This window comes from Chryseobacterium tagetis, from assembly GCF_016735585.2.
Taxonomy (GTDB): Bacteria; Bacteroidota; Bacteroidia; order Flavobacteriales; family Weeksellaceae; genus Chryseobacterium; species Chryseobacterium tagetis.
This window is the reverse complement of record NZ_JAERSE020000001.1, coordinates 346,030-403,700: the sequence shown is the minus strand read 5'-3', so window position 1 is coordinate 403,700 and position 57,671 is coordinate 346,030. Positions and strand designations below refer to the sequence as shown.

Sequence of the window (57,671 nt, the reverse complement as noted above, 5' to 3'; positions counted from 1 at the left end):
TCCATGTATGTCTACTTCCCCATATTCTTGCGTCTACTAAATTCTGAACAGTAACATCCGCCTTATTTCCGTTGATAATAATTTTGTGGTCAACTTCTTTTGCGGAATAATATTTCATACTTTCTTTTACCACTTCAGAAAACCATTCCGATTTGGGTTGCACATAGCCGGTCATATGGGTAAGAGTATAATGCTCATCGAGAATTTTATTCATTTCTACAGTATCCTTCTTTATCATAAGGTCGGCCAGTTGTCTTACGATAGCTAGAACCTTTGTCTCTTCGGTTTGATTTTGATTTTCCATGGTACTGCTTGGTTTATTTTGTGAATAAAGAATAGTAAATATCATCAGGAGAAAAAATGGCAGATAATATTTTTTTAAATGATTTAATAAATTAACGGTATAAGCATCATGATACTTTATTTGGTTGCTCATTGTGAATCTTCTTCATTATTTTCAGGTTGTAATGGTCCGTAAAAATAGGAAGCTGTTGCTCCGCCATCAATAAGGAAGTCGGAACCGGTAATAAAAGCTCCTTTTTCGCTCATGAGCAACTCTGCAACATTTGCCACCTCATCAGCAATCCCAGGACGACCTGCAGGTGATTTGGCAAACATATTTTTGTAAAAATCTCCACGAGGGCCATTAAATTCATCCAATGCCAATGGCGTAACGATAATTCCAGGTGAAATACAGTTGATTCTGGCTCCTCTTTCTCCCCATTTTACCGCTTCGGCCATCACTCTTTTCCCGTTACAGCGCTTTGAGATCTGATAAGCGTGCAAGGTGTCTTTAATTTTATCCGGCTGCAACATTTCTAAATTCAGTAATGCTTCAGCAGGTGTTGTTGCCAAAAGCCTGTCTTCTTCCGCAGTTAATGCCGGCATTCTGTAACCGGATTGACTGGAAATCGTCACACCACTCCCTCCTTTCTTCATTACTTTTCCAAATTCTTCCAGTAATAATGCTGTTCCGTATAAATCTACCTGTAAAATATGTTCTTTGGTTGATTGGGAAGGTGACAAACCTGCAGCATTTACAAACATTGAAATCTCCCCTTCTCTTTGAGCCTCTTTTATTAATTCTAAGACAGATTCACGATCTGAAATATCGACTTTAAAAGGAACGGCATCAAAACCAGCTTCTAATAAAGTTTCAGCAATTGCTTCTGCGTTTTCAATTTTCCAGTCAGCCACGAAGATTTTATTTCCATAAGCCATTCTTCTGACTATTGCCATTCCTAACTGACCTGCTCCGGTGAGTACTATGACGTCTTTTGTTGTGTTCATATTAATTTTTTTATTGGTAAAACTTGGTTGGGTGCTATCACAAAGTTCAATATTTCATTCCCGTAAATAATTAATCCGATTTTTGAATTAACATTTTAATAAAACTCTTTTTCTTCCCAAGCAACTGTAGCTACCCTGTTATTGATAAGCCACTGATCGTTTTCTTTTACATATTCATCTTTATAAACAGCCCATATTTTTCTCACATACTTTTGATTGTTTTCCGTACCTACTAAAGTTACAAAAGAATAAGACGTTCCTTTAGCGGTATTTCCGTTAAGATCAATAAGTAACTGCCCTACGAGATGATAGGCTGTATGTATTGATGCTAAAATCTGGGCAAATCCATTACTGATTTCTGTTGTTCCGTGTAAAACAACAGTTTGTTCATCCATAACTGATGTGAGCACGCCGTCTGAAGTAAAATGAGCGGCCATTGTCACATGATCTTTTCTGTCTGCGGCTGCCAGATAATTATGCGTAAGTTCCTGAATAGCCTGCTTATCTTCTAAAATTTTAACTTTTTCCAACGTTTCCATATCAACTATTATAACCCTGTTGTTTTTTCAATTGCTTCTGTATACCTTTCCCCTGCAACTTGAAGCTTATCGGCTTCTGATGTGATTTTACAGATTCTTCTTTAGTGATATTATGGCTGTAAGAAAAATTAAGCCCCATACATCCGAATCCTGCCTCAGAAACTTCTAATCCATGATTTTTTAATTTTCTAGTATTCATAATATTAATATTTTTATTCTGATAGATTCAATAAATCCTTATTAAGCCTTTCTCCCTGAATTGCAATTTTAGAAAGACCTTCTTCAATTTCCTGTAAGTCTTCTGCAGTCATTTCAACCTCTGCAGATTTTATATTATCTTCTATATAAGCTATTTTATCCATTCCCGGAATGGGTACAATGAATGGTTTTTGTGCCAACAGCCAAGCCAGTGCAATTTGTACAGTAGAAGCACCCTTTCTTTCTGCGATATTTTTCAACATGGTCACCAAAGGCATATTTGCCGTCATTGCTTCTTTGGTAAATCTTGGAAAAACCGCTCTGAGGTCTGTTGCCTGATCAAAAGTATCATCAGGTGAAATCGCTCCGGTTAAAAATCCTGTTCCCAGAGGTCCCCAAGGAACAAAACCGATTCCCAATTCTTCACAGGTGGGTATAACACTTGTTTCCGGTTCTCTTGTCCAAACAGAATATTGATTTTGAACGGCTGTTACGGCCTGTACGTTGTGAGCTTTGATAATAGTTTCCGCATTGGCTTCAGATAACCCAAAATATTTCACTTTTCCTTCCGCGATCAGATCTTTTACCGTACCCGCCACATCTTCAATAGGAACATGAGGATCAACTCTATGCTGATACAGCAAATCTATATAATCCGTCTGCAGCCTTTTTAATGAAGCTTCCACTACTTTACGAATATGTGCAGGCTGGCTGTTCACTCCGCTATCCGAAATCATCCCAAACTTGGTGGCAATAATAACATCCTTACGAAAAGGTTTTAAAGCCTCACCTACCAGTTCTTCGTTGGTAAACGGCCCATAAGCTTCGGCTGTGTCAAAGAAGGTAATTCCCTTATCAAAACCTGAACGGATTACTTTAATGCCTTCACTTATATCTGTTGCCTTTCCTGTACCGAAGCTAAGATTCATACAGCCCATTCCAATGGCTGAAACTTCTAAGCTTCCTAATTTTCGTGTTTTCATTTTTTCTACTTGAATTTTGATAATGCAAATTTCAGCAGATAATTTTGCGATGTCTTTATACGTATTACTGTTTAAATTACCAATATTACATATTGTAGATATTGAGGTCACAAATATCGAAATCAGATACATTGGCTTATACAGATTACGCTTTTATTTACCATAATCACTGATTGATTGTAACTGTTGTTCAAACACTTACATTTTTAGCTAGATTTGTAGTATAATTATTTCGAAAATGGAAATTAACAGAATTGACAGCGTAGGTGAATACAGTAATTTGCGAGGTGCTGAAACCCTGCACCCCATGATCAACATACTCGATTATGATCATCTGAAAATACTGGAACCCGCTACTTATAATTTCGGATTTTATTGCGTTTTTTTAAAGGAAACTAAATGTGGTGATTTACGATACGGAAAAGAAAGCTATGATTATCAAGAAGAAAGTCTTGTATTTGTAGCACCTGGGCAGATATTAACTGTTGAAAGCTATTTACCTGATATTAAACCTAAAGGCAAAGTACTCATTTTCCATCCGGATTTTTTAAGAGGAACTGCTTTAAGCAATATCATCAAAGATTACAGCTTTTTCTCCTATTCTTCCAATGAAGCGCTGCACCTTTCAAAAAAAGAAAGAGAAATGGTACTCAATATATTCGCAACAATTGAGGATGAATTGCAGCAAAACCTTGATAAACACAGCAAAACACTGGTAATCTCCCACATACAGGTATTTTTAAATTATGCCATCCGTTTCTATGACAGACAGTTTATCACCCGAGAGCATATTAACAAAGGGACTCTGGAAAAATTCGAAGACCTGTTGAATACTTATTTTCTTTCGGATAAGCCACAAAGCATAGGACTGCCAACCGTAAGTTCTTGTGCTGAAACACTTCATCTGTCACCTAACTATTTTGGAGATTTAATAAAAAGGGAAACTGGCGTATCTGCTCAGGAATATATACAGATCAAGGTGATTAATATCGCAAAGGAAAAAATCTTTGATATCAATAAATCCATTAGTGAAATCGCTTATGAATTAGGTTTTAAATATCCACAGCATTTTACAAGGTTATTTAAACAAAAAACGGGTAAAAGTCCTATTGAATTCAGAAATTTGAATTAATAAAATAAAAGATCAATTAGTAGGCTAATTCAAAATTAAATCTATTGATGAGTACTTCCTCCCTCTTACAATCTTTTAAAAATTAATTTAAATAACTATTCAACCTCAAAAATCGCCTGTATAGAAACTGATGAACCGACAGGCAAAGAATAAGCACCGGAAGTATTGCGGGTATGTTTACCTTTTTCGCCAAATATTTCTACAGTCAGATCTGAAGCTGTATTCATCAATGATGCATGCTGTGTATAATCATCTTTTGTATTAAATGTTCCTATTAATTGAACACATTTTTTAACCTTATTCAAATCTCCGCCAACTGCATCTTTTAAAATGGCAATAATATTTAGCATCGTTTGTTTGGTAGCTTCCTTTACCTGTTCTTCATTTACATTAACACCTAATTTGCCAGGATTTAAGATCTTTCCGTCTTTCAATGAAACCTGGTTGATAAACACCAAATTTCCTGAACGGGAAAAAAGTTCGTAATTCCCGACCGGTTTCGGCAATGTTGGCAATACAATATTCTTTTCTTTTAAAATATCATTGATTGATTTCTGTTTTGGCTTTTCAGCCAATGTTTTTTTGGAAAAAGAGCCTTTTAAAGACAAAGCCACTTTTGCAAAATTCTTTCCTTGCAATTCAGCTAGATAACGCTCGTCTTTACTAGGTCTCTCAACATTTTTTAAAGAAGCCGGACTCGTTATTCCCAATACTGAATTTCCTTGAGGAATATTCTTATCAATATTTTCATTCCCGCGAATTCCATTGGAGACTAAAACCATCCCGTGAACCGCCAGAGAATTCCAAAACGATTGTAAAGCTAGTTCTTTTCCAGCTCCGCTTCCTGCGGACATAAAAACTGTCGCAGGCATTCCTTCCAGAGAATGATTCGTCCACAAATCAACAGTTTTAGAGAAAAATTCACTCATTCCTGTACTGATATTTCCGAAATATACCGGTGAGCCGAAAGCAATCCCATCATAAGTTGGCAGCTCATCTACTGTTGCCACCGGAATATCTTTCAGTTTGGGATCAGCTGAAGTTCTCACTTGTTTGATAACTGCTTTTACAGTTTTGCCAGACTCTATTCCTTTCGCTATTTCTTTTGCCAGTTCGTAAGTTCCTCCATGATCAGAATGAATGAGAACCAATACTCTGGCTGTATTATCTTGTGCCATAATGGTGTTTGAGATTAATAATAATGATGCCACTAAAAAAGCAAACCAATTCTTCATTGTATTTAAAATATCAAATTCAATGACAAAATTACCAATGACGCTTCAATTAACTTTGCCAAAATTTATATACAAAACGACAAGCGTTTATTTCAATTCATAAAAATCTCTTTTCCCTATTTTAATTTTTGTATCTGCTTTAAGCTCAATATTTTTTGAAGAATCTGTTACTTTTTCAAGATTGATTTGCACCGCTCCCGATTCAATTAATCTTCTCATTGCCGATTTTGTCTGCCCCTGCTTCAGTTTCATACATAAATCAATTAAAGTCATCATGCCACTTACCGATTCAATCTTATTGATCAAAACCGGTCTGAATGATTTTTGTTCAAAGTTTTTATTCTGAAACTGATTGATGAAAAATGCCTCTGCATTTTGAGCTTCAGTTTCACTATGGTATTGTGTAATGATATTTTTTGCGATACGTTTCTTAATGTGCATCGGATTTATACCTTCTGACAATTCCTCCCGGATAGACCGCTTCTCCTCTATTGAAAAATCAGTTGTCAGATCCAAAAACTCCTCAATTAAACTGTCAGGAATTGACATCGTTTTACCAAACATTTCGTTCGGTTCATCTGTCAATCCGATGATATTATTGAGAGATTTGCTCATCTTTTCCTTTCCGTCCAATCCTTTCAACAATGGCATACACATGACAATCTGAGGATTGAGTTCAAAAGTCTCCTGCAACTGTCTTCCCATCGTACAATTAAAAAGCTGGTCGGTTCCGCCCATTTCGATATCTGCTTTGATTCGTACAGAATCGAATCCCTGTAAAATAGGGTAAACCAACTCATGCATTGCAATCGGCGAATTCTCTGTAAAACGCTTATTAAAATCATTTCTGTGCATCAATTGGGCAACCGTCACTTTTGACAAAATCTGAATTACTTCAGAAAATGATAACGCATCCAGCCATTCAGAATTAAAAACAATTTTTGCTTTTTCTATATCAATTATTTTTGATAACTGATTTAGGTAAGTTTCTGCATTATGTTGAACATTATCGGCTGATAAAGGTTTTCTGCTTTTATTTTTTCCTGTCGGATCACCGATTCTTGCGGTAAAACTTCCTACCAAAATCACAATCTGATGTCCCAAATCCTGAAATTGTTTTAACTTTTTCAAAACCACAGCATGCCCCAAATGCAAATCAGGAGCAGTCGGATCAAAACCTAGTTTAATAATCAGTTTACGGTTTTCCTGTTTTGCTTGTTCTAATTTCTCTTCCAAACCGTTTTGGGGAAGGATGATTTCTACGTTTTCTTTTAGTCTGTTGATTGTTTCCATTGTATTGAGAATAAAAAAAGCCCGAGTAAAAATACTCGGGCTATAAGGTTATATTATTTAAAATCTTTATTTAAAAATCAGTTGATATATAAGCATAGTTCTTCCGAGCACATAGAATTCGGAAGTAATACGTACTGAAGAAAGGAAGACGCAATATGCTGTTCAAAAATTTCATTTCATTGCAAATATATTAATTTTATTGAATATTCATAATGACGCTTTTATTAATTTTGTGAAAAATAAAATACAAAACGACAACATGAAGTGTGGGTTAACGGAAGAAAATACCGGACATTTTGTAGACGAAATTTCCATCAACGCATACGTATGGTATGACAAAAACTGGCAACATGACGACTATGAGCATAAACATGAGCGTTACCAGTTAACTTATGTAGAAGAAGGTTATCAGTATTTTCATATTGATAACAAGATCTTGCTGGTACCACAAAATCATCTCATCTGGATTCCTTCCGGAAAAGCACATAAAATAAGCTCAGAAGCTAAAACCGTTAACTTGATGATCGCTTTATTTAAGTCAGTCCCTAAAAACGATTTTTACAATCATATTCATGTTTTTCCCGCTCCGAATGTTTTAAAAGAAATGATTCTTTACGCTTCAAAATGGAGTCAATTAATAACAGAAAACGAAGAACAATCGACATTTCTAACAGCCATTCTGAATAGTCTTCCAAGTTTTTGTGATGAGAATAATTCTCTTCAGATTCCTGTTCCCGCAGACAACAGATTGATCCCAGTTTGTAATTATATCAATTCTAATTACCATGACGGTTTCGGAATTGATGAACTCGCAGAGCTTGCTCATCTATCCGTCAGAAGTCTGCAACGGATTTTTAAGCACGAAACCGGCATTACTATTCAGAAATATATGCAACTGATCCGGGTTTTGAAAAGTATTGAATTGATTAATGATAATCAGAATACTCTGAGCGAAATCGCCTATAAAGTAGGATACAAAAGCCTTTCAGCATTTACAACTTCTTATTTTACAATAATGAAATCAAAACCTAAACTGAAAAAGTAAATTAACTTTCTGAAAATTGAACTTTTGATTCAATGCCATAAAAATAATTACATAAAAATAAAAAACGCTGTAAACATTGATGTTTACAGCGTTTTAGCTTATTTTGGTTTCCCAACTGGCGGAGAGTGAGGGATTCGAACCCCCGGACCTGTTACAGTCAACAGTTTTCAAGACTGCCGCAATCGACCACTCTGCCAACTCTCCATAAACTCCGATTCTATCGTCGTTTTCAGTGGTGCAAATATAGAATGTTTTTTAATTTCTGCAAAATATTTTCTGAATAAATTTTAACACAGCTTAATAATAGACTAGAAATCAAATCAATTATTTTTCTCAAACATCGATTAATAATAGAAATACCAGGAATAAAAAAACAAAAAACACATCCCGAAAGATGTGTTTTATATGTTGTAAAAATTAATTTGCTATTAATGTAATTCTGCCAAATACTTTTCAGCATCCATTGCAGCCATACAACCGCTTCCTGCCGCTGTGATCGCCTGTCTGTAGATATGATCCTGAACATCTCCTGCTGCAAAAACTCCAGGAAGATTGGTTCTCGAAGAACCTTTTTCAGTATCAATATATCCGTTTTCATCTAAATCGATCTGTCCAACAAAAATATCTGTATTAGGTTTATGACCAATCGCAATAAAGATCCCGTGAACATCCACTGTAGATTTTTCCTGAGTCTGGTTATCAATAACCACAGCTCTTTCTACCAGATTATTTTCTCCTTCAATACCAATTAACTCATGATGGAATTTCACTTCAATATTCGGTGTATTCTGAACTCTGTGGATCATTGCTTTTGAAGCTCTGAACTCATCTTTTCTCACCAACATCGTTACCTTGTTTACCAGTTTAGCAAGATAAGTAGCCTCTTCAGCTGCTGTATCTCCTGCTCCAACTACGACAACGTCTTTCCCTCTGTAGAAAAATCCGTCACACGTTGCACACGCAGAAACTCCTCCTCCATTGTATTTTTTCTCGTCATCCAGTCCTAAATATTTTGCAGTAGCTCCTGTAGAAATGATCACTGTTCTCGCAAAAATTTCTTTATTTCCTGCATATAATTTGTGGATACCTCCAACTTCCTTAGAAAACTCAACTTTTGTGATCATTTCGTAATGAACTTTTGTGTCGAATCTTTCTGCTTGTTTTTGCAAATCCATCATCATTTCAGGACCTGTAATTCCCGCTGGGTAACCCGGGAAGTTATCCACCTCCGTAGTTGTAGTTAATTGTCCACCTGGTTCCAGACCTGTATACAATTCAGGTTTAAGGTCTGCTCTTGCTGCATAAATTGCCGCTGTGAAACCAGAAGGTCCAGATCCAACGATCACACAATCTAAAATGTTTTGCTCCATAATTTGCTTTTCGAAGATTTAAAAATTTACGAGTGCTAATTTCGTAATTTTTACTATTAATTTAAAGTTATTTTAATGATAGTTGTCAATATCTAATATGTCGATTTTCAATGGTTCGGATTGTGAGTTTCGGAATTTGGAGGTATAATATTGACCTTTCTATCAACTCGCAACTCGTATCCCGCCATCTCACATCACACCTTCATCTTAATCTTATCAACATTGATGATTTTATAGACCAGCTCTTTAATAAGTTCCGCTTCACTCATATTTACAGCTCCTAATCCTTTTCCTTTCATATCGAATTCTCTTAAAATAGAGATCACTCTTGTCGCATGCTTCAAAGGATATAGTCTTGCTGATTCTGCATAGTCTTTAATGAAATATGGATTCACTCCCATCTGAGAAGCAATCACCTGTGGCGGCTGTCCTGACATCGTATTATAAATAATGACATTGGAGAAATAGTTATATAAACTCGCCAACATCATCACAAAAGGATTATTTTTCGGATTTTTACCCATAAAATGAGCAATTTTGAAAGCCGCATTGGCATTTTTTGTTCCTAAAGCTTTTTGCAGCTCAAAAACGTTGTATTCCTTACTGATACCAATATGATTTTCGACCATCGTCCCATCCAGAGCTTCCCCTTCTTTAAGAATAATTTTAAGTTTATTCAGCTCATTGGCAATTCTGGAAAGGTCATTTCCAAGATATTCTGCCAAAAGATGAGAAATATTAGGCGCGGTTTTTATCCCTAAAGAAATACATTCATCGGCAATCCATTTTGGAAGATTACTTTCCCTTATGGATTCACTTAAAAATAATGCATTGGCCTTATCTAGCGCTTTGGTTACTTTTTTTCTGCTGTCTAATTTTTTGTGTTTATGGGCAAAAACCAACACAGTAGACGGAACCGGATTCGTAACATAAGCTTCTAAAATTCTGTTTTCCTCTTCATTTAATTTTAAATCCTGCGCTTCTTTTACAATGATCACCTGCTTATCTCCCATCATCGGAAACTGTCTCGCCAACGAAAGAACCTCCTGATAAGAGGTATCTTTTCCGTACACCACCGTTTGATTGAACGCTTTTTCATCTTCATTCAAAAAGTCGTGTTCTAAAGCTTTTACAGCAAGATCTATAAAGTAAGGTTCTTCTCCGTGGAAAAAATAAATAGGTAAAACTTCTTTATTTTTAATATTTTTGAGGATTAAATCTAATTCTTTCATCTTATAAATGGAACTTCCAAAACTAAATTTTCAGGAAACTTTTGATTTTAAATTCAAGAAAGACAAAGATAAGTTTTTTATTTATGATTTAGTTCGTAAGACCTATCTTTTGCTCACTCCTGAAGAATGGGTTCGCCAACACTGGATCCATTATTATCTTACTGTAAAATCGTATTCTACCTCAGCTTTAATTACTGAGAAAAAGATCGTTTTAAACGGCTTAACGAAAAGAATTGATCTTCTGATCACAGAAAAAACAGAGCCTGTAATTTTAATCGAATGTAAAGCTCCACAAATCAAATTAACCGAAAAAACGTTTGAACAGACAGCAAGATACAACTCCATTATCGGAGCCAAAGAGATCATTTTAACAAATGGTTTACAGCATATCAATGCTTATTATGAGAACGGACAGTATCAGTTTTACAGACCTGAATAAGCTTTTCTAACATTCAATATTTACTATGGAAATAAAAAACATCATATTTGACTTTGGAGGCGTCTTAATGGACTGGGATCCCAGATATTTTTTCAAAGCGTACTTTAATGACGACGAAAAGATGGAATACTTTCTTGAAAATATTGTCCAGACTGCATGGAATGAAGAGCAAGACCGGGGAAGACCGCTTTCTGAAGGAACGGAAATTCAGGTGAAAAAATTTCCGGATTGGGAAAAGGAAATCAGGGCTTATTATGATAACTGGACCGTAATGCTGAAAAGCGATATTCCTGATAATGTAGAAGTGCTGAGAAAACTTGGAAAAACCGACTATCATTTATTTGGATTGACCAACTGGTCGGAAGAAACGTTTCCTTATGCGCTGGAAAATTATGATTTCTTTCAGTTATTTGACGGAAAAATTGTGGTTTCTGGAACTGAAAAATTAATCAAACCCGATCCTAAAATCTGGTATGTTTTGTTAGACAGATACAATCTTCAACCTCAGGAATCTGTTTTTATTGATGACAATCCGAAAAATATTGAAATTGCCCGGTCATTAGGTTTTAAAACGGTTCATATTACTCCTGAAACCAATTTAGAAAAAGAATTGATCGATTTAGGGATAAAATTCGAATAAACCGCAATCTCATTTAACAGTACATATCTCCATTGTGAGTTATTTTTATTAATTTAGATAAAGAATTTTAAGCATGAAAAAAATTCTTTTTTTATTTCTCTTCGCCATTACTTATTTTCAAGCGCAAACTATTGATACAGATAGTGATGGAATTCCGGATACGGAAGATCAGTGTCCTACCCTTGCAGGAATTAAAGAAAATTATGGATGTCCTGAAACAATGCGAAAAAACTGTGCTTATTTCAGACAAAAAGATGAGGAGGTATTTACCAAGTTTAAGATTGAAAATGAAAATATTGAAACGATTTATGATCTAATCAACAGGAATATTCTGGACGATATCCCTAAAAAAATACTACACACCAGCTTTATTTACATTCATTTTATAGACAATCTTTCGCCTTGTGATATTATCAGTCCCGACAACAGATGCTGCAGTGGATTAAGTTTTAATAAACACAATTTCTTAATCACTAAATTCTGGAATGAAAAGGCAATTGAATCTCTTTTTACAAGATATAAAGCCAGTATTCTTCTCTCTACAAAAATTCCGGAGCCATTAATTAGCGATTTTAAATCAGAACTTTCTCCGGAATTATTTTCCTTTCTGATGAAGTATCATAACAAAGACACAGGAAGAGTAAAGTTGAAATCAGAAAATATAGGAAAAGAAAAAAATAATATCCAGATTGGAATAGAATTCCGAACTCCTTATCAAATAGAAATAACTTACCTAGACAAAATAAAAAAATATGAATACAACAATCAAAAGTGGGAAAACATCAAATAAATTTTCCTTAAAACCTATTTTATTATCTGCATTTTTAATGTCTTCAGGAACCCTATTCAGTCAGAACCTTAAACCGGTTGCTTATCAGGATGGTTCTCAAAAGCTGAACGGACTGGTAACTTCCAACGCAGGAAAAAAACTTCCGGGTGTTTTAATCCTTCCGGCCTGGAAAGGAATTGATGATGAAGCAAAAACCGCCGCCGCAGAACTTGAAAAACAAGGATACATTGCTTTTGTTGCGGATATTTACGGGGAAGGAAATATTCCTGCAGATAATGCAAGCGCAGGGAAATCCGCGGGATATTACAAACAAAATTATGAGGCTTATCAGAAAAGGATAACCCTTGCTTTGGAACAGTTGAAAAAAAACGGGGCAATTTCGAATAAAATCGCAGTGATCGGTTATTGTTTCGGAGGAACAGGAGCTTTAGAATCGGCAAGAGGAAGTCTTCCGGTAGTAGGTGTTGTTTCTATTCATGGAAGTATCGGGAAAGATCAGACCAGAAAAAATGGTCCTATTTCCACTAAAATTCTGGTTGAAAATCCGGCAGATGACAAAAGTGTAACTCCTGAAGATTACAACAACCTGATCAAGGAAATGAATGAAGGAAATGCGGATTGGCAGATCATTACGTATGCGCATTCAAAACATACTTTTACAGATCCAAAATCACCGGATTATAATGAAATCATGGCAAAAAGAGCGTGGAATCATACGTTGATGTTCTTAAAAGAAATTTTGAAGTAAATAAAATATTAGTCTTTTGTCATTCTGAAAGCTGCAAAGCGAATTGAAGAATCTCTATTAATCCTCTTAATTTCTAAATGAACTTAATGGTTAAAATAAATTAGTAGAGATTCTTCCTGCGTCAGAATGACAAAAGGACTTTTAAATTTTCAATATTTAAGATCTATTCCTCTCTGTTTACCAATTCCATAGAAAAGGCAGGAAGACAAATGGCCACATATTCACAAGGATCCGAAAACGGGTTGCTGTAACGAACTCTTGCTCCTTTTTCAATCAAAATACTTTGACCTTTTTCTAAAGTCACAATTTCGCCATCAATTTCAAATTGTTTTTTTCCGGAAATGATTAAGGTAAACTCATCAAATTCGGGGGTTTGGTGCGGTTCGCTCCAGTCCGGAGGTGCCACCATGTGAGCAATTGAAATATTAGAATTCTGCGTGGAGTTTCCCCAGTGTTCTTCTATTAATTTCCCGTCTGTGGTGGGAACTACAAACGGTGATTTCTGAATTTTATATTTTTTCATATCCAGTTTTCTTTTTTTATTTCATACACAAAATTGGTTCTCGTCGGTTCTCCGAAATAAGCCACTTCCTCTTCTGCAATTTTTTGTCCACCCAATCGTTCTAATGCAATTTGTGAACGGAAATTTTCTTTCCCGATATGAAAGTAAACAATATCCACAAACTGAAAAATATAATCAAGCATAATCTTTTTGATCTGAGGATTGATTCCTTTTCCCCATGATTTTGTTCCGTAGAAGGTATAGCCAATGAAGATGCTGTTCTTATGTTCATCAAAATCATAAAAACGGGTACTTCCCAAAATATCTCCGGTCGATTTTTCAATAATTTTAAAAGCTCCTTTGCTTTCTATGGCTCCTTTAAAAAAGTTTTCAAAGATTTCACGCTGATAACGGTCTTTGTTCGGATGCTGTTTCCAGACTTCAGGATCTGAAGCCACTTCATATAAAGACTCAAAATCCCCTTGCTGTAAGGGGATTAATTGATATTCCTGATTTTCTAAAAGGGTTTGTATAGAAAATTTCATCGGTACATTTTTGATTTAAATCAGACTGATTTTAGCTTTTTGCTTTTGCAGCATCAGATTCGATCTTTTTGATCTCTTTCAGTTTATCTGAAATTTTAATTACGGCATCTAATTTTGCAGGTTTCAGGCTTACTTCTGCTTCTGAAGTATCCCATTTGATTACCAGATTTCCTGTATTTTCATCGGTAGGATTTAAGGTGATTTCGAACCATTCCTGCTTATCTTCTAGTTTATTCACCGGGACAGTAACATCTACGACGTCCTGTTTTGGATCATACGTATAAGCGCCCCACTGCTGAAAATCTTTATTTAAAATCACTTTCCATTCTTTTTCTGTAGGAACTATAAATAAACCATACGTTCCTGCAGGAACTACTTTTCCTCCGAAATTAATAGACTGTCCGAAAGTAATTTTTGTTGATGAGTTGGCTCCCGCTCTCCAAACCTGTCCGTAAGGAACCAGATCTCCAAAAATCTTTCTCCCTTTCACTCCCGGTCTTCCGTAATCGATTGAGATTTTAGACATTGAAAACTGCTGCTCCACCTTCTGACGCGGACTTACTGCCGGTACAGAATAGTCTTGCGCAAAACTGAAAACTGATGTTGATATGCAAAGTGCAAATAGTAACTTTTTCACGTGTAAATTTTTGTTTAAAATTACAAAAATCAAAACAGAATAGCCTTCTCCAGTTCCAATAATTTTTGTTTTCTCCATATTCCTCCTGCATAGCCCACCAACTCTCCGTTTGAACCAATCACACGATGACAGGGAATTAAAATGGCTATTTTATTAATTCCGTTTGCAGTTCCTACAGCACGAATCGCTTTTGGATTTCCGAGAAATTCTGATTGTTGTTTATAGGTTCTGGTCTCCCCTATAGGAATTTCTCTCAACAGTTGCCATACTTTCTCCTGAAATGGCGTTCCTGTGGTATATAACGGAACTTCAAATATCTGTCTTTTGCCTTCAAAATATTCCTTCAATTCTTCTTCCAGCTGCTTAAAGTGTTTGTTTTCACCCTGCACAATTTCCGCATTCAAAGCTTTGGATAATGAGATGAACTGCTTTTCCATATTTTTGCGGTCTGTAAATTCGAGCAGGCAGATTCCTTCATCAACAGCGCAGGCAAACATGGTTCCAAGAGGGGTTTCTATTCTTTTAAGATCAATAATCATCTGTCTTTTACTTTTTTTAGGCGAAATTCCCAAAATATTTTTAAATCCTTCATTAAAACCGCTTAAGCTTTCATATCCTGAATCTAAAGCCGTTTCTATAATGCTTTCTCCATTTTTAATTTTCTTAAAAGCGGCATTCATCCGAAATTCTCTCTGAAAAGCCTGAAAAGTCATTCCATGATTTTTTAAAAACCAACGGCGGAGCGTTACAGGTTCTATATTTCTTTTTGAGAGATCTGCATCTTTTATTTTCAGGGATATATTTTGCGCCAGTTCTGCCAATAGGTCCTGAATATATTGAGGGGTTTCATTTAATTTTTTCAGAGGTTTGCAGATTTTACAGGCACGGTATCCTTTTTCAATAGCTTCTTCTGTGCTTAGAAAAAATTCTACATTTTCTTTTTTGGGTTTTCGCGCAGTACAGGTCGGCCGGCAAAATATTCCGGTCGTTTTTACACCCATCCAGTAAGTTCCTTCAAATGAGGAATCCTTATCCAGAGATGCCTGATACATTCTGTCCGCTGTCAATTTCATTAGGATATAAAAATAGGTGAAAAACTTTTCTCTTTTATAATTTCCCCGCCTTTTTCTTCTAAGCTTTTATAAATATATCCATTGGCAAAATTACCTGAAGAAATTCTTTTTACCCCTAATCTTTTTAATGTGGTAAAGTCCGGAAGTTCGGGCATCGCCATGACATTCACCGGAAGTATTGTTTCGTTTACAATTGTTTCAATATCATTTTCAGCAGTAATGCAAGGAACAAAAACACCGTTAATTCCTGCTTTTTCAAAGAGTTTTATTCTTTGAAGTGTTTCTTCTACAGGATTTTCCAATCCTAATAAAAACGGATCTGTTCTCAGGTTAACGAATATCTCAATATTCTTTTCTTTTAATTTTGAAATAACCGATTTCAGCTTTTCATAAAAAATCTCTTTATCTGCAATTTTCCTGATTCCATTTACCATCACACTGTCTTCAATATTAATTCCGACCACTCCTCTTTCGGCAAGCTTTGAAATATTGGAAACAATCTCTTCCGCATTTTTTCCATAACCGCCTTCCAAATCTACGGTTAATGGAATTGATACTGATTTTAAAATCCGCTCAACAATATAAAGATATTCATCAAAGGTCATATTTTCACCATCTTCATAACCTAAACTATGGGCAACAGCCGAACTGGAGGTAGCCAATGCTTTATATCCTAATTTTTCGTATACTTTGGCACTTTGCGGATTCCACACATTTCCTAATAATAAAGGTTCTTCGTTTTGATGCAGTTCTTTAAAAACCTGAATATTTGTCATTTTATTTTTTTACAAAACTAGTGTTATAAGCATGGTGCATACAACCGAAAAATGGACAAGTATTTTTCAGATATAAGTAATTTGCCTATTTTAAAAATAACAAACCCTACAAAAAATTACAGGGCTCGTTATGACTTATTGTGGCATCGCTTTCCATTTCTGAATAACGGACATGTAGAAATACATAAATACAAAGCCGCAAACCAAAATGATATAGCTTACATTAAAATCTAAATATTCAATCAGTGTTTTGCAATTCTTATACACGTCTTGACAAGCGTTTCTCTGATGAAGGGAAATGATTCCGAAAATCAGGAGTACAAACAATACAAAACCAATCATTGAAATATTGACAAAAATTGAGGAAATGAGCTTTCCGAATTTTCTCATCATAAGTATCGGAACCAGCAAAATAAACAGAGCTAGGATTAAAAGGAAATACATCACAAAGAATTCTTCTCTTCCTCCCACGATTACAGAGTACAGCACCGTAAGTAAAGTCACGGCCAAAGTCAATAATCCGGCACTGATTAAGCCAAAAAGCAAAGATTTCAATCCTGTAATTCTAAAACTAAAAATGAGTGTAGAAATGAAAAATGCAATCCAGATATACACATGAATGTTTTGTGTAAGGAAATCAAAAGACTTTATGGTGTCAACATTGATAAGAAGATTTGTAAGGTTATCGCTGTAATAATAGTAGTCTGTAAGATTGTTTTTGTAATATTCTTCTAAAGAGATTTCATTATTGATGTTCGGATTGAATATTTTAATAGTTACTGTATCATTCACAATCGCTCCGTTGTCTGCAACAATAGCCGCAGAATCTATTGCTGTGTCGTAGCCTAAATCAACAGCCAAATCGTCATCTTTTTTATCTTTTTCGGATTTTCTGATAAAATATCTGACTTCGAAATTCGGGTTCTGAGGCGCAACAATCATTTTTGTCCATTGCTTAGGCTCCAGATTATTTTTAATTCCGAATTCTTTTGAAATTTTTAAAAATTTACTTAAAAGAGTCTCTACTTCAGTGGGATTTTTTTTATCCAGCAGTTCCACTACCCCTTTATTGATTGCATAAGATTTTTTATTCTGCAGATCCTTGATATAATCATTCACAAACAAATTATAAGAGTCATCTTCTGAATACCCTGCTTTATTATTCAATTCATTATCATAAAATATATCTGAAAAATTATAATAGGTCATCCCCGTTGTTTTAATGTACGAAGAAAGATCTACCACCTCTTTTTTGAAATAAAATACCTCACAGTTCTCCTTTTTTTCTGAATAAGCCAAAAGTTTCTTATCCATTTTCGCCGGAAACTCGTAATTATGGTACTTATCTTTTTTATAGGAGATTTTGGAAAAAACAGAATAGAACTGATAGACATTGTTATGATAGACAAAGTATTTCTTGTTTCTATTGATTTCATTGATATTGGTCTCACAATACAAATCATTAAAAATTTTAGGATATTTTCTGTTATCCAAAGTATAGTTATTCATTTCCTGCGACAGAAATGGTGTTGCTTCGTTAATGACATCAATATTTGCAAGCATTTCTCTATCCGGATACTTGTTTGTAATAAACATTTTAAAACCCGTCATATAAGAGAAATAGAACGTTGTACACGAAAAAATGATGATAAAATACTGTACAAACTGTAGAAATAATTTGCTTTTGGATGAGGGATAAAAGTTTTTGAATGCATTGTTTTTAAACATCATGACCAGCCATCCCACGATCATTAAAATCGAAATGATAAGATGAATAAAAATCATCCCGTCTCTGAAATAATCATCTTTTACCTCAAACTTCTGAAGTGAAACAGGATTGACATGGGAAAAATACCCAATGATAAAAAACAGGATGTGAATGACAATACCCGCCAAAACCATCCATATAATTTTAGTATTCCAGATGGTGGGATATTTTTCGAGTAAATATTGATTGAATTTATATATTTTTTGCATTTTCTGTCGAAATTAAAAGGAATTTAGCTCACAAAGAATCTTCTTGTAGAGGATGAAATATTACGGATATACACGATTTCTGTTTTGGCATTTCCAAGCGCTGTCATGACTTCATAAAATTCAGTTTCCCCTGAAAAATAAGCCACATACACTCCTCCGTTGAAATTGAGTTTTTCTAAGCTGAAATTTTTGAACACCTCCAACAATTCTTCTCTGGAATTCGGAGTATCGATTTCTATGATCAGATGATCATTTTCCGTATCTTTTAATTCAGAATTGTCTTTATACTGTCCGTTTTTAAGGAAAATTACCTTATCCGAAACTTTCTCCACTTCGTACAGTTGCTGTGAACTTAAAATCAAAGCAATAGGGTTGTTTACAGAATTGGCGATCGATTTCAGATCTTCCAGAATCACCTGTTGAGCGAGTACATCAAGATTTGCTAAAGGTTCATCCAGCAATAGGATTTCGGGTTGTCTCAGAAGCGTTCTCGCCAGTTCAAAACGCATTTTATATCCGGAAGAAAGCTCGTTCCATTTCAGGTGCTTGTAATTCCAGAGTCCGAGACGGGCAATCATCATTAAAGTTCTCGTCTCGTTTTCTTCAGGAGCAACCCCATAATTTGATAATACAAATTTCAGATTATCTTTTAAGCTTCCATACCATTTTGCGGTTCTTTGTGGAATATATATCAGTTTTGTACGAAGGTCATACTCATCTTTGGGTTGTACTGTAAAAGAATAATGCAGTTCGCCTTCATTATGAGAAATTTCTTTAGCTAAAATCCTCAAAAGAGTCGTTTTTCCGTTTCCGTTCTCTCCTACCAGTCCGTAAATCTGCCCTTTATTGATTTCCATAGAAACCGGACCTAAAGAAAAGCGATTGCTTCCATAGGATTTTAAAATATTTCTGGCTCGAAGCACAGATTTTTCCAGCGAATGTTCTTTCACCGGAATTTTTTCGATCTTTTGAAGGAAGATTTTGGATTTTTCAATCAGTTCTTCGGTATACGTTGGATATTGCTCTTTCCAGTCGGTCAACTCAATGGCCTCTTTGTAAATTTCCATATTCTGAGTATCTATTGCACAATCCAGCAATTTCCTGAATCCTAAAACAGTATCATTGTTATCAAAAAAATGATAGACCTCAGCTACTCTTTTCTGGTGTTTCGTCATTTGGTGTTTTTATAAGTATTAATTAAATTTTAAAAATAAAAATTGAGCAGCCTTTTTCTTTCTGCTCATGATATTCTCTTTACAGTATCAATTTACATTCCTGCCGTCATCATCGACATATAATAATTGGCGCAATGTAAAGAAGTCATCAGTAATATTTCTTTCTCGAAAAAAGTATCGAAAATATCTGAAGTTGTGATTTGATATTCGTAATGCAACGTGCTCCATTTTAAATCAGGTTTCATGACCAAAAGTTCTGTTCCGTTTTGATCGGCCAGTACAAATGATTCTTTGAAAATACCTCTGTGCTTAAAAATGTAACCGCTTTTTATTTCATTAAAATACGTCTGAATCACTATTTCCCCATTCCAGTTCATTCTGAATTTTAAAAGTATTTTCTCACCTTCTTTCAGCTCAATCGTTGTTCCCCAAAAACCTTTGGGTTCAATTTGATATTTTGAATGTAACATTTCCAACTCAGCATTGAATTTAAACCAACTTTTATAAATTAGTGTTCCAATCAATGTTTCGTTATTTCTTACTTCAAAAACTAAAGAATCGTTTGATTTTACTTGATATTCTGTCATGAATCATCTGATTTGGTGAGACTTTAAAATTATGGATTTTTTAAATAGTGAAATACTATTAATTTAAATTCTTCTCAAGTTCTGCCAAATATTGTAACCAAGCACTAGAACAGCCATCATAACATTCAAATTGCGGAGTTAAGCCATCGTGTGTGAAAACAATTTTTGTATTATGGTCTTCTTTGGAAATTTCAAAGCTTATTTTCGTTCCCGTCCATTCATTGGTCTTCTTTGCAAAAGTCAGATTGCTGTCGATAACTTCCCATACAATTTTTTGATCGGGAATCACTTCTATCAATTTTTGCACAGTATGGTGTACTCCGTTGCCTGCATCAAAGACAAACACATCATTTTGCTGTTCAGCTTTTCCGGTGATCATTTCGTTGTGTAAACCATTCCACCATTGTTTCGGATCGAGTAAGGTTTTGAAAATATCTTCGGGAGATTTTAAAGTTTTAAAAGTGTAAGAAAAATTTTGTGCTGCCATTTTCACATATTTTATTTTGGTTATTTATTTTCGGACTTATAACTTATTCCATTTCCCTATACTCCAAAAAATTATTTTTTTACTTCATAAATTCCCTTATCTGAATTCCAATTTAGTTTTTTTTCATTTTTATTCCAGAAATCTAACCACCATGTAGCATCTTTTGTTTCATCTGGCTTTTCATCACCAAATAACATTCCTAGATAAGCAAATGTATAAGTGTTTGGATCACAAAAACTATGAGCTCCTTTCTCTTTAGGCATTTCATCTAATTTATAAATTTTCTTCAAACAATCTTTTGTAATTTTTTCTTTTTCAGGATTAGCCTGAAGTGAAATTATCAATGCTTTTACAGCTGGTAGGCCACTAATTTCAGATATTTTTGAATTTTTGAATTCAGCAGGCCTAAACTCTTCTACAGGCTTATCAATTAAATAATCTTGCCATTTATTTTTAAGATTTTCAAGATCATTTTTACTAGAGTTAATCGTAACATATCCAAAGTTCTTTTTACTTAAATTTTGTAAAATCTGATTGGCTCTTCCCGCAACTGTAAACAAGTCATTCTCTATCACCAAACCTTTCCCCTCAAAAATTATATCACGAGTAGAAATTCTATCCCAAATAACTAAGCGACTTGTACCTTTTAGTTTTGTCTCCGTTTTATCCGTTAATTGTTCTGTTAGCAATTTTAAAAACTCTTTATCTTTCGAATAATTATTAATTGAAGCATTTAAAGTCAGGAATACTTCACTCCAGTATTGGTCTTTTAGGTTTTTCTCTAACAGTTACTTAGAAGAAAGCTTCTGAGCATCATCGTACATTTCTTTAGTGTAATTTTCTATATTTTGCTGACTCCAAGAAACTAATAATTTTTGTGAAAAAACAGTAGAATGTATTGCTAGTAAAGAAATTAATATTAAAATCTTTTTCATGAGAGTTATAGTTTTTTTGAAATTTGAATTCTTATTCAAATGTAGTTTATTATTAAATTATTTTTTATTTATCTAAATTAATATTTTCAAGCTCCTACCATATAGTAATGATCTTAAGATTTTTCAAATTCAAATATTTCTCTGAGAACATTTCTATTAGCAACAACATTAAAAGTTATTTTATCATCATATGCATTGTAACCAAAAATATATTTTTTGTCTTTTTCTATAATGTGTATATCATTAAATTTCTGAATATTTCGGGGATCTTTTAGTTCGTTGAACCCAAATTTTTCTATAAACGAATTTACTTTGTCTTTATGGAACGAAACCGATTTTGCAAAAGGGTCTGATTTGTAGTTTTTATCAAAATCAACATCAATAGTAATTGTTTGTGGAAAATGCCCCCCTGTTTCTGTATAAAAAAATTTAAGTTTCCCACATTTTTTACATTTCCATATTTCAGCACCATTTAATGGATATGAACCTAGAAATATTTCTGAGTCTTCCTCTGATTTAAATTCAAGGTAACTTAAATACCCAAAACTGCCATCAAAAACTTCAAAAATCTTTTCATAATCTGTAAAAACAGTATGACCACATTGAACCTGTTTTAAAGGATATTCATTGAAAAATTCATTAATATTTTCTAATATTATCATGATTAGATCAGTATTTTAATTACAATTTACTTTTTAAGTACTTCAATAGTCGTATATCGAAACACTTTTCCGGCTTCATTTTCGTTCGTTTTTGATAAATTTTCTCTTTTAGGAAATCCTTTTTCACTCACAACCTGACCTGTTACTTTAATTTGTATTGGTAAATTTTCTCCATTAAATAAATGATCCGCATTTATTAATTTTTCATTGGCAGGTTCCAGCCAGTAGTATTCTTTTTTATTTGACTTCGATTCGCTCCACTGTGCACAACTACAGGAAATCGCATTATAGTTCAACACTAAAGTTTCCACTTTTGTATCAGCTTTAAAATTAGGTTTATCAAGGACTTGCAGCTCTGTATATCTGAATACTTTTGCTTTAGGAAGAGGTTCTTCGCTTTCAACTGTTCCCTTTGGATAATCTTCCTTTAAATAAAACTGTCCTTTAATTTTCAAATAATGCCTAAATGCATCAAAATAAACAGGCAATTCCAAATTTTCATCTGCCGGTTCGATATAAAAATACAGATTCTTAATTCCGTCTTTAACATTCGATTTCAAATCATTTGTACGAATCCAATTGGGACACGCACAACCAAAAACAGTATACTCAATCTCTAAATTTTCTATTTTATCAGATAGTTTATTGGTGGGATCCGAAATAATTTTTGATTTTAAAACTTTATCATTAATCGGTTTTTCCTTTTTTGTTTGATTGCATGAAATTAGCAGAATACTAAGTGAAAAAATTATTAATCTTACGACATCAGTCATTTGTTTAAGCTAGTCATTTATTTTTTCTAATTTATAAATTTTAGTCATATTATAAACAAAAAAAAGCACCTTTTTAAGGTGCTTTTTAAAAATATCTTCATCCGAAAATTACATCGTTTCCATTTTGAAACTCATGCTTTCGATTACTTTCAAGATTGCTTCAACCGTATCCATTGATGTTAAACAAGGAACACCGTTTTCAACACTCATTCTTCTGATCTGGAAACCGTCTCTTTCGGCTTGTTTTCCTTTTGTAGTCGTGTTCACAACATACTGAACCTTTCCTTTCTGAATCAGGTCGATCAGGTTTACACTCTCTTCTCCGATTTTGTATCCTATTTTACAAGGAATTCCTTTTTCTTCGAAGAATTTTGCTGTTCCTTCCGTTGCCCAGATTCTGAAACCAACTTCATGGAATCTCGCTGCCAAATCGGCCGCTTCCTGCTTATGTTTATCAGCTACCGTGAACAAGATTGAACCGTGCATCGGAACTTTTCTTCCTGCTGCAACCAATCCTTTGTAAAGCGCTTTTTCCAAAGTCGTGTCTTTACCCATAACCTCTCCTGTAGACTTCATTTCCGGGCCTAAAGAGATATCAACTTTCGTTAATTTAGAGAAAGAGAACACAGGAACTTTTACGAAAACACCTTCTTTATTTGGAACCAATCCGTTTTTGTATCCTAAATCGGTTAATTTTTGACCTAAAATTGCTTTTGTTGCCAAGTTTGCCATTGGAACATCCGTGATTTTAGACAAGAAAGGAACTGTTCTCGATGAACGTGGATTTACTTCGATTACATATACATTTCCTTCGAAAAGAACGTACTGAATGTTCATTAAACCAATTACTTTCAAACCTTTAGCCAATCTTTGTGTATAGTCTACCAAAGTTTCAACTTCGCTTTGTGAAATATTTTGCGGAGGATACACTGCAATCGAGTCTCCGGAGTGAACTCCCGCTCTTTCGATGTGCTCCATAATTCCCGGAATGATTACCGTTTCACCGTCGCAGATTGCATCAACTTCGATTTCTTTTCCGACCATGTATCTGTCGACCAAAACCGGGTGTTCCGGACTTGCATCTACTGCAAACTCCATGTAATGAGCTAATTCTGCTTCTGTGTAAACAATTTCCATTGCTCTACCTCCCAAAACGTAGCTTGGACGAACTAGAACCGGATAACCAATTTCGTTAGCGATTTTTATTGCTTCTTCTTTTGAAGTTGAAGTTTTTCCTAAAGGTTGAGGAATTCCCATTTCCTGAAGGGCTTTTTCAAACTTATCTCTGTTTTCGGCTCTGTCTAAATCTTCCAAAGAAGTTCCTAAAATCTGAACTCCATGAGCTGCCAATTTATCAGCTAAGTTAATTGCTGTTTGACCTCCGAACTGTACCACAACACCTTTTGGTTTTTCCAATTCGATGATATTCATTACATCTTCTTCCGTCAACGGCTCGAAATATAATTTATCTGAAATTGAGAAGTCTGTAGAAACTGTTTCAGGGTTGTTGTTGATGATAATCGCTTCATACCCCATCTCTTTGATTGCCCAAACTGAGTGAACTGTCGCATAATCAAACTCAACTCCTTGCCCGATTCTGATTGGTCCAGAACCAAGAACGATGATTTTTTCTTTATCAGAAGCAACGCTTTCGTTTTCTTCTTCGTAAGTTCCGTAGAAATATGGTGTTTCAGATTCAAATTCCGCAGCGCAAGTGTCTACCATTTTGTAAACCGGCATTACTCCGTTTTCTTTTCTGAAATTGAAAACTTCACGCTCTGTTACGTTCCAAAGAACTGCGATATTTACATCTGCGAAACCTAATTTCTTAGCTTCTAATAAAATATCTTTATTGAATTTGTTTTCAGCGATAACTTTTTCAAAATCAATTAATTTCTTGATTTTCCAGATGAAGAATTTATCGATTTTGCTCCATTCTACGATTTGTTCCCAATCGTATCCTCTTCTTAAAGCATCACCGATGATGAACAATCTTTCGTCATCACAAACTCTGATTCTTCTTTCAATTTCTTCTGCCGTTAAAGCTGCAGCCTGTTTAGTTTTTAAACCGATATGTTTAATTCCAGTTTCCAAAGAACGGATTGCTTTTTGTAAAGATTCTTCGAAATTTCTTCCAATCGCCATTACCTCACCCGTTGCTTTCATCTGCGTAGATAATCTTCTGTCTGCTGTTTCGAATTTATCGAACGGGAATCTTGGGAATTTAGTTACAACATAATCCAAAGCGGGTTCGAAACAAGCGTAAGATGTTCCTGTAACCGGATTCATGATTTCATCAAGAGTTAATCCTACCGCAATTTTTGCCGCAATTTTTGCAATCGGATAACCAGTTGCTTTTGATGCTAAAGCTGATGAACGGGAAACTCTCGGGTTTACCTCGATGATATAATAGTTGAATGAATGTGGGTCTAAAGCCAACTGTACATTACAACCACCCTCAATTCCTAAAGCTCTGATGATTTTCAGGGAAGCATTTCTCAACATCTGATATTCTCTGTCAGAAAGCGTCTGAGAAGGTGCCACAACGATTGAATCTCCTGTGTGAACTCCAACCGGATCTATATTTTCCATGTTACAAACCACAATTGCATTGTCGTTTGCATCACGCATTACTTCGTATTCAATTTCTTTGAAACCTGCGATTGATCTTTCAATAAGACACTGTGTAACAGGACTGTACTTTAATCCTAATTCTGCAATTTCTTTTAATTCAGCTTCAGTTGCAGCGATTCCTCCACCTGTTCCACCCATGGTGAAGGCAGGACGAACAATTACAGGATATCCGATTTCTTCAGCAAAATTTAATGCTCCTTCTACCGTGTTTACGATATCAGATTCTGGAACCGGCTCGTTCAATTCTCTCATCAATTCACGGAATAAATCTCTGTCTTCTGCTCTGTTGATCGCTGAAAGTTTTGTTCCCAATACTTCAACTTTACATTCTTCAAGAATTCCTGATTTTTCCAATTCTACCGCCATATTCAGACCAGTCTGTCCTCCAAGCGTTGGTAAAAGTGCATCTGGACGTTCTTTTCTGATGATATGACTTACAAACTGAAGTGAAATCGGCTCGATATATACTTTATCTGCGATTTCAACATCCGTCATAATCGTTGCAGGGTTTGAGTTAATCAAAATTACCTTGTAGCCTTCTTCTCTCAAAGACAGGCAAGCCTGCGTTCCTGCGTAATCAAATTCCGCCGCCTGACCGATGATGATAGGTCCTGAACCGATTACTAAAATTGTTTTTATATCTGTACGTTTTGCCATTTTTCTTTTTATTAGAGAGTCAAGATTCTAGAGCCAAGAGCCAAGATTCTAGACTTTTATTTTAAATTATTTTTAAATGAATAAATCATTCTCTGAACTTCAGAAAGATCATTTAATAAAATACTTACCTTTTCTTGAGGCAAAAGATTTAATTCCCTCACCAGAATAAGTTGAGTTTGCAATTCAAAGGCAGAACCCAAAGCAATTGCTAAAAAATGATTAAATTCTTTGTTACTATTTCTACCAGAACCTTCAGCAATATTTGATGGAATAGAAACTACACTTCTTTTAATTTGAGAAATTAATCCAAACTTCTCATCATTACTAATTTTTTGACAAGCTAAATAAACACTTTTAGCTAACACTATCGATTTTTGCCAAAAAAGTAGTTTTTCAAAATTGTGCATCTGTATTCTATTAATCTTGATTCTTGCGTCTTGGCTCTTGGTTCTATTTCTTAAAGTTTTCCATCAATTCAATGAACTCATCAAATAAGTAGTTCGCATCTTCAGGACCTGGACTTGCTTCCGGGTGGTACTGAACTGAGAAACAAGGGTGAAGTTTGTGTTTCAGACCTTCGTTTGTTCTGTCGTTCAGTGCGATGTGTGTTTCAATTAAATCTGTTCCTTTTAAACTTTCCTGATCCACTGCGTAACCGTGGTTTTGGGAAGTGATTGCCACTTTGTTTTTCTCTAAATCCAATACAGGGTGATTTCCTCCTCTGTGTCCGAATTTTAATTTGAACGTTTTTGCTCCACAAGCCAATCCAATTAACTGATGTCCTAAACAGATTCCGAAAATTGGAACTTTTCCAAGGATCCCATTAATCATTTCAAGAGCTTGTTGGTTATCTTCAGGATCTCCAGGACCGTTTGACAACATTACTCCATCTGGATTCATTAGCAAAATTTCCTCTGCAGTTACATCTTGAGAAACTACCGTAATATCGCAGTTTCTTTGAGATAATTCTCTGATAATTCCTAATTTTGAACCAAAATCTACCAATACTACTTTTAAACCTCTTCCCGGATTTGCGTAAGGAGTCTTTGTAGAAACCTGCTCTACCTGGTTGGTAGGGAAGTTTGTAGATTTTAATTCTGCAACTACTGTGCTTTCATCAGCATCAGCGTTTACAATTTTTCCTTTCACCACTCCGTAGTTACGAAGAATTCTTGTCAGTCTTCTTGTATCGATTCCTGAAATCCCTGAAAGGTTTTTTCTTTTAAATAATTCATCTAAAGTAATCTGAGTACGGAAATTTGAAGGCAAATCACAAAGCTCTTTTACGATAAGACCTTTGATAGCCGGCTCAATACTCTCATAATCATCTCTATTAATCCCATAGTTTCCGATAAGCGGATAGGTCATACAAACAATCTGCCCACAATAAGACGGGTCAGAAATCAGTTCTTGATACCCTGTCATTCCGGTATTGAAAACTACTTCTCCGGCAGTTTCCAATTCTGTTCCGAAACCTTCTCCATGAAACACTTCACCGGACTCCAGTATTAACTTTTTCTTCATTTTTTTATTTAGATTTTCTTTTACTTTCTATTTTATTCTTTTAATCATCTTTTAGTTTGATGATCTTTCTTTTTTAAACCACCCCGTCAAAAATTCTTTGAATTTTCGCCACCCCTCCAAAGAAGGGGAATTTGAGTGCTTTTTTACTTTTAACTTTTATCTTTTTACTTGGCTCTTATTTAAAAGTATATCCTTCTTTTTCCAAGGCTTCTTTTAAAATTGCCATTCTTGCGAAAACTCCGTTCTGCATTTGCTTGAATACTCTTGAACGTTCACATTCAACCAAGTCTGTATCAATTTCTACACCTCTGTTGATGGGAGCAGGATGCATAATGATAGCTTCTTTTTTCATTGCTTTTTCTCTTTCTTTCGTCAAACCATATTTTCTGTGGTAATCTGAAGCTGAGAAACTCATCTTTGCATCGTGTCTTTCATGTTGAATTCTTAATAACATTAATACATCAACCTCTGCAATTAATTCATCAACACTTAAATACGTTCCGTTGATTAATGCTCCTTCATCAAACCAGTCTTCAGGTCCTGAGAAATATACTTTTGCTCCTAATCTTCTTAATGCTTCTGCATTTGAATTGGCAACGCGGCTGTGTTTTACATCTCCTACAATTCCTACTTTTAAGCCTTCAAATTTTCCAAATTCCTGATAGATTGTCATCAAATCCAGCATACATTGGGAAGGATGGTTTCCTGTTCCGTCTCCTCCGTTGATTACTGGAATTTTAATATTATCTAATTCATCAAAATACCGGTCTTTTTTATCTCTTATCACCACAAGATTTACTCCAAGACTTTCAAGTGTTCTTACCGTATCATAAAGACTTTCACCTTTGTTTACCGAACTATGGGAAGCATCGAAAGGAACGACCTGTAATCCTAATTTTCTTTCGGCAATATCAAAACTTGTTTTCGTTCTTGTACTGTCTTCAAAGAAAAGATTTGAGCAAAAAACTTCTCCTTCAATTTTGGCAGTTTTTCCGTTTGCAAAAGCCAGTGCTTCTGTTACTATACTGTTGATTCTCTCGGTGCTTAGTTCTGTAATTGTAAACATAATATCTTAATTTTTTACAAAAAAAAAGCGAAGAAAATATCTTCGCTTACTATAAATAAATATCGTAAAGGGCGTCTACGCCCGGTAATTCTAATGATATAAATACTGTCTTATTCATTAGGTGCAAAGATACAACAATTTTACAAACCGACAAAACTAAAATCTGATTTAGATTAAAAAATAGTAATCTCTCGTTATTTTCATTTTTAAATATTATTTTTGTTACAACTCAACATTATTATATGGATTTAAAAGACAGAATGATTCTCAGCATAATTCAGGAAGACTCCACTTTATCTGTAAAAGAAATTTCAGAAAGAATTGGTCTTACCTTTACTCCAACCTATGAAAGAATCAAGCAATTGGAGAAAAACGGAATTATCGAGAAATATGTAGGTCTTTTAAACCGTGAAAAACTAGGTTTGAATATCGTCGTTTATTGTAATGTCCGTTTAAAAGAGCAATCTCAAAAGGTTTTAGAAACATTCGAGAAAAACATTGGTAAACATGATGAAGTTCAGGAAATCATCAGTCTTTCCGGTGAATATGACTATATGTTGAAGATCATTGCAAAGGACATCAATTCTTATAATGAATTCGCCGTCAATGTGATTTCAAATATTCCTAATATCGGGCAATACCACAGTTCTATTGTTCTTCATGAGGTAAAAAAATCTACGAAATTTAAGATTGATTTGGATTAAAATTGGATTGAACCATTAAGATAGTTAAAAAGTTTAGCTTAAATAAGAATCTTAATTCCTTAACTCTCTTAATGGTTTAAAATAAAATCAACCCAATAATTTATTTTTCAGTTTATTAAACTGATATTCTATTTTATCCAGACACAGATTCCCGATACTTCCCTGATGGGTATGATTCAGATTTCCTATTTCAAAATCAAACTCATTATTTTCAATCTCCTGCCCCACTTTTACATAAGCATCACGGAATGAACTTCCATTTTTTACTTCTTCATTAATTTTCTCTACGCTGAAAAGGTATTTGTACTTTTCATCCTCCAGAATTCCGTCTTTCACCTGAATATTGGGTAATGTATAATTTAAAATTGCCAAACATTCCTTTAATGAGTCAATTGCCGGGAAAAGAATTTCTTTCGTCAGCTGCATATCTCGGTGATACCCAGAAGGAAGATTATTTGTCAACAAAATAAACTCATTGGGCAACGCCTGAATTCTGTTGCAACGCGCACGAACCAATTCAAAAATATCCGGATTTTTCTTGTGAGGCATGATACTGCTTCCCGTCGTAAATTCTTTAGGGAAACTGATAAAATCAAAATTCTGGCTCAAATACAGACATACATCATAAGAAAATTTGCCCAAGGTTCCCGCCAAAGTCGCCATTGCCATCGACAGCATTTTCTCCGACTTTCCACGCGTCATCTGAGCGTAAACGGAATTATAATTCATAGACTGAAACCCTAAGTTATACGTCGTACTCTCACGATCAATCGGGAAAGATGAACCATACCCCGCTGCAGAACCTAATGGATTTTTATTAATGATATTTTTTACTGAAAATAACATTTCGACATCATCCAACAACGCTTCGGCATACGCTCCAAACCACAATCCAAATGAGGAAGGCATTGCAATCTGTAAATGGGTATATCCCGGAAGTAAAACATTTTTATGCTGTTCCGCCAGTTTGATTAATATCTGAAAAAATTCATCCGTCAATGCTGTAATTTCACGGATTTCATCCACTAAATACAGTTTAATATCCAATAAAACCTGATCATTACGTGATCTTGCGGTATGAATTTTCTTTCCTGTATCGCCTAATTTTTCAATTAAAATGGATTCCACCTGCGAATGAATATCTTCCGCACTTTTATCAATTTCAAAAATTCCGTTTTCTATATCTTCTAAAATCTCTGCTAAAACAGATACCATCTGCTTCGATTCTTCATTGGAAATAATTCCAACTTCTGCCAACATTTTACAGTGCGCCATCGAACCTTTGACATCGTATTTCGCCAAACGCTCATCAAAGTCAAGATCCTTCCCGACTGTAAATTGATTAACTAATATATTGGTGGCATTATCGTCTTTCTGCCATATTTTTTTCATATTCTTTCTTTAAAAATTTAATCTATTTTGACAACTCAGCAGAACCCATTTTCTATTTCTGCAACTTTAAACATTTCCACATTTTTAAAGTCTTTCATTTTTAACATTAATTCTTGCATAAATCTTTATTAAAAATATTCAAACTTCATCGTCTGCTGAGTAAGGTCAAAACAGTAAAAAAAATAACTATTTTTTTTCTAAATTTCTTTTGTCTTGAAACAAAAGAAACAAAAGTTCAAGACTTGGAAACTCCGGCTAAAAATCATTTCTGTTCTCTAAAAATTCTAAAACTTGCGCGAACTCAGCAATTGGTTTTTCATCTCAATATTTGTCTCGCGCTTCAAACAGAAGAATTTTCTTAACGTTCACAGAATTAATTTTCTTAACGCCTCCGTTTCCTAGGTCGGTTTACAAACCTCCATCATCAAACTTCCAACTAACTTCCAGCTTATAAAATTTTCTCCAGAATCTTGATGTAAATCTCAATTCCCTCCGCAATTTCTTCAATGAAAATAAATTCATCCGCGGTGTGAGAACGCCTGCTGTCGCCGGGACCGATTTTCACTGAAGTACAAGGAATGATCGCCTGGTCAGATGAAGTTGGTGAACCGTAAGTTGTCCTGCCAATTTCCAATCCCGCTTGTACAAATGGATGATCCATTTCTATTTTTGAAGAATTTAACCTGAAAGATCTTGCTTCCAACGTTGATTTCATCTGCGACTGAATAATTTCAAACGCTTCTTTGTTAGAATATTCATCAGTAACTCTTACATCCAAAGTAAAAGCACATGATTCCGGAACGACATTATGCTGAACACCTGCATGAATCCCTGAAAGTGTAACTTTAACCTCACCTAAATAATCCGAAACTTTTGGAAATTTGAAGTTTAAGATATTCTGGAGATCTTCCATGCATTTTACAATTGAGTTATCATCATTCGGATGAGCGGCATGAGAAGGAGTTCCTTTCATTTCCCCGTCAATAACCAAAAGTCCTTTTTCCGCAATCGCCAGATTCATCTGCGTTGGTTCTCCTACAATAGCAAGCTCCACATTCGGAAGCTGTGGAAATAAAGCTTCGATCCCATCAAACCCTGAAATCTCCTCCTCTGCCGTCAAAGCAATAACTAAATTATATTTTAAATCTTCTTTATCAAAAAAATGTAAAAAAACCTGCGCCATCGAAACCAAAGAGGCTCCCGCATCATTACTTCCCAATCCGAATAATTTCCCGTCTTTTTCAATAGGCAAAAACGGATCTAATGTATATGCTTTATTAGGTTTTACAGTATCATGATGCGTATTCAGCAAAATTGACGGTTTGAAAACATCAAAGTTCTTATTCACTGCCCAGATGTTGTTTTTAAAACGTTTTGTAGGAATCTGATTCTTTTTGAAAAAATTTTCAATTTCTACAGACGTATTAAATTCATCTTTGCTGAATGACGGAATCTCAATCAGTTTTTTCAATAATTCTATCGCATTATTCAGTAATTCTTCTTTACTATAAACAGATTTCAGTTCCTGCATGATGGTGTTCTATATGGTTTTTCAGTTCGGTTTCTTTGATTAAGAATACCTTATTTACATTATTTTTTACCGCTCCAAGAGCATTTTCCAGTTTGGGAAGAATTCCTTTATGAAGTTTACCTTCATCTTTTAAGGTTGAAAATTCTTCTTCTGAAATATTTTTGATGACAGATTCCGGATCGTCTACGTCTTCCAAAACACCTTCTTTATCAAAGCAATACAATAATTCAACATCATATTTCACCGATAAAGCCTGTGCAATTACAGAGGCAATCGTATCTGCATTGGTATTAAAAAGATGTCCTTTTTTATCGTGAGTAATCGCTGAAAACACAGGAACCAATTCCAGTTTAAGCAGCTTTGAAATGATTTTTTTATTGATGCTTTTCTCTGTAATATCGCCTACAAATCCAAAATCGATCTCCTCATCTTCTCTTTTTGTAGCTTTAATCAGATTGGCATCTGCTCCGGAAAAACCTATTGCTTTACATTTTTTCTGTTGCAATTTTGCCACAATATTTTTGTTGATCCCGCCTGCATAAACCATCGCTACAATATCCAAAGTATCTTTATCCGTGATTCTTCGTCCGTTAATAAGCTTTTGCTTAATTCCCAGTTTATCTGCTAAAGTCGTTGCTAATTTTCCACCACCATGAACAAGAATTTTCTTTTCCTGAATTTCAGAAAACTGCTCCAAGAATTGCTCTAATAATTCATCATCATCAATTAATGCTCCGCCAATTTTTATGATGTATAATTTTTCTTTCATTTTTATACATTTTGATTGTCACACCTCATAGTTTTTAAAAACCTATGAGGTGTGATTTTATTAAGAATTCAATTCATCCAAAATTTCAGAGAAAACAGCCTGAGCTGAGAAAATTCGGTTTTTTGCCTGCTGATAAATGATAGAATTTCCACCATCCATTACCTCATCACTCAATTCCACGTTTCGACGAACAGGAAGACAATGCATTACTTTTGCATTATTGGTATTTTCCAGTTTTTCGTTCGTTAACATCCAATTTTCTTTTACTTCAGGCATTGCAGCATAATCATCAAAAGAAGACCAGTTCTTTACATAAATAAAATCTGCATCTTTCAGTGCTTCATCCTGATCGTGGATTACTTTTACATCTTTTGTAAAGTTTTTATCTAAATTGTATCCTTCAGGATTGGTAATCACAAAATCCACATCCATTTCCTGCATCCATTCTGCGAAAGAATTTCCCACTGCATGAGCAATCGGTTTGATATGAGGAGCCCAGGTTAAAACTACTTTCGGCTTACGTTCTTCTTTCCAGTTTTCAGTAATCGTGATACAATCTGCCAAACTCTGTAAAGGATGACGTGTTGCGGATTCCAGAGAAATAACCGGAACTTTTGCATGTTGCTCGAACTGGCTTAAAATACTTTCGTTCACATCATCTTCCTTACTTTTCATTCCTGCAAAACAACGAACGGCAATGATATCACAATATTGGTTTAATACTTCAATAGCGTCTTTAATATGTTCGACTGTATCACCGTTCATAACAGCACCATCTGCAAATTCCAAGTTCCATGCTTCCTGAGCTGCATTTAACGTTAAAACATTTAAGCCTAAATTTTGAGCTGCAATCTGACTGCTCAAACGGGTTCTTAAACTTGAATTTAGAAACACAAGTCCGATTGTTTTTCCTTTTCCTTTTTCGGTTTCCGAAAGAGGATCTGCTTTAATTTGTAAAGCTTTTTTTATAATTTCCTGTAAGTTTTCAACATCACTTACAGAGGTGAATTTTTTCATTTTGAATTTGATTTTAAAGATTTTTTATCTTACACATTTTGGCAAAGTTTTTAACGCTAGGATTGCAAAGTTTTTTTAGTTAAACTTGAAAATATTTTCGTTCGCAATGGCGTTTCACTAAGCAATTGAAAATTATGTTTGTCATTCTGACGAAGGAAGAATCTTAACTCTATTTTAGAGATTCTTCGTTTCATTTTGTCTTGTTCAGAATGGCAGACAGATCATATAATTTTCACAGGTTAAATATTCTCTAACACTTTTTTCAAAGCACTGATAAATACATCAGTTTCTTCTTTTTTAATATTAAGTGCCGGAAGAATCCTCAACACAGCTTTATCATTAGAATTTCCTGTAAAAATATGATGATTGTACAACAGGCTGTTCCTCACTTCCGAGCAATCCCTGTCGAGTTCAATTCCAATCATCAAACCTTTCCTTCGGATCGTTTTAATATGTGGAAAATCTTTAATTTCATTTTCAATATAAGCGCCCATTTTCTGAGCATTTTCGATGAGATTTTCATCTTTCATGACGTCCAATACAGCAATCGCCGCAACACATGCCAAATGATTTCCTCCGAAAGTTGTTCCCAGCAAACCATTGCTTGCTTTAAATTTAGGGTGAATTAAAACACCACCAATAGGAAAACCATTCCCCATTCCTTTTGCTGTAGTAATGATATCCGCTTCAATTCCAAATTCCTGATGGGCAAAGAAATACCCACTTCTTCCGTATCCTGACTGAACTTCATCCAAAATCAAAACAACATCATGTTGTTCACATAATTCTTTGATTTTAGTTAAAAATTCAATTGTTGGAATCATAATTCCGCCAACTCCTTGAATCCCTTCAATAATTACTGATGAAATTTCGTTTCCCTGCTTTTCAAAGACATTTTCAAGCTGTTCGATATTATTCCAGTCAGACTTAATAAATCTTTCGTCATAGTTTACCGGAGCTACAATTTTCGGATTATCTGTCACCGAAACCGCCGCAGAAGTTCTTCCGTGAAATGAACCTGAAAAATACAGCACTTTGCTTTTTCCGTTATGAAAAGAAGCTAATTTTAAAGCGTTTTCATTCGCTTCAGCGCCTGAATTACACAGGAATAAACTGTAGTCTTCCAATCCTGAAAGTTTTCCCAGTTTTTCAGCCAGTTCAGTCTGTAATGTATTCTGAACTGAGTTTGAATAGAAAGAAATTTTATCTAATTGGCTTTTTAATTGAGTTTGATAATGCGGATGGTTGTGACCGATAGAAATCACAGCATGACCTCCGTAAAAATCAAGATATTTTTCTCCTTTATCGTCCCAAAGAAATGATCCCTGAGCTTTTACCGGATTTATGTTGAATAATGGATATACGTTGAATAAATTCATATTTTGTTTTTTTTATATTTTTCTTTTGTCTTGAAACAAAAGAAACAAAAGTTCAAGACCTGGAAACTTCCGCTAAAAAATATTTTTGTTCTCTAAAAATTCTAAAACTTGCGCGAAATCAGTATTTGTTCTTCGGTTCGACTTTCGTGTCGCGCTTCAAACAGTAGAATTTTCTTAACGTTCACAAAACTATTTTTCTTGACGCTCCATTTTCCTAAGTCGCTTTTAAATGGAGTTGTAAAATTCACGATTGACTTTTAAAATGCAATCGGCTTTAAGTTTAATCCTGAATTTTCTTCCCATCCCATAGCAATATTCATATTTTGAACAGCCTGTCCGGAAGCTCCTTTTAACAAATTGTCAATCGCTGAGTGAATAACCGCAACATTTCCACTCTTTTCTATATGAATCACACAGCGATTCGTGTTGACAACCTGTTTTAGATCAATTGCTTTTTCGCTTACCTTCACAAAAGGCTCATCTGCATAAAAATCCTTAAACAATTGCTCAATATCTGAAAGTTCTAAATCTGTTTTCACCGTGGAACTTGTAAAAATCCCTCTCGCAAAATCCCCTCTCCATGGAACAAAATTCAGACTGATTTCATTCGTATTAAAAGTAACTAACTGCTGCAAAATCTCATCCACATGCTGATGTGTCAAAGTTTTATAAGCTGAAATATTATCATTCCTCCAAGTAAAATGCGTCGTCGCCTGTAAAGACTGACCCGCACCTGTTGAACCTGTAATCCCCGTTGTATACACTTCACTCAACAAACCTTTTTGAGCCAACGGAAGCAAAGCCAACTGAATTGCCGTTGCAAAACATCCCGGATTGGCAATGCTCTTTGCTCCTGAAAGTTGTTTTTTGTTGATTTCAGGCAAACCGTAGATAAAATTTCTGTTTAAAAAATTTCCATCTAAACGAAAATCATTTCCTAAGTCGATGACCAACGTTAAATCTTTTACAGGATTTTGAATCAGCCAATTCTGGCTTTCTTTGTGAGGAAGACATAAAAATAAAATATCCACCTCTTCAGGTTTATCTGTCAAAATCATTTCACAAACCGTCGTTAAATCCGGGTACAAATCTGAAATCTTTGTTCCCGAATTCGAACGACTATATAAAAAACTCAAAGACACATGAGGATGAAAAGCCAGCAGACGAACCAATTCGCTTCCCGTATAACCGTTGGCGCCTACAATCCCTACTGTTTTCATATTTTCGATCCGTTAATCTGGTGATATATATTTAATGAATTGCTTACAATTTTCGTATATCCTTTTACATCTTCGCCCGTCCAAGCTCTGTTTGCTTCTCCATAACTTCCGAATTTATCAGACATTAAATCATGTTCAGATTCAATTCCATTTAAGATGAATCTGTAGGGGTGAAGGGTTACAAACACTTTTCCGCTTACCGTTTTTTGAGAATCTACTAAGAAAGACTCGATATTTCTCATCACAGGATCTAAGAAAAGTGCTTCATGAAGCCAGTTTCCGTACCAGTCGGATAATTGAGATTTCATCATCTGCTGATATTTTGAAAGCGTATGTTTTTCCAATAAATGGTGAGCTTTGATAATTACTGACGCTGCTGCTGCTTCAAAACCTACTCTTCCTTTGATTCCGACAATCGTATCTCCAACATGAATATCACGACCAATTCCGTAAGCAGAAGCCAATTCTTCAATTTTCTGAATCGCATACACAGAATGTTCAAAATTCTCTCCATTCACCGCTACCACTTCACCATTTTTAAACTCAATTTCCAATTCCGAAGGCTGAGTTTTTTTAATTTGTGAAGGAAAAGCTTCTTCAGGCAGATAATTTCTTGATGTTAATGTTTCTTTTCCACCAACAGAAGTTCCCCAAAGTCCTTTATTCACAGAATATTGCGCTTTCTGAAATTCCATTTCGTAGCCATGACTTTTCAAAAACTCAATTTCATCTTCACGGGACAAAGCCATATCACGAATCGGGGTAATGATTTCCACATTTGGACACATTACCTGGAAGATCAGGTCAAAACGAACCTGATCGTTTCCCGCCCCTGTACTTCCGTGCGCAATCGCATCAGCTCCAACTTCAATCGCGAATTTTGCAATTTCCTGTGCCTGAATCGTACGTTCTGCGCTTACAGACAAAGGATAGGTATTGTTTTTTAAGACATTCCCAAAAATCAAATACTTAACGCAAGAATTGTAATAATCTTCCTGAGCATCTACGCACCTGTATTCTTTCACCCCAAGATTGAAGGCTTTTTTCTCCAGTTCTTTTTCCTCTTCTTTAGAAAAACCTCCGGTATTTACAGTAACTGCATACACATCATATCTTAGTGTTTCACTAAGATATTTAGCACAGTAAGAGGTATCCAAACCTCCGCTAAACGCTAAGATGACTTTCTTGTTCATTGCTATATTTAATTTCCGGCTGCGTATAGGCAGCTCCATTTTTTGTTATATTGTCCGGAACGAAAAGCATCGCTGTACAAAGACAGTTTTTTCGTTCTTTCTTCATTAAAATATCATAATTCACACAGTTTTTACAACCATTCCAGAATTCTTCATCCTGAGTCAGTTCAGAATAAATTACCGGTTTATAGCCTAAATCACTGTTGATTTTCATTACGGCAAGACCTGTCGTAAGCCCGAAAACTTTCGCATTCGGATATTTATCTCTAGATAATTGGAAAACTTTATTTTTAATTAAAGTCGCAGCACCCCTTTCCCTGAATTTCGGTGAAACAATCAGTCCGGAGTTGGCCACAAACTGACCATGCGACCAGGTTTCTATATAGCAGAAACCTACCCACTCTCCATTTTCAGTAGCCACCACAGCATTGCCTTCTGAAATTTTCTTACTTAAATACTCTATGGAACGTTTTGCGATACCCGTCCCTCTACGCTGTGCAGAATCGTACATTTCCTGCTGTATTTCACTCACATACATCAGATGTATGGATGAGGAAATTTCTATTTCCATTTATTTATCTAAATTTTTTGGCAAATTTAAAATATAATTTCTTTTAAATCCAAATAAAAAAGATAATTTTATTGAAATTAATTAATATACAGGTAATTTTATCTTTACACTAAATTAACATTTTGCTAAATTATTATATATTTGCTAAAAAAATATAGTTATGGAAAATCAATGCCCAAAATGCAACAGCACAAAAGTGGTAAAAAGCGGAATCGTAAATGAAAAACAACGTTTCCACTGCAAAGACTGTAACTATTATTTCACTGTAAAAAAGCTAGGAAAACAAATAGACGATTACTACGTAACAAAAGCTTTACAGCTATATCTTGAAGGCTTAAGTTTCCGTGAAATAGAAAGAATCATAGGCGTTTCTCATGTCACAATAAGCTCATGGATCAAAAAATATAACATCATAAGACCTCCTCATTCCGAATTCCATCCGGTCTATAAAATTTTAAAACAAAATGAATTGATCGACTATATGAGCAAAGAAGAAAATATTAAAAATTCAGGGTTAATCATTACTCAATTTGCTGATAAATATATGTTGATCAAATGGGAACGATTTAAAAAATAGGTTATGAGAGTTATAAGTTATTAATTATAAGTTATAAGTTTTTCACACATTGACAAATAAAATTAATACTTTAAAAATCAAATAATTGAATATAAAATAAATTCAAAATTTTAGTATTTTTTTAATTTATAATTCATCATTCAAAGCTTATAACTATACTATTACCATAAATATATATTAAATTTCTTCAAACAAATTATTAATTACAATTTGGCTTTCACAAAAAAGAACACCAAAAATTGTTAATTTATGAAGAAATTACTCACTTTTATTGGATTAGCTTTAATTAGCAACTCTTTGTATTCTCAGGGTTCTCCCGATTACGGAAACGGACTGAAAGTTAACTTGAATCAACAAGGTGATAAATACGTCAGATTTATTTTATGGGATCAGTTTTGGTTAAGAAACACACAAATGAACCCAGGAAGTATGGTTGGTGGAGAAGCGACCGACAACTCCTGGAGTTTAGGGAACAGACGATTACGTGTTTTAGCGTATGCGCAAATTTCCAAACGATATATGATTTTGGGACATTTTGGAATTAATAATCAGACATTTATCAATGGTGGTGGTTCTGGGACTTCAGGAACAGGAGGATACGGAAATGGTAAAAAACCGCAGCTTTTTTTTCATGATGCCTGGAACGAATATGCAGTTGTTCTCCCTGGAGAAGCAGGAAAATTCAGTTTATCTTTAGGAGCAGGATTACATTACTACATGGGGCTTTCCCGTATGACGATGGCTTCAACATTAAACTTCCTTACGGTAGACTCCCCTATTTTCAGCTGGCCATTGATTGACAATTCTGACCAGTTTGCAAGACAATTAGGAATGTTTGCGAAAGGAAAGTACGGAAAACTGGAATACCGTTTTAGTTTAAATAAACCTTTTGCTACAGATCTAATCCCAACAAATGTTACCGATCCTTCAAAAGCTGTAGCGGTAGACAACAACGGAAATCCCAATTTCTCAAAAGCAGGATATGTCGAATATCAATTTTTAGATGAGGAATCCAATACTCTTCCTTTTAAGGTAGGATCTTACTTAGGTACGAAAAAGGTTTTCAATGTAGGTGCTGGTTTTTACCACCAAAAAGACGGAACACGAACTTCTGTGAATTCAGCTATTGAAAAACACGATATTACACTCGTTGCTGTGGATGCTTTTGCAGATATCCCTTTGGGAAATGCAAAAAATAAAATGGCCGTTTCCGCTTATGCAGGGTATTACAATTATCAATTCGGTCCCAACTACATCAGAAATTTAGGAATCATGAATATTGCTTCTGCAGATCCTAATTTTATCGGGGATAAAGCTATTGCAGGGCCGGGAAATCTACAACCCACTATCGGAACAGGTAATATTATCTATGCACAAGCCGGATTATTATTACCTAATCAAACAGAAAAGCCAAAAGTCAGAATCCAGCCATTTGCAGCCTACACTCACAAAAGCTTTGAAGCATTTGACAAATCTTCATCACAGTTCGATATCGGTGCCAATTGGTTCATAGATGGACATCACGCGAAAATAACTACTCAATATTCAACAAGACCCATGTATACGAGTCCTACAGAAAGTCCTAAATCTAAAGGAGAGTTCATCATGCAGTTCCAGATTTATTTATAGGAAATTCTAACCACAAAAGAGACAAAAGCTATTCAATTGTTTGAAATAGAAAAGTTCGCAAAAGAATAAAGTAAAAGTTTTTTTTAACCAATACAATTAACACATTAACCTTTTGATCCTTTTGCTATTACATCAAAACAAACTTTCAGAAAACTCAATATCAATTTAACTAACATCAAAATTTAAGCAATATGAGCGAAAATCATCACGATGCCTACGAAAACATGACCGAAAAGCAGAAAAACCGCACGATATGGAGCGTTATCACTGCCTCATCACTCGGCACACTGATAGAATGGTACGACTTCTACATCTTCGGAAGTTTAGCCATAGTTTTAGCCACTAAGTTTTTCCCGGCAGATAATCCTACCGCAGCATTTTTATCTACGCTTGCTACTTTTGCGGCAGGATTTGTGGTAAGACCTTTCGGAGCCTTGTTCTTCGGAAGATTAGGAGATATTATCGGAAGAAAATACACCTTCTTGGTTACTTTACTCATCATGGGATTTTCAACATTTCTTATCGGATGTATCCCAAGTTATGAGACCATCGGATTTATGGCGCCTGTTTTAGTTTTAATTTTAAGATTATTACAAGGGTTGGCTTTAGGTGGAGAATACGGAGGAGCCGCAACTTATGTCGCTGAATATGCACAACCAGGAAGAAGAGGTTACTGGACTTCTTGGATTCAGACGACAGCAACAGCAGGACTTTTTATTTCACTGATCGTAATCCTGGTAACGAAAACCTCTCTTTCTGCGGAAGAATTTGATGGTTGGGGTTGGAGAGTTCCGTTCTGGATCTCTATTTTAATGGTGGGAGTTTCTTATATCATCAGAAGAAATATGAAAGAATCTCCGCTTTTTGCAAAGGCTAAAAGTGAAGGAAAAACTTCTAAAAATCCTTTAAAAGAAAGTTTCGGAAATAAATTTAACTTCAAATTTGTCTTATTGGCTTTATTCGGAGCAGCGATGGGACAAGGAGTAATTTGGTACACTGGACAATTCTATGCGATGAGTTTCCTTCAAAAAGTAATGAATGTGGAATCTGCACAGGTCGATTCATTAATGGCAACCGCTTTATTTTTAGGAACCCCATTCTTTGTATTTTTCGGCTGGCTTTCTGATAAAATCGGACGAAAAGCAGTAATGTTAACCGGAATGCTGGTCGCCATTTTAGCGTACAGACCGATTTATGATTCTATGTTTAAAAGCATCAATCTGGAAAACAAAACAATTGCAGCTAACGGAATTACAGAGAAAAGAACAGCAAAAATTCACGATAAAATTACAACCGACAGTTTAGTAACATTCCATAAGGAAACACTTTATACAGACGGAACATTAATTAAAAAAGACAGTGTAACCCATTGGTCACCCAACGGACCAGTGATGAAAGACGGTAAAGCGGAAGAACCAAAAGTTTCTCAAACCATTAAATTAGAAGACAATACGAAATGGTATTTGGTATTCTTAGTATTTGTTCAGGTAATTTTCGTAACGATGGTGTATGGTCCTATTGCTGCATTTTTAGTGGAAATGTTCCCCGTGAGAATCCGTTACACCTCAATGTCTCTGCCTTATCACATCGGAAACGGGGTATTCGGAGGCTTGCTTCCGGCTGTTGCCACCTACTTGGTAACCACAGGAAAAGATGCAGGACATGCAACATGGTATTTAGAAGGACTTTGGTATCCGATCGGAGTTGCCACAGTCTGCTTGGTCATCGGATTATTTTATCTTAAAAGCAAGAACAATAATATTCACGATTAGGCACTGAATCACTCAAATTTTTATTAATTTTAAAACAACTAAAATGAACGGACTAAAAAAAATATTAGGCATACTTTGGATAGCCATTGCGCTGGTCGTAGGATATTTCGGAATTACGGTTTTGGGAATCCCAAAAATAACCTCAGGAAAACAGGAAGATCTGGTTTTCGGAATCATCATCTTATTTGTTCTGATGCCAATTATCTCAGGCGGATTAGCCATTTTCGGCTATTATGCCTTAACGGGAGAATATTCTGACGATAAAGTTTAATTTATAAACGATGAATGATAATTGATGAATGATCCAGCATTTATTCATCAATTATCTTTTATCAATTATCATTATGAAAAAGAGACACGAACAAAAGCTAATCATTTTAAGCATCGGACTTCTGATTGCATTCAGCATTCCTATTTCTCTGTTATTCAACAGCGAGAGGGAAGTTTTCGGCTATCCGATGATTCTGATTTATATTTTCGTGATCTGGATGGTTTCCATCATTATTTCTTTTGTAATCGTAAAAAAGTATGATGAGTAGTTTCGCGTTATTTACCGTGGTTTTGTTTTATCTGGCACTTTTGTTCTTAGTCGCATATTTGGCGGAGAAGAAAAAAAGTAAGCTTTGGATCAACAATCCTTACATCTACGCGCTTTCTCTGGCTGTGTACTGCACAGCATGGACGTACTATGGAAGCATTGGTGTTGCCGCAACCAGCGGACTCAATTATCTTCCCATTTACATTGGTCCCATCATGATTATCCCTGCATGGATCTACATCAACACAAGAATTGTAAGAATTGCAAGAGTGAATAAAATCAGTAGTTTAGCCGATTTCATTTCTCTAAGATACGGTAACAGCAGAAGTTTTAGTGCGATCATTACGGTTGTTTGTCTTTTGGCAATTGTTCCTTATATCGGTTTACAGATCAAGGCAATTTCTGAAACTTTTCACTTGGTGACGGAAACTCCAATGTCTAAAAACATCTTAACAGACAATGCCACTTTCGTTGTTATTTTAATTGCGTTATTCTCTTCCTATTACGGAACAAGATACGTTGATGCCTCAGAAAAACGTTTAGGAATTATTTCTGCAATCGCTTTAGAGAGTTTCCTCAAACTATTCTTTATTATTATTTTAGGATTATTTGTTATTTACTTTGTATTTGATGGATTTTCTGACATCTATCAAAAGGCAAATCAGTTTGAGGATTTTAAAGAAAAAAATACCTTTAACGGAATTGAAGATGCCATGAACTGGATGATTTTGTGTTTGATTTCAGGAACCGCAATTTGTATTTTGCCAAGACAGTTTCACACCGCGATTGTTGAAAACAGACAGGAAAAGCATATTAAAACAGCCATTTGGTTTTTCCCGCTTTACTTACTGATCTTTACCATATTTATTTTCCCCATTGCTTGGGGTGGAAGATTGATCTTTGACGGACAAAAAGTAAACCCTGAGTTTTACTCTATTTTAATTCCGCAGCATTTTGGTAATACTTTGATCACTGTTTTGGTTTTTCTTGGAGGATTAAGCTCCTGCATTTCAATGATCATCATTTCTGCGATTACTTTATCTATTATGCTTTCCAACAATTTAATTATTCCTTACGGATTATTAGGAAAGCTGAAATCAGAAAATGAGACTCAAAACACCAAACTTATCACCAATATCAGGAAATTCAGCATTTTTGCATTGATCATCATGGCGTTTGTTTTCTATAAGTATTTCATTTTAAAAACTTCACTAGATTCTGTTGGACTGATCTCATTTGTCGTGATTGCACAGCTGGCTCCTGCGTTTTTCGGAGCTATTTTCTGGCGAAGAGGAAGCTACAAAGGTGCAGTGATCGGATTATTGGCAGGTTTGGCAATTTGCTATTTCGGGATGATCATTCCTCAGTATTATTTCGCTTACAACCAGGAATTCAAAGGAGTTTTGAGGGATATGTATAATGCTTTTGATTTCTTTAAAATTTCTTTCTTAGGAAGAATTCCCCAGATTTTCTTTTGGTCTATTTTGGTCAACACCGGATTATTTACCATTCTTTCTGTAAGCAGCAAAGGAAATTACCGCGAACGAAATTTTGCCGAACTGTATGTTGATATTGACAAATACATTCAAAACCACGAAAATGCTTTCATCTGGCGCGGAACAGCGTATGTTTCAGACATTAAAAATATTCTGGAAAGATTTTTAGGAAAAAATAAAACCGAACAAGCTTTAAGGATTTTTAATTTAAAATATAATATTGATTCTCAGGCAGAAACTGCTGATTCAAGATTTATCAAGTTTTCAGAAAACCTTTTAGCCGGAAGAATCGGAACTGCTTCTGCAAAAATTTTAATTGAAGGGGTAACAAAAGAAGATAAAATATCTTTAAAAGAAGTATTAAACATTTTAGAAGAGTCTAAAGAGAATATTATACTTAATAAAAAGCTGACCGAACAGTCGGAAGAATTACAAAAATTATCTGATGACCTGAGAAAAGCTAATGAAAACTTAATCATCAAAGACCATCAAAAAGATGATTTTCTGGATTCCGTTGCTCATGAATTGAGAACTCCTATTACCGCAATTCGTTCTGCCGGGGAAATTTTAGCAGACGATGACGATATTCCTTTAGATATTAAAAGAGAGTTTTTAAACAATATCATTACGGAATCTGACCGATTGAGTGAAATCATCAATGATATTCTGTATCTGGATAAACTTCAACATGGAGAAATTGTTTTACATATTCAGGAAAACAATATCATTGAAACCTATAAAAAGGCTTTAAATCCTCTCCTTCATTTGATTCAGCAGAAAAATATTCATTTGAGCGAAGTGAATCTTCTGAACAATTTTTCGTTTGATTATGATGAAGCAAGAATGATTCAGCTATTTCAGAATATTTTAGGAAATGCTTTAAAGTTTACTGATGAACAGGGAACAATTCAGACAAAATTATCTGAAAAAGAAAATCAATTAGTTATTAAAATTTTCAACACCGGAAAACATATTCCTGAAGAAGATCTGGAAATGATTTTTGACAAATTTTATCAGTCTAAAAATCAAAACATTTTAAAGCCAACAGGAAGTGGACTTGGATTGGCTATTTCAAAAAAAATAGTTCAGGCACAAGGCGGAACCATAAAAGCAGAAAACAGCGGACTTGGTGTAACATTCACTATCTCCCTCCCCAATAGAACACAAGAACATAAAAATGAAGTTGAACACAGCTAAACACACAACATGAAAAAGATCGTTATCGCAGATGATGAACACAAAATATTAATGTCACTGGAATACAGTTTTAAGAAAAGTGGCTATGATGTTTTTATCGCAAGAGACGGAACAGAGGTTTTGGATTTTTTAAAAACAATGACTCCGGATGTGATTTTATTAGATATTATGATGCCTAATCTTGATGGCTACAGCACGCTGGAACTTATCAAGCAGGACGAAAAATTAAAAGATACAAAAGTCATTTTCCTGAGTGCTAAAAACAACCCGAAAGATATTGAACGGGGATTGGAAATGGGAGCCGATGCATATGTAACCAAACCTTACTCAATTAAAAAACTGATGCAGCAGATTGAAGAAATGTTTGAATAGACTTATAGATGATAGAGAAAATATTTAAAACCTACATGGAATTGTCATTCTGAAAGAAATGCAGTGAGAAACCTTATTTTTTTTAACCATTAAGATTGATTTAGGAATTAAGAATAGTAAAGGATTGCTTCGTCACTTCGTTCCTCGCAATGACAAAAAATGCAAAACAATAAAAACACAATAAATTGATATGGACAGAGACATTTTATTTCAAAGAAGTATAGAAGATAAAGAGAATTTCTGGAAAGAACAGGCACAGGAAATCAACTGGTTTGAGTTTCCTACCCAGATTCTTTCCAAAGATGAAACAGATTACACCCAGTGGTTTTCCGATGGAAAGCTGAATATGTGCTATTTATGTATTGACCAACATATTGAAGACGGTTTTGGAGAACAAGTTGCCATTGTTTATGATTCTCCCGTTACCCATCAGAAGAAAACTTACACTTTTAATCAGGCTAAGGAAGAAATTTCAAAGCTTGCGGGAGGTTTAGTTTCATTGGGTTTGAAAAAAGGCGATACCGCTGTTGTTTATATGCCAATGATTCCGCAGACTCTGTTTGCAATGTTGGCCTGTGCCAGAATCGGAGTGATTCACAATGTAGTTTTCGGAGGTTTTGCACCCCACGAATTGGTGGTAAGAATTGATGACTGCAAGCCCAAAGCTCTGATCACAGCAACAGCAGGAGTTGAAATTGCTAAGAGAATTCCGTATTTGCCATTAGTTGAAAAGGCAATCGAATTAGCTCAGGATAAAGTTGAAAATATCATCGTTTACAACAGAAAATTGGTTGACAATCAACACGAAATGTTTGATGGATTGATTGATTATGAAGAATTAGTTCAAAGGTCAGAATCCGTAGACTGTGTTTCCTTAGAATCCACTCACCCACTCTATTTATTGTACACATCAGGAACAACAGGAAAACCAAAAGGAATTACTCGCGACACAGGAGGTTACGCGACAGCTTTGAAATTTTCCATGAAATATATTTATGGCGTTGAACAAGGCGAAACGTATTGGGCCGCTTCCGATTTTGGCTGGGCAGTCGGTCACAGTTTTTCGGTTTACGGACCACTAATTAACAGAAATACGACTATTATTTTCGAAGGAAAGCCCATCATGACTCCTGATGCGGGAACGTTTTGGAGAATTATTTCGGAATATAAAGTGTCTGTGATGTTCACTGCTCCAACAGCAATTCGCGCGATCAAAAAGGAAGATCCGAATGGTGAACTGGTAAAAAAATATGATTTAAGCCATTTCAAAAAACAGTTTTTAGCAGGAGAAAGATGTGATGTAGCTACTTTAGACTGGTTTGCAGAACATATAGGAGTTCCCACAATCGACCATTGGTGGCAAACAGAATCCGGTTGGCCAATGTTAGGTTTAATGACTTTCGATGAGAATTACAACATTAAAAGAGCAGCAGCAGGAAAACCGATTCCGGGTTATGATATAAAAATATTCGATGAAAACGGATACGAACTCGATGCACACCAAGAAGGATATTTAATTATCAAGCTTCCGCTTCCTCCCGGAGCTTTACTTGGAATATGGAATGATAATGAGCGTTTTCAAAGCAGTTATTTATCGCAGTATAACGGTTATTATTTTTCAGGAGACGGAGCAATAAAAGATGAAGATGGATACATTTTCATCACAGGAAGAGTAGATGATGTTATCAACGTTGCGGGTCACAGACTTTCAACCTCAGAAATGGAAGAAATCGTTTCGTCACATCCCGATGTTGCAGAATGTGCCGTTGTCGGAATTGATGATGATCTGAAAGGACAGATTCCTTTTGCTTCGGTTGTTTTAAAAAACGGTTCAGTAATTTCTGAAGAAGAGGTAGAAAAAGATATTGTAAAAACAGTCCGTGAAAAAATAGGAGCTGTCTCCTGTCTTAAAAATGTAATGACGGTAAAACGCTTGCCAAAAACACGTTCCGGAAAGATTCTAAGAAAATTAATCCGAACTTTATTAAACGGAAAAGAATTCCAGATTCCATCGACGATTGATGACGAAAAAATCATTGAAGAAATTCAGGAAAAAATCATTAAATATAGAGCTGGAAAAAGAAATTAAGCATAAATTTAATCTAAATAAAATTCAAATTTCAAAAAAGAAAGGGATATGAGAAATTACCTAATAGAAGATTTGCCACACTATTTTGAAGAGTATAAAAATTCTATCAAAAATCCTAAGAAATTCTGGGATAAGATAGCTGATCAAAATTTTGTGTGGTATCAGAGATGGAGCAAAGTCGTAAAGTACGATATGAATGAAGCGAAAATCACCTGGTTTAAAAACGCAAAACTAAATATCACCAAAAACTGTTTAGACAGGCACCTTTCCGTAAGAGGCGAAAAAACCGCTATTATCTGGGAACCCAATGACCCGAAAGAAGAGGCACAGCATATTTCTTACAACGAATTATATACGAGAGTCAACAAAACAGCGAATGTTCTAAAAGAAATGGGCATCGAAAAAGGAGACAGAGTCTGCATCTACCTTCCAATGATTCCCGAGTTAGCCATTACCATGTTGGCCTGTGCCAAATTAGGCGCAGTTCATTCTGTCATTTTTGCAGGATTTTCAGCATCTGCTGTTTCTTCAAGAGTAAATGACTGTGGAGCAAAAATGGTCATCACTTCAGACGGAAGCTACAGAGGAAGCAAGGTTTTAGATCTAAAAAGCATTGTTGATGAAGCGTTGGAAAAAACACCGACCGTTAAAAATGTTCTGGTGGTAAAAAGAACCAACAATCCAATTAAAATGAAGGAACACAGAGATTTCTGGCTGGCCGATCTGTATGAAAAAGCGTCTCCCGATTTCGTTACCATCATTATGGATGCAGAGGATCCGCTTTTCATTCTGTACACTTCCGGTTCTACAGGAAAACCAAAAGGAATGCTTCATACTTGTGCCGGATACATGGTGTATACAGCTTATACTTTCAAAAATGTATTCAATTATAAAGAAAACGATATTTATTGGTGTACTGCCGATATTGGCTGGATTACAGGACATTCATACATTCTGTACGGCCCTCTTTTAAACGGGGCAACCACTGTAATTTTCGAAGGAGTTCCTACCTATCCTGAACCGGACAGATTCTGGGAAGTCATCGAAAAACATAAAGTAACCCAATTCTACACCGCTCCTACTGCCATTCGTTCATTGGCGAAAGAAAGTACAGAATGGGTTGACAAACATGATTTAAGTACTTTAAAAGTCATTGGCTCTGTAGGTGAACCCATCAATGATGAAGCGTGGCATTGGTTTAATGATCATGTAGGAAAGAAAAAATGTCCGGTTGTTGATACTTGGTGGCAAACTGAAACAGGAGGAATCATGATTTCACCTCTTCCTTTTGTCACCCCGACAAAACCTACTTATGCTACTCTACCTTTACCGGGAATTCAACCTGTTTTGATGGATGATAAACGTAATGAAATTTCAGGAAATCAGGTAACGGGGAATTTGTGCATCCGTTTTCCGTGGCCAGGAATTGCAAGAACTATTTGGGGAGATCACCAACGTTATAAAGAAACCTACTTCTCTGCTTTCCCTGGAAAATATTTCACAGGTGACGGTGCTTTGAGAGACGAAGTTGGCTATTATAGAATTACCGGTCGTGTAGATGATGTAATTATTGTTTCTGGTCACAATTTAGGTACAGCTCCGATTGAAGACAGCATCAACGAACATCCTGCCGTAGCTGAATCTGCAATTGTAGGATTCCCTCACGATATCAAAGGAAGTGCTTTGTACGGATTTGTAATTTTAAAAGATACAGGAGCCGACAGAAAGCAGGAGAATTTAGTAAAAGAGATCAATCAATTGATTTCTGATCAGATCGGGCCGATCGCAAAGCTGGACAAAATTCAGTTTGTTTCCGGACTTCCGAAAACCCGTTCAGGAAAAATCATGCGTAGAATTCTGAGAAAAATTGCAGAAGGAGATTTCAGCAACTTCGGAGATATCTCAACGCTATTGAATCCGGAAATTGTAGAGGAGATTAAAAACGAACGAATTAACTAAACTATATGAACTGAGAAATCAGGGAAGCGGGCTTTAAAAGCCCGCTTTTTTATTTAAAGATATTTAAATTTAAACAAGCGTTCAATAAAATAAAAACAATATAAAACAACAATCCAATAGATAAAACCAAAAAATATTAAATTTTAATGAAAATAATTCAATTCTTGTAAAAAATATTATTAACTTTAGGTACAATTTAAAAACTCTTGCTATGTCAAATATATTAGCTGGATTATTTGAACATCACAGCGATTACAAAAAGCTTGAAACTGATTTAGAAAATTCAGGTTTCCCTAGTTCTGATTATATTGTCTATTTGAATGACACACCGCATCATTCTCAATATCTTGCCAGTGTGGCAGTAAAAGACACAAGCCAAGCTAATATTGCAAAAGATATCTTCAGCCAAAATGCTGTTCATAAGACTTATTTATTTGAAAACATGAGTATTGATCAGGCAGATTACACGCATCTAAAAGGATATATTGATGCAAGAAATAAAGCTGAAATCCACAACAGTCCTGCAGTAAAGATAAAAGGATCCAGTTCTGGAATGGATTCTGAAGTAAAATTTTAATAATATATAAATTCTAATAACCAGGAATCCGTAGAGTGATCTACGGATTTTGTTGTTTGAAAAGTCCTTATTTTTTTGTATATTCGTCTAAACATAGGTATTTCATATGAGTTATGATTTAGAGCAGGAAAATAAGGAAATTCTTGCGAGATATAAAGATTTAATTTCGAACACATACAGAACTTTGGATGAAGAAAACAATAAACTCATCCGAAAGGCATTTGATATTGCATTAGATGCTCATAAAGAACAAAGAAGAAAAACAGGAGAACCTTACATTTACCACCCTATTGCCGTAGCCAAAATTGTAGCTACAGAAATTGGTTTGGGCGCTACTTCTATTGCATGTGCCCTTTTGCATGACGTTATTGAAGATTCGGATTATACCTATGAAGACCTGAAAAAAATCTTTGGTGAAAAAATAGCCAATATCGTGAACGGATTGACGAAGATCTCCATCATGAATCATCAGAATATTTCGGTACAGTCTGAAAATTACAGAAAATTATTATTAACTCTTTCTGAAGATTTCAGAGTCATTTTAATTAAAATTGCAGACCGTCTTCACAACATGCGTACATTGGAAAGCATGGCTCCGGACAAGCAGAAAAAAATTGCTTCCGAAACGGTTTACATTTATGCGCCAATGGCTCACCGTTTGGGTTTGTACAACATCAAATCTGAGCTTGAAGATCTCTCTTTAAAATACAACAATCCGGATATTTACACCGAGATTACGGAAAAATTAGAATTAGCAAAAGAAAGCCGTGAAAGATATATTGAAGAGTTTAAAAAAGAAGTTTCGGAGAAATTACACGAAGAAGGCTTAAACTTCAAAATTAAAGGTCGTGCAAAAGCGATTTCTTCTATTTACAGAAAGATGCTGAAACAAGGGGTTTCCTTTGAAGAGGTTTTTGACAATTACGCCATCAGAATCATTTACAAATCTGATGCTAAGAATGAAAAATTTCTTGCTTGGAAAATCTATTCAATCGTAACGGATGTTTATCACAGTAATCCTTCCAGAATGCGTGACTGGATCACACAACCTCGTTCTACAGGATACGAAAGCTTGCATTTAACAGTTCTTGGCCCTGATAAAAAATGGATCGAAGTTCAGATCCGTTCTGAAAGAATGGATGAAATTGCAGAAAAAGGCGTTGCAGCCCATTACAAATACAAAGAAGGGTATAAACAAAGTTCGGAAGACCGAAATTTCGAAAACTGGGTCACTGAGATCCGGGATGTGCTGGAACAGCAGCAAAACCTTTCTACGTCGGAACTTTTAGACAATATTAAACTGAATTTATATTCAAAAGAGGTTTTTGTATTTACGCCAAAGGGTGAAATTAAAATTTTACCAACCAATGCAACGGCTCTTGATTTTGCCTTTGCTGTGCATTCAGATTTAGGAATGAAATGTTTAGGCGCAAAAATAAACGGTAAGCTTGTTCCTATTTCCTACACTCTTCAAAACGGAGATCAGGTAGATATTCTTTCGTCACAAAACCAAAAGCCAAAATCTGACTGGCTGGAATTTGTGGTTACTTCAAAGGCTAAATCCAAGATCAAAAGCTATTTGAATTCCCAAAAAAATCAGTTGGTAGAAGATGGAAAAGAAATTCTGCAAAGAAAGCTTCGTCACGCCAAAATCAATTTCAACGATGAAGAAATCAATAAACTGCAAAAATTCTTCAATCTTAAAAGTTCACAGGAGTTATTTCTTAAATTCCAGAATAATGAACTGGATGCAAGCAGCTTAAGGAAATATATTGAAAGTAAAAACGTGTTTAATAATTTACTTTCCAGATTCAGAAAATCACCTTCTAAAAACACACATTACGAAGAACCTAAAGAGCAGAATCTTGACATGATCGTCTTTGGGAAAGATGAAGAAAAACTGAATTATACCTATGCCAAATGCTGTACAGTAATTCCGGGTGATAAAATTTTCGGATTTATTACGATTTCTGACGGGATTAAAGTACACAGTGACAATTGTCCGAATGCTATTAATCTGCGCGCTCAGTATGATTACCGTGTCATTCCCGCAAAATGGGTGAATGCAGAAAGCTTTAAGAACAGAATAAAAATTGAAATCGAAGGATTGGACAGAATGGGAATGATTAATGATATAACGACCGTCATAAGCGGTGCTATGGGAATGGATATGAAAAGTATGTCTATCGAATCCAATAACGGGGTTTTCAATGGTAACATCAACCTTGAGGTAAAGAACAGAGGCCAATTGGAAGAAACTTTCAAAAAGCTTAAGGCAATCGATGGTGTTTCAAGAATAAGGAGAATATAATCAGAAAGATGAATTTATCTTTATATTTTAAAAAATTCTTTACTAACAGTCAGTTTTCGGGAATTATACTCATCTTATGTGTTGTAATTTCTCTACTAATTGCCAATTCGTCTATTGGTGAAGGTTTTCAGCGTTTTTTAGATCAGGAAATCGGTACTTCAGTCTTTCATTTAGAATATCCGATCAGCGTGTGGATCAACGACGGATTAATGGCTATCTTCTTCCTATTAGTAGGTCTTGAAATCAAAAGAGAAATTATTGAAGGTGAACTTTCTTCCTTTAAAAATGCTTCTCTTCCTATTTTTGCAGCTATTGGCGGAATGATTGTTCCTGCAGTTATTTTCACGATTTTCAATTTCGGCACGAAATACGAAAACGGATGGGGAATTCCTATGGCAACAGATATTGCATTTTCGCTTGCCATTATTTCTATGCTTGGAAGCAGGATTCCGAACTCTATCAAGATTTTCTTAGCCGCTTTGGCCATTGTAGATGATTTAGGAGCGATACTCGTGATTGCCATATTTTATACCGATCAGATACACTGGGTGTATTTACTGCTTTCTTTAGGAGTTACTGTATTATTGTTTATTTTAAACTTTTTAAAAGTTACTAAGCTTATTTTTTATATTATTCCGGGATTATTTTTATGGTATTTCCTTCATCATTCAGGAATTCATGCGACTATTGCAGGCGTTTTGCTTGCGTTTTCAATTCCTACAAACGTGTCTGAGACAGAAATATCCCCTTTAGAAAAACTGGAACACACGTTAAGTATTCCGGTGAGTTTTTTAATCATGCCTGTTTTCGCTCTTGCCAATACGAATATTACATTCAACAGTGCTATGATTGGAGGACTTACAAACACTTTAGGACTTGGAATTGTCTGCGGATTGGTTTTGGGAAAACTTATCGGAATCAATCTTTTTTCTTTTCTTGCTATAAAACTAAAAGTAAGCTCACTGCCGCAAAATAGCTCATGGATACAAATGATTGGTGTGGGTTGTTTAGCAGGAATCGGTTTTACGATGTCTATTTTTATCGCCTTACTTTCTTTTAAAACGGAAATACAGATTCAGGATGAAGCTAAATTTGCCATATTAATCGCTTCCTTTCTATCTGCTTTTTTAGGTTTTATGATCTTGAAAATGAGTTCTAAGAAATATTCAGGAAATTAAAATTTAAGCATCAGAATTATTTTCCTGATTCAGTTTTCGGGTGTGCTCCTCATTGTTTTCCCAACTAGGTTCTTTGATTCCGTCATGGTAACCCAAAGCTTCCTTTTTAAGCTCATCTGAAAGCAGTTTTTCAATTCTCAGCTTTCTGATTGCCATATTCAGTTCATTTCCGAAAAGAAGAAGATATACATTCACATTTACCCAAACCATCAGAAGAATCATACTACCAATGGAGCCGTATAAAACGTTATATCGTGCAATATCTTTTACATAAATCGCAAAAATATAGGTTGTAAGAACAAATAAAACCGTTGTCAAAATTGCTCCCGGAACGGCCTGTCTGAATCTTGTAATCTTCACGGTTCCCAACCAGTAAAACAAAGCTAAAAGGATAAAGTAAAACACAGGAAAGGAAACAAATCCGATGATCTTTGAAAGGTTGTTAACGAGCCATGAAATATCATATGACGGCGTAAAGAGCTTCATAACAACTTCCACATAATAGACTCCGAAAAGCGCTAAGAATACAATCAAAATAAAACCAATGGTGATGAAAAAAGAAAGTATAAATTCTTTCACATCCGTCAGTTTCTCCTCAGAATTTTCATTAAATCCGCTGATCAGAGAAAAAGTACCGTTCGTGGCAAAAACCAAAGCTAAAATGATCGTAAGATTGCTGATTCCCTTCATATTCGGGATAATATTGGTTTCTATATACCCTCTTACATCTCCTTCCATATTGGACGGGAATACATTATGCATCAGGACTTCAAAAATGTAAAACTGAAGCTTGTCATAATGCGGCATATAAGGCAATACAGAAAGTAAGAAAAGAAGAAACGGAAATAAACTTATGGTAAAGCTCCAGGAAATCGCGGCTGCCTTTCTCCCTATTTTCCCTTTGAAAATGCCTGAAATATAGATCTGGAACATCTGCCAAAGCGATATTCCTAAAACAGGAATATGAATACCATCAAAAAACTCTTGAATTTTCAAGATAAATTTAGGAAGTTTTATACCCATATTTTACTTTAAAATTTGATCTATTTTATCAAAGTTTCTGTTTACAAATGTAGGTGAATTAAACCGGAAACCAATACCTACACGGAATAACCATTGTGTGGTGGAATAAAAATTCTCGTCGGAACTGTTGATCCAGTTCAGTTGAAATCCACCTCCGAAAAACCATTTTCCGTTATCATACCCCATTCTCGCATTGGAATAGAGTCCTACATTAAATTCATGAAAGTCCTCTCCTATCAATTTGGAATAATAAAACTCTGGATAGGCTTCTACAATCGTGTACCAATGATCACCCATTTTTTTCTGAACACCTCCTCCTGATCTTAAAGCAATTCTGAAATCTTTCGAAGGAGAATCATCCGCACTTTCATTAAAAATCTCTCCCTGATAAATCGTCTTATTAAGATCGCTGAGAATATTGTACTGATAAAACAAACCTGTACTTACTATAAAAACGTCTTTCAACGGTTTATACGTCATATTATTGAAGCTTCTGTAATTGGTTTTATTTCCCAGCCACAAATAACTGGTTTCTCCTTTAAATGATCTGTACTTAGCATCAGGAAACTGCAAATATCCCTCTTCATTATAATCTGCTCCGTAAATAAGGCGCATAAATTCCTTTGTATCCTGAAAATACAGGCCTTTCACTTCACTAAAGTAAACATATTGCCTGAGTTTTGGGCTCACAAAGAAAGTAAATCCTACATTAAAGTATTTTGATTTTCCTTTTTCAAGATCATCATTATTAATTCTTGTCAGTTTCGGAGCAAAGGAAAAACTCACATCCAGCCATCGATACCGCAGAAAAAATTCAGTATAGAAAGCATCATTCGGTCTTAGACGAAAAATTTTATCCTGATATAATAGTCCGAAAATATTATGAAGGTAACTCAGTCCCGTAACGACTGAAATTTTATTTTTATCTTCTTCTATATACTTCTTATCCGGAGTTTCATCAATTTCCTGAGCATAAGAAATCGATGAGCAACAAAAAAGCAGAAAAGAAAGGATTTTTACTTTCATCGGACTGGTGTTCTAACAAAAGTAATGATTTTTTTAAACTTGTAAATGCTCTTAGCACTCTGCAAATTATGACTTTCTTTAATTTATGAATATCTTTGATGCTGTAAATATTTAAAGACAGGAAATGCAGATCAATGTGCTTTGTATCGGTAAAACGGATGATAAGGAAATCACTTCATTAATCAGTTACTATCTGAAACGGCTACCCAAACACTGGAATTTTGAAATTATAGAAATTCCGGATGTTAAAAACGCTAAGAACCTTACTCCGGATCTTCTGAAAAAAGAAGAAGCCAAACTGTTCCTCAATCATATTGATAAAAATGATCTCGTCGTTATTCTTGATGAGAAAGGAAAACAGTTTACCAGTAGAGAATTTGCACAAAAAATTGATACCTGGATGAATTCATCGGTAAAAAAGATCCACATTCTGATCGGAGGAGCGTATGGTTTTTCTGATGACATTTACAACAGAACCAACGAAAAAATGTCATTATCTAAAATGACATTTACGCACCAAATGATTCGGTTATTTATCGTTGAACAATTATATCGGGCTGATCAGATTTTACAAGGAAAACCTTATCATAATGATTAATATGAGTATTTAACCTAAATTTTTAAACCAATCTGTCTCTTAGCTTCACCGACTACAAAAGCTACGGAATTAGCAATATTAAAGCTTCTGATCAGTTTAGACATCGGAATTGTCAAATGATTTTCAAAACGGTCTAGAACCTCTTTGCTCAATCCTACGCTTTCTTTCCCGAAAACAAGCCAGTCACCGTCTTTAAATTCTGTTTCCAGATAAGATTTTTCAGCATGGGAACTCATCAGAAAAACACGGGAAAGATCAGGAATAGCCTGTATCCATTCATCTACATTGGCATATTCAGTCACGTCTAAATGAACCCAATAATCTAATCCCGAACGTTTCAGATTTTTATCATTAATGACAAATCCAAAAGGATGAATAAGGTGTAATTTACTTTCTGTTCCTACACATAATCTTCCGATATTTCCTGTATTATTTGGTATTTCAGGTTCTACGAGAACAATGTTCAGCATGAAATTGATATTGATTTAAAAATTTTCTAAAGATAAAATAAGATTATTTTTTCGTATTTACCATCACTATTTGAGTAATCCCTTTTTCTTTGAATTTCTTCTTGATTTTATCATCTGTAAGAACCATTACATTTTTTAT

At 35.0% G+C, this 57,671-nt stretch carries 57 protein-coding genes, 1 tRNA gene and 1 pseudogene (2 of these 59 only partly in view); 20 read left to right on the top strand and 39 right to left on the bottom strand.

Going from position 1 to position 57,671, the window contains the following annotated elements; all coding sequences use genetic code 11:
- The 5 genes from JI747_RS01835 to JI747_RS01815 form a co-directional block, all read right to left on the bottom strand.
- Window positions 1-304: the 5' portion of a nuclear transport factor 2 family protein gene (locus JI747_RS01835; RefSeq protein WP_225685863.1), read on the bottom strand. Its footprint begins 77 nt before the window's first position; the window shows 304 of its 381 coding nt (coding positions 1-304); it begins with the start codon at window positions 302-304; its stop codon lies beyond the left edge, outside the window.
- Window positions 305-432: 128 nt separating this feature from the next.
- Window positions 433-1,290 (bottom strand): SDR family oxidoreductase, encoded by an 858-nt coding sequence (locus tag JI747_RS01830; protein WP_225685861.1) that lies wholly within the window; start codon window positions 1,288-1,290, stop codon window positions 433-435.
- Window positions 1,291-1,385: 95 nt separating this feature from the next.
- Window positions 1,386-1,829, bottom strand: a complete 444-nt coding sequence (locus JI747_RS01825; RefSeq protein ID WP_225685859.1) for a nuclear transport factor 2 family protein — start codon at window positions 1,827-1,829, stop codon at window positions 1,386-1,388.
- Between the two features lies 1 nt (window position 1,830).
- Window positions 1,831-2,028, bottom strand: coding sequence for a hypothetical protein (locus tag JI747_RS01820; protein WP_225685857.1), 198 nt, complete (start codon window positions 2,026-2,028; stop codon window positions 1,831-1,833).
- Window positions 2,029-2,041: 13 nt separating this feature from the next.
- Window positions 2,042-3,010, bottom strand: a complete 969-nt coding sequence (locus tag JI747_RS01815) for an aldo/keto reductase (RefSeq protein WP_225685855.1) — start codon at window positions 3,008-3,010, stop codon at window positions 2,042-2,044.
- 238 nt (window positions 3,011-3,248) lie between these two features.
- On the opposite strand from JI747_RS01815, the gene JI747_RS01810 reads away from it, so the two are divergent.
- Entirely contained in the window at window positions 3,249-4,142 is an 894-nt protein-coding gene (locus tag JI747_RS01810; protein WP_225685853.1) for a helix-turn-helix domain-containing protein, read from the top strand.
- A 95-nt stretch (window positions 4,143-4,237) separates the two neighbouring features.
- Here the strand turns inward: JI747_RS01810 and JI747_RS01805 are convergent, their stop codons facing one another.
- Window positions 4,238-5,377 (bottom strand): Atu1372/SO_1960 family protein, encoded by a 1,140-nt coding sequence (locus tag JI747_RS01805; protein ID WP_225685851.1) that lies wholly within the window; start codon window positions 5,375-5,377, stop codon window positions 4,238-4,240.
- 87 nt (window positions 5,378-5,464) lie between these two features.
- The gene (gene tyrS / locus JI747_RS01800; RefSeq protein WP_225685850.1) at window positions 5,465-6,670 is read right to left on the bottom strand and encodes a tyrosine--tRNA ligase; all 1,206 of its coding nucleotides are present in this window, start codon (window positions 6,668-6,670) and stop codon (window positions 5,465-5,467) included.
- Between the two features lie 259 nt (window positions 6,671-6,929).
- Here tyrS and JI747_RS01795 point away from each other — a divergent pair, with 259 nt between their 5' ends.
- On the top strand, window positions 6,930-7,715 hold the full coding sequence (locus tag JI747_RS01795) for an AraC family transcriptional regulator (RefSeq protein ID WP_225685849.1): 786 nt from the start codon (window positions 6,930-6,932) through the stop codon (window positions 7,713-7,715).
- A 116-nt stretch (window positions 7,716-7,831) separates the two neighbouring features.
- On the opposite strand, the gene JI747_RS01790 is transcribed toward JI747_RS01795, so the two are convergent.
- From JI747_RS01790 to holA, 3 genes are all read right to left on the bottom strand, one after another.
- Window positions 7,832-7,919 (bottom strand) — tRNA-Ser (locus JI747_RS01790).
- Window positions 7,920-8,143: 224 nt separating this feature from the next.
- Complete coding sequence (trxB, locus tag JI747_RS01785; protein ID WP_225685848.1) at window positions 8,144-9,085, bottom strand: thioredoxin-disulfide reductase; 942 nt, start codon at window positions 9,083-9,085, stop codon at window positions 8,144-8,146.
- A gap of 194 nt (window positions 9,086-9,279) precedes the next feature.
- Window positions 9,280-10,317, bottom strand: coding sequence for a DNA polymerase III subunit delta (holA, locus tag JI747_RS01780; protein ID WP_225685847.1), 1,038 nt, complete (start codon window positions 10,315-10,317; stop codon window positions 9,280-9,282).
- Between the two features lie 7 nt (window positions 10,318-10,324).
- Between holA and JI747_RS01775 the strand changes: the two genes are divergently transcribed.
- The 4 genes from JI747_RS01775 (at window position 10,325) to JI747_RS01760 (ending at window position 12,934) form a co-directional block, all read left to right on the top strand.
- Complete coding sequence (locus JI747_RS01775; protein WP_225685846.1) at window positions 10,325-10,756, top strand: type I restriction enzyme HsdR N-terminal domain-containing protein; 432 nt, start codon at window positions 10,325-10,327, stop codon at window positions 10,754-10,756.
- A 25-nt stretch (window positions 10,757-10,781) separates the two neighbouring features.
- Window positions 10,782-11,396: an HAD family hydrolase gene (locus JI747_RS01770; RefSeq protein ID WP_225685844.1), complete on the top strand. Its 615-nt coding sequence runs from the start codon at window positions 10,782-10,784 to the stop codon at window positions 11,394-11,396.
- A gap of 73 nt (window positions 11,397-11,469) precedes the next feature.
- A complete protein-coding gene (locus tag JI747_RS01765) occupies window positions 11,470-12,186 on the top strand; it encodes a hypothetical protein (protein ID WP_225685843.1) in 717 nt (238 codons plus the stop codon).
- Window positions 12,149-12,934, top strand: coding sequence for a dienelactone hydrolase family protein (locus tag JI747_RS01760; RefSeq protein WP_225685842.1), 786 nt, complete (start codon window positions 12,149-12,151; stop codon window positions 12,932-12,934). The genes JI747_RS01765 and JI747_RS01760 overlap by 38 nt, the downstream gene beginning before the upstream one ends.
- A 163-nt stretch (window positions 12,935-13,097) precedes the next feature.
- On the opposite strand, the gene JI747_RS01755 is transcribed toward JI747_RS01760, so the two are convergent.
- From JI747_RS01755 to JI747_RS01675, 17 genes are all read right to left on the bottom strand, one after another.
- Complete coding sequence (locus JI747_RS01755) at window positions 13,098-13,457, bottom strand: cupin domain-containing protein (protein ID WP_225685841.1); 360 nt, start codon at window positions 13,455-13,457, stop codon at window positions 13,098-13,100.
- Entirely contained in the window at window positions 13,454-13,981 is a 528-nt protein-coding gene (locus JI747_RS01750) for a GNAT family N-acetyltransferase (protein ID WP_225685840.1), read from the bottom strand. Before JI747_RS01750 ends, JI747_RS01755 begins: the two co-directional genes overlap by 4 nt.
- 31 nt (window positions 13,982-14,012) lie before the next feature.
- Window positions 14,013-14,618 (bottom strand): DUF2911 domain-containing protein, encoded by a 606-nt coding sequence (locus JI747_RS01745; protein WP_225685839.1) that lies wholly within the window; start codon window positions 14,616-14,618, stop codon window positions 14,013-14,015.
- Window positions 14,619-14,647: 29 nt separating this feature from the next.
- Entirely contained in the window at window positions 14,648-15,691 is a 1,044-nt protein-coding gene (locus JI747_RS01740) for a bifunctional transcriptional activator/DNA repair enzyme AdaA (protein WP_225685838.1), read from the bottom strand.
- Window positions 15,691-16,467 (bottom strand): isocitrate lyase/PEP mutase family protein, encoded by a 777-nt coding sequence (locus JI747_RS01735; RefSeq protein ID WP_225685837.1) that lies wholly within the window; start codon window positions 16,465-16,467, stop codon window positions 15,691-15,693. The genes JI747_RS01740 and JI747_RS01735 overlap by 1 nt, the downstream gene beginning before the upstream one ends.
- 135 nt (window positions 16,468-16,602) lie before the next feature.
- Window positions 16,603-18,444, bottom strand: coding sequence for a hypothetical protein (locus JI747_RS01730; protein WP_225685836.1), 1,842 nt, complete (start codon window positions 18,442-18,444; stop codon window positions 16,603-16,605).
- Window positions 18,445-18,467: 23 nt separating this feature from the next.
- Entirely contained in the window at window positions 18,468-19,619 is a 1,152-nt protein-coding gene (locus tag JI747_RS01725) for an ABC transporter ATP-binding protein (protein WP_225685833.1), read from the bottom strand.
- Between the two features lie 92 nt (window positions 19,620-19,711).
- The gene (locus tag JI747_RS01720; RefSeq protein WP_225685831.1) at window positions 19,712-20,206 is read right to left on the bottom strand and encodes a hypothetical protein; all 495 of its coding nucleotides are present in this window, start codon (window positions 20,204-20,206) and stop codon (window positions 19,712-19,714) included.
- Window positions 20,207-20,264: 58 nt separating this feature from the next.
- A complete protein-coding gene (locus JI747_RS01715) occupies window positions 20,265-20,693 on the bottom strand; it encodes an SRPBCC family protein (RefSeq protein WP_225685829.1) in 429 nt (142 codons plus the stop codon).
- Window positions 20,694-20,764: 71 nt separating this feature from the next.
- Window positions 20,765-21,382 carry a hypothetical protein gene (locus JI747_RS01710; protein ID WP_225685827.1) on the bottom strand — a complete coding sequence of 206 codons (618 nt, stop codon included), beginning with the start codon at window positions 21,380-21,382 and terminating at the stop codon, window positions 20,765-20,767.
- 99 nt (window positions 21,383-21,481) lie between these two features.
- Window positions 21,482-21,628: a hypothetical protein gene (locus tag JI747_RS01705; RefSeq protein ID WP_225685826.1), complete on the bottom strand. Its 147-nt coding sequence runs from the start codon at window positions 21,626-21,628 to the stop codon at window positions 21,482-21,484.
- A 113-nt stretch (window positions 21,629-21,741) separates the two neighbouring features.
- Window positions 21,742-22,290: a hypothetical protein gene (locus JI747_RS01700; RefSeq protein ID WP_225685825.1), complete on the bottom strand. Its 549-nt coding sequence runs from the start codon at window positions 22,288-22,290 to the stop codon at window positions 21,742-21,744.
- 26 nt (window positions 22,291-22,316) lie between these two features.
- A complete protein-coding gene (locus tag JI747_RS01695; RefSeq protein WP_225685824.1) occupies window positions 22,317-23,063 on the bottom strand; it encodes a hypothetical protein in 747 nt (248 codons plus the stop codon).
- Between the two features lie 108 nt (window positions 23,064-23,171).
- Complete coding sequence (gene carB / locus JI747_RS01690; protein ID WP_225685823.1) at window positions 23,172-26,354, bottom strand: carbamoyl-phosphate synthase large subunit; 3,183 nt, start codon at window positions 26,352-26,354, stop codon at window positions 23,172-23,174.
- A gap of 56 nt (window positions 26,355-26,410) precedes the next feature.
- Window positions 26,411-26,761, bottom strand: coding sequence for a four helix bundle protein (locus tag JI747_RS01685; RefSeq protein ID WP_225685822.1), 351 nt, complete (start codon window positions 26,759-26,761; stop codon window positions 26,411-26,413).
- Between the two features lie 43 nt (window positions 26,762-26,804).
- A complete protein-coding gene (locus JI747_RS01680; protein ID WP_225685821.1) occupies window positions 26,805-27,878 on the bottom strand; it encodes a carbamoyl phosphate synthase small subunit in 1,074 nt (357 codons plus the stop codon).
- Between the two features lie 175 nt (window positions 27,879-28,053).
- Window positions 28,054-28,944, bottom strand: a complete 891-nt coding sequence (locus JI747_RS01675) for an aspartate carbamoyltransferase catalytic subunit (RefSeq protein ID WP_225685820.1) — start codon at window positions 28,942-28,944, stop codon at window positions 28,054-28,056.
- 242 nt (window positions 28,945-29,186) lie between these two features.
- Here JI747_RS01675 and JI747_RS01670 point away from each other — a divergent pair, with 242 nt between their 5' ends.
- Window positions 29,187-29,648 carry an Lrp/AsnC family transcriptional regulator gene (locus tag JI747_RS01670; RefSeq protein WP_225685818.1) on the top strand — a complete coding sequence of 154 codons (462 nt, stop codon included), beginning with the start codon at window positions 29,187-29,189 and terminating at the stop codon, window positions 29,646-29,648.
- An 87-nt stretch (window positions 29,649-29,735) separates the two neighbouring features.
- On the opposite strand, the gene argH is transcribed toward JI747_RS01670, so the two are convergent.
- The 8 genes from argH to JI747_RS01630 form a co-directional block, all read right to left on the bottom strand.
- Window positions 29,736-31,040, bottom strand: a complete 1,305-nt coding sequence (gene argH, locus JI747_RS01665) for an argininosuccinate lyase (protein WP_225685816.1) — start codon at window positions 31,038-31,040, stop codon at window positions 29,736-29,738.
- Window positions 31,041-31,488: 448 nt separating this feature from the next.
- Complete coding sequence (locus tag JI747_RS01660) at window positions 31,489-32,571, bottom strand: M20 family metallo-hydrolase (protein WP_225685814.1); 1,083 nt, start codon at window positions 32,569-32,571, stop codon at window positions 31,489-31,491.
- The gene (gene argB, locus JI747_RS01655) at window positions 32,546-33,340 is read right to left on the bottom strand and encodes an acetylglutamate kinase (protein ID WP_225685812.1); all 795 of its coding nucleotides are present in this window, start codon (window positions 33,338-33,340) and stop codon (window positions 32,546-32,548) included. Before argB ends, JI747_RS01660 begins: the two co-directional genes overlap by 26 nt.
- Window positions 33,341-33,400: 60 nt before the next feature.
- A complete protein-coding gene (locus JI747_RS01650) occupies window positions 33,401-34,357 on the bottom strand; it encodes an N-acetylornithine carbamoyltransferase (RefSeq protein ID WP_225685810.1) in 957 nt (318 codons plus the stop codon).
- 239 nt (window positions 34,358-34,596) lie between these two features.
- Complete coding sequence (locus tag JI747_RS01645) at window positions 34,597-35,736, bottom strand: aspartate aminotransferase family protein (protein WP_225685808.1); 1,140 nt, start codon at window positions 35,734-35,736, stop codon at window positions 34,597-34,599.
- Window positions 35,737-35,993: 257 nt separating this feature from the next.
- Entirely contained in the window at window positions 35,994-36,956 is a 963-nt protein-coding gene (gene argC, locus JI747_RS01640) for an N-acetyl-gamma-glutamyl-phosphate reductase (protein WP_225685806.1), read from the bottom strand.
- Complete coding sequence (locus tag JI747_RS01635) at window positions 36,953-38,149, bottom strand: argininosuccinate synthase (protein WP_225685803.1); 1,197 nt, start codon at window positions 38,147-38,149, stop codon at window positions 36,953-36,955. Before JI747_RS01635 ends, argC begins: the two co-directional genes overlap by 4 nt.
- A complete protein-coding gene (locus JI747_RS01630) occupies window positions 38,121-38,720 on the bottom strand; it encodes a GNAT family N-acetyltransferase (RefSeq protein ID WP_225685801.1) in 600 nt (199 codons plus the stop codon). The genes JI747_RS01635 and JI747_RS01630 overlap by 29 nt, the downstream gene beginning before the upstream one ends.
- Before the next feature lie 160 nt (window positions 38,721-38,880).
- Between JI747_RS01630 and JI747_RS01625 the strand changes: the two genes are divergently transcribed.
- The 12 genes and pseudogenes from JI747_RS01625 to nhaA all read left to right on the top strand — a co-directional run bounded on the left by JI747_RS01625 (window position 38,881) and on the right by nhaA (window position 54,415).
- The gene (locus tag JI747_RS01625; protein ID WP_225685799.1) at window positions 38,881-39,297 is read left to right on the top strand and encodes an IS1/IS1595 family N-terminal zinc-binding domain-containing protein; all 417 of its coding nucleotides are present in this window, start codon (window positions 38,881-38,883) and stop codon (window positions 39,295-39,297) included.
- A 249-nt stretch (window positions 39,298-39,546) separates the two neighbouring features.
- Complete coding sequence (locus tag JI747_RS01620; RefSeq protein WP_225685797.1) at window positions 39,547-40,926, top strand: porin; 1,380 nt, start codon at window positions 39,547-39,549, stop codon at window positions 40,924-40,926.
- Window positions 40,927-41,117: 191 nt separating this feature from the next.
- A complete protein-coding gene (locus tag JI747_RS01615; RefSeq protein WP_225685795.1) occupies window positions 41,118-42,698 on the top strand; it encodes an MFS transporter in 1,581 nt (526 codons plus the stop codon).
- A 43-nt stretch (window positions 42,699-42,741) separates the two neighbouring features.
- Window positions 42,742-42,969, top strand: coding sequence for a DUF6814 family protein (locus JI747_RS01610; RefSeq protein ID WP_039365754.1), 228 nt, complete (start codon window positions 42,742-42,744; stop codon window positions 42,967-42,969).
- Window positions 42,970-43,042: 73 nt separating this feature from the next.
- Window positions 43,043-43,237, top strand: coding sequence for a hypothetical protein (locus JI747_RS01605; RefSeq protein WP_225685793.1), 195 nt, complete (start codon window positions 43,043-43,045; stop codon window positions 43,235-43,237).
- Entirely contained in the window at window positions 43,230-45,929 is a 2,700-nt protein-coding gene (locus JI747_RS01600) for an ATP-binding protein (RefSeq protein WP_225686783.1), read from the top strand. Before JI747_RS01605 ends, JI747_RS01600 begins: the two co-directional genes overlap by 8 nt.
- Window positions 45,930-45,938: 9 nt before the next feature.
- The gene (locus JI747_RS01595) at window positions 45,939-46,301 is read left to right on the top strand and encodes a response regulator transcription factor (protein WP_225685792.1); all 363 of its coding nucleotides are present in this window, start codon (window positions 45,939-45,941) and stop codon (window positions 46,299-46,301) included.
- Between the two features lie 190 nt (window positions 46,302-46,491).
- Window positions 46,492-48,390 (top strand): AMP-binding protein, encoded by a 1,899-nt coding sequence (locus JI747_RS01590; RefSeq protein WP_225685791.1) that lies wholly within the window; start codon window positions 46,492-46,494, stop codon window positions 48,388-48,390.
- A 42-nt stretch (window positions 48,391-48,432) separates the two neighbouring features.
- Window positions 48,433-50,349 (top strand): annotated as a pseudogene (gene acs / locus JI747_RS01585) (acetate--CoA ligase); the annotation flags it as partial.
- A 211-nt stretch (window positions 50,350-50,560) separates the two neighbouring features.
- Entirely contained in the window at window positions 50,561-50,926 is a 366-nt protein-coding gene (locus JI747_RS01580) for a hypothetical protein (RefSeq protein WP_225685789.1), read from the top strand.
- A 106-nt stretch (window positions 50,927-51,032) separates the two neighbouring features.
- Window positions 51,033-53,237: a RelA/SpoT family protein gene (locus tag JI747_RS01575; RefSeq protein WP_225685788.1), complete on the top strand. Its 2,205-nt coding sequence runs from the start codon at window positions 51,033-51,035 to the stop codon at window positions 53,235-53,237.
- Between the two features lie 8 nt (window positions 53,238-53,245).
- Window positions 53,246-54,415, top strand: coding sequence for a Na+/H+ antiporter NhaA (gene nhaA / locus JI747_RS01570; protein WP_225685787.1), 1,170 nt, complete (start codon window positions 53,246-53,248; stop codon window positions 54,413-54,415).
- A gap of 3 nt (window positions 54,416-54,418) precedes the next feature.
- Here nhaA and JI747_RS01565 read toward each other — a convergent pair whose 3' ends face one another.
- Both JI747_RS01565 and JI747_RS01560 read right to left on the bottom strand, forming a co-directional pair.
- Window positions 54,419-55,438, bottom strand: a complete 1,020-nt coding sequence (locus tag JI747_RS01565) for a YihY/virulence factor BrkB family protein (protein WP_225685786.1) — start codon at window positions 55,436-55,438, stop codon at window positions 54,419-54,421.
- A 3-nt stretch (window positions 55,439-55,441) separates the two neighbouring features.
- On the bottom strand, window positions 55,442-56,464 hold the full coding sequence (locus tag JI747_RS01560; protein WP_225685784.1) for a DUF4421 family protein: 1,023 nt from the start codon (window positions 56,462-56,464) through the stop codon (window positions 55,442-55,444).
- Window positions 56,465-56,588: 124 nt separating this feature from the next.
- On the opposite strand from JI747_RS01560, the gene JI747_RS01555 reads away from it, so the two are divergent.
- Window positions 56,589-57,062 carry a 23S rRNA (pseudouridine(1915)-N(3))-methyltransferase RlmH gene (locus JI747_RS01555; RefSeq protein WP_225685782.1) on the top strand — a complete coding sequence of 158 codons (474 nt, stop codon included), beginning with the start codon at window positions 56,589-56,591 and terminating at the stop codon, window positions 57,060-57,062.
- 14 nt (window positions 57,063-57,076) lie between these two features.
- Here JI747_RS01555 and JI747_RS01550 read toward each other — a convergent pair whose 3' ends face one another.
- Both JI747_RS01550 and JI747_RS01545 read right to left on the bottom strand, forming a co-directional pair.
- Window positions 57,077-57,532 carry a tRNA (cytidine(34)-2'-O)-methyltransferase gene (locus JI747_RS01550; protein ID WP_225685780.1) on the bottom strand — a complete coding sequence of 152 codons (456 nt, stop codon included), beginning with the start codon at window positions 57,530-57,532 and terminating at the stop codon, window positions 57,077-57,079.
- A 43-nt stretch (window positions 57,533-57,575) separates the two neighbouring features.
- Window positions 57,576-57,671 carry the 3' portion of a hypothetical protein gene (locus JI747_RS01545; protein WP_225685779.1) on the bottom strand. 216 nt of this gene lie beyond the right edge of the window, so 96 of the gene's 312 nt are visible here — the last part of the coding sequence; the start codon falls outside the window, past its right edge; its stop codon occupies window positions 57,576-57,578.

What these genes read in the sequence shown, in the direction of transcription:
- JI747_RS01830 (WP_225685861.1), bottom strand. Translation starts at nt 1,290, where the DNA reads ATGAACACAACAAAAGACGTCATAGTACTCACCGGAGCAGGTCAGTTA.
- JI747_RS01825 (WP_225685859.1), bottom strand. Translation starts at nt 1,829, where the DNA reads ATGGAAACGTTGGAAAAAGTTAAAATTTTAGAAGATAAGCAGGCTATT.
- JI747_RS01820 (WP_225685857.1), bottom strand. Translation starts at nt 2,028, where the DNA reads ATGAATACTAGAAAATTAAAAAATCATGGATTAGAAGTTTCTGAGGCA.
- JI747_RS01815 (WP_225685855.1), bottom strand. Translation starts at nt 3,010, where the DNA reads ATGAAAACACGAAAATTAGGAAGCTTAGAAGTTTCAGCCATTGGAATG.
- JI747_RS01810 (WP_225685853.1), top strand. Translation starts at nt 3,249, where the DNA reads ATGGAAATTAACAGAATTGACAGCGTAGGTGAATACAGTAATTTGCGA.
- JI747_RS01805 (WP_225685851.1), bottom strand. Translation starts at nt 5,377, where the DNA reads ATGAAGAATTGGTTTGCTTTTTTAGTGGCATCATTATTATTAATCTCA.
- tyrS (WP_225685850.1), bottom strand. Translation starts at nt 6,670, where the DNA reads ATGGAAACAATCAACAGACTAAAAGAAAACGTAGAAATCATCCTTCCC.
- JI747_RS01795 (WP_225685849.1), top strand. Translation starts at nt 6,930, where the DNA reads ATGAAGTGTGGGTTAACGGAAGAAAATACCGGACATTTTGTAGACGAA.
- trxB (WP_225685848.1), bottom strand. Translation starts at nt 9,085, where the DNA reads ATGGAGCAAAACATTTTAGATTGTGTGATCGTTGGATCTGGACCTTCT.
- holA (WP_225685847.1), bottom strand. Translation starts at nt 10,317, where the DNA reads ATGAAAGAATTAGATTTAATCCTCAAAAATATTAAAAATAAAGAAGTT.
- JI747_RS01775 (WP_225685846.1), top strand. Translation starts at nt 10,325, where the DNA reads ATGGAACTTCCAAAACTAAATTTTCAGGAAACTTTTGATTTTAAATTC.
- JI747_RS01770 (WP_225685844.1), top strand. Translation starts at nt 10,782, where the DNA reads ATGGAAATAAAAAACATCATATTTGACTTTGGAGGCGTCTTAATGGAC.
- JI747_RS01765 (WP_225685843.1), top strand. Translation starts at nt 11,470, where the DNA reads ATGAAAAAAATTCTTTTTTTATTTCTCTTCGCCATTACTTATTTTCAA.
- JI747_RS01760 (WP_225685842.1), top strand. Translation starts at nt 12,149, where the DNA reads ATGAATACAACAATCAAAAGTGGGAAAACATCAAATAAATTTTCCTTA.
- JI747_RS01755 (WP_225685841.1), bottom strand. Translation starts at nt 13,457, where the DNA reads ATGAAAAAATATAAAATTCAGAAATCACCGTTTGTAGTTCCCACCACA.
- JI747_RS01750 (WP_225685840.1), bottom strand. Translation starts at nt 13,981, where the DNA reads ATGAAATTTTCTATACAAACCCTTTTAGAAAATCAGGAATATCAATTA.
- JI747_RS01740 (WP_225685838.1), bottom strand. Translation starts at nt 15,691, where the DNA reads ATGAAATTGACAGCGGACAGAATGTATCAGGCATCTCTGGATAAGGAT.
- JI747_RS01735 (WP_225685837.1), bottom strand. Translation starts at nt 16,467, where the DNA reads ATGACAAATATTCAGGTTTTTAAAGAACTGCATCAAAACGAAGAACCT.
- JI747_RS01730 (WP_225685836.1), bottom strand. Translation starts at nt 18,444, where the DNA reads ATGCAAAAAATATATAAATTCAATCAATATTTACTCGAAAAATATCCC.
- JI747_RS01725 (WP_225685833.1), bottom strand. Translation starts at nt 19,619, where the DNA reads ATGACGAAACACCAGAAAAGAGTAGCTGAGGTCTATCATTTTTTTGAT.
- JI747_RS01720 (WP_225685831.1), bottom strand. Translation starts at nt 20,206, where the DNA reads ATGACAGAATATCAAGTAAAATCAAACGATTCTTTAGTTTTTGAAGTA.
- JI747_RS01715 (WP_225685829.1), bottom strand. Translation starts at nt 20,693, where the DNA reads ATGGCAGCACAAAATTTTTCTTACACTTTTAAAACTTTAAAATCTCCC.
- JI747_RS01705 (WP_225685826.1), bottom strand. Translation starts at nt 21,628, where the DNA reads ATGAAAAAGATTTTAATATTAATTTCTTTACTAGCAATACATTCTACT.
- JI747_RS01700 (WP_225685825.1), bottom strand. Translation starts at nt 22,290, where the DNA reads ATGATAATATTAGAAAATATTAATGAATTTTTCAATGAATATCCTTTA.
- JI747_RS01695 (WP_225685824.1), bottom strand. Translation starts at nt 23,063, where the DNA reads ATGACTGATGTCGTAAGATTAATAATTTTTTCACTTAGTATTCTGCTA.
- carB (WP_225685823.1), bottom strand. Translation starts at nt 26,354, where the DNA reads ATGGCAAAACGTACAGATATAAAAACAATTTTAGTAATCGGTTCAGGA.
- JI747_RS01685 (WP_225685822.1), bottom strand. Translation starts at nt 26,761, where the DNA reads ATGCACAATTTTGAAAAACTACTTTTTTGGCAAAAATCGATAGTGTTA.
- JI747_RS01680 (WP_225685821.1), bottom strand. Translation starts at nt 27,878, where the DNA reads ATGAAGAAAAAGTTAATACTGGAGTCCGGTGAAGTGTTTCATGGAGAA.
- JI747_RS01675 (WP_225685820.1), bottom strand. Translation starts at nt 28,944, where the DNA reads ATGTTTACAATTACAGAACTAAGCACCGAGAGAATCAACAGTATAGTA.
- JI747_RS01670 (WP_225685818.1), top strand. Translation starts at nt 29,187, where the DNA reads ATGGATTTAAAAGACAGAATGATTCTCAGCATAATTCAGGAAGACTCC.
- argH (WP_225685816.1), bottom strand. Translation starts at nt 31,040, where the DNA reads ATGAAAAAAATATGGCAGAAAGACGATAATGCCACCAATATATTAGTT.
- JI747_RS01660 (WP_225685814.1), bottom strand. Translation starts at nt 32,571, where the DNA reads ATGCAGGAACTGAAATCTGTTTATAGTAAAGAAGAATTACTGAATAAT.
- argB (WP_225685812.1), bottom strand. Translation starts at nt 33,340, where the DNA reads ATGAAAGAAAAATTATACATCATAAAAATTGGCGGAGCATTAATTGAT.
- JI747_RS01650 (WP_225685810.1), bottom strand. Translation starts at nt 34,357, where the DNA reads ATGAAAAAATTCACCTCTGTAAGTGATGTTGAAAACTTACAGGAAATT.
- JI747_RS01645 (WP_225685808.1), bottom strand. Translation starts at nt 35,736, where the DNA reads ATGAATTTATTCAACGTATATCCATTATTCAACATAAATCCGGTAAAA.
- argC (WP_225685806.1), bottom strand. Translation starts at nt 36,956, where the DNA reads ATGAAAACAGTAGGGATTGTAGGCGCCAACGGTTATACGGGAAGCGAA.
- JI747_RS01635 (WP_225685803.1), bottom strand. Translation starts at nt 38,149, where the DNA reads ATGAACAAGAAAGTCATCTTAGCGTTTAGCGGAGGTTTGGATACCTCT.
- JI747_RS01630 (WP_225685801.1), bottom strand. Translation starts at nt 38,720, where the DNA reads ATGGAAATAGAAATTTCCTCATCCATACATCTGATGTATGTGAGTGAA.
- JI747_RS01625 (WP_225685799.1), top strand. Translation starts at nt 38,881, where the DNA reads ATGGAAAATCAATGCCCAAAATGCAACAGCACAAAAGTGGTAAAAAGC.
- JI747_RS01620 (WP_225685797.1), top strand. Translation starts at nt 39,547, where the DNA reads ATGAAGAAATTACTCACTTTTATTGGATTAGCTTTAATTAGCAACTCT.
- JI747_RS01615 (WP_225685795.1), top strand. Translation starts at nt 41,118, where the DNA reads ATGAGCGAAAATCATCACGATGCCTACGAAAACATGACCGAAAAGCAG.
- JI747_RS01610 (WP_039365754.1), top strand. Translation starts at nt 42,742, where the DNA reads ATGAACGGACTAAAAAAAATATTAGGCATACTTTGGATAGCCATTGCG.
- JI747_RS01605 (WP_225685793.1), top strand. Translation starts at nt 43,043, where the DNA reads ATGAAAAAGAGACACGAACAAAAGCTAATCATTTTAAGCATCGGACTT.
- JI747_RS01600 (WP_225686783.1), top strand. Translation starts at nt 43,230, where the DNA reads ATGAGTAGTTTCGCGTTATTTACCGTGGTTTTGTTTTATCTGGCACTT.
- JI747_RS01595 (WP_225685792.1), top strand. Translation starts at nt 45,939, where the DNA reads ATGAAAAAGATCGTTATCGCAGATGATGAACACAAAATATTAATGTCA.
- JI747_RS01590 (WP_225685791.1), top strand. Translation starts at nt 46,492, where the DNA reads ATGGACAGAGACATTTTATTTCAAAGAAGTATAGAAGATAAAGAGAAT.
- JI747_RS01580 (WP_225685789.1), top strand. Translation starts at nt 50,561, where the DNA reads ATGTCAAATATATTAGCTGGATTATTTGAACATCACAGCGATTACAAA.
- JI747_RS01575 (WP_225685788.1), top strand. Translation starts at nt 51,033, where the DNA reads ATGAGTTATGATTTAGAGCAGGAAAATAAGGAAATTCTTGCGAGATAT.
- nhaA (WP_225685787.1), top strand. Translation starts at nt 53,246, where the DNA reads ATGAATTTATCTTTATATTTTAAAAAATTCTTTACTAACAGTCAGTTT.
- JI747_RS01565 (WP_225685786.1), bottom strand. Translation starts at nt 55,438, where the DNA reads ATGGGTATAAAACTTCCTAAATTTATCTTGAAAATTCAAGAGTTTTTT.
- JI747_RS01560 (WP_225685784.1), bottom strand. Translation starts at nt 56,464, where the DNA reads ATGAAAGTAAAAATCCTTTCTTTTCTGCTTTTTTGTTGCTCATCGATT.
- JI747_RS01555 (WP_225685782.1), top strand. Translation starts at nt 56,589, where the DNA reads ATGCAGATCAATGTGCTTTGTATCGGTAAAACGGATGATAAGGAAATC.
- JI747_RS01550 (WP_225685780.1), bottom strand. Translation starts at nt 57,532, where the DNA reads ATGCTGAACATTGTTCTCGTAGAACCTGAAATACCAAATAATACAGGA.